The organism is Acidovorax sp. LjRoot38, from assembly GCF_964252975.1.
GTDB classification, from domain to species: Bacteria; Pseudomonadota; Gammaproteobacteria; order Burkholderiales; family Burkholderiaceae_C; genus Acidovorax; species Acidovorax facilis.
Window position 1 is genome coordinate 227062 of the sequence record NZ_CAXUPT020000003.1, and the last position, 56508, is coordinate 283569.

Consider the following 56508-nt stretch of genomic DNA (forward strand, 5'->3'; position numbering starts at 1 on the left):
CCCGAGCCGAGCATGGAGCCAGCCTTTGCAATGGAGTCGTAATCCATCGTGCATTCCATGATGATGGAGGCAGGCAGCACCGGGGACGAGGAGCCACCGGGAATCACTGCCTTGAGCTGGCGCCCCTTGCGCACGCCACCGGCCAGTTCGAGCAGCTTGGCAAACGGTGTGCCCATGGGTACTTCGTAGTTGCCGGGCTTTTCCACATCGCCCGAAACCGAGAAGATCTTGGTGCCACCGTTGTTGGGCTTGCCACACTCCAAGTAGGCTTGGCCGCCATTGCGGATGATCCACGGCACGGCCGCGAAGGTCTCCGTGTTGTTGATGGTGGTGGGCTTGCCGTACAGACCGAAGCTGGCAGGGAACGGCGGCTTGAAGCGCGGCTGGCCCTTCTTGCCTTCGAGCGATTCGAGCAGCGCAGTTTCTTCGCCACAGATATAGGCACCGAAGCCATGCGCCGCATGCAGCTGGAAGCTGAAGTTGCTGCCAAGGATCTTGTCACCCAGGTAACCGGCTGCGCGCGCTTCTTCCAACGCTTCTTCAAAGCGGTCGTAGGTCTGGAAGATTTCACCGTGGATGTAGTTGTAGCCCACAGAGATGCCCATCGCGTAGGCCGCGATGATCATGCCTTCGATAACGATGTGCGGGTTGAACTGAAGGATGTCGCGATCCTTGCACGTGCCAGGCTCGCCTTCATCGGAGTTGCACACGAGGTACTTCTGGCCTGGGAACGAGCGGGGCATGAAGCTCCACTTGAGGCCGGTGGGGAAACCCGCACCGCCACGGCCGCGCAGGCCGGATTCCTTGACAGTGGCGATGACCTGGTCCTGCGTGAGTGGTTCACCGCCATCGGTGCCCAGGATCTTGCGCAGCGCAGCATAGCCGCCGCGCGCTTCGTAGTCCTTGATGCTCCAGTTCGCACCATCCAGGCCCGCGTAGATCTGCGGGTTGATGTGGCGGTCGTGGAAGCAGGTCTGGACGCCCGTGGCCTGGAACTGCGAGAGGATCTGTGCAGCGGTGGTCATGCTTGTCCCTCCGCCGCACGCAGGCCGTCGACCAACTGGTCGAGCTTGTCGTTGTCCATGAAGCTGCACATCGTGCGGTCGTTGACCAGCATCACGGGCGCATCAGCGCAGGCGCCCAGGCACTCACACTGCTGCAGGGTGAACAGGCCATCGGCCGTGGTCTCGCCCATGGTCACACCAAGCTTCTTTTCAAGGTGGTGCAGCGCCTTCTGTCCGTCGCGCAGCTGACAAGGCAAGTTGGTGCACACGTTGAGCTTGTACTTGCCCACCGGCTGCTGGTTGTACATGTTGTAGAAGGTCGTGACTTCATGCACGGCGATCTGGGCTATACCCAGATACTCGGCAATCACCGCTTCACTTTCAGCACTGACAAACCCCTGCTCCTGTTGCACGATAGACAGGCAGGCCATCACTGCAGACTGCTTCTGCTCGGCGGGGTACTTGGCCACTTCACGCGCAAAACGCGCGCGGGTCGATTCGGTAATCATCGGTCAATCTCTCCGAACACGATATCCATGGTGCCGATGATGGCCACGGCGTCCGCAATCATGTGGCCGCGTGCCATTTCGTCCAGCGTGGCGAGGTGCGCGAAACCAGGCGCACGGATCTTGAGGCGGTACGGTTTGTTGGCGCCGTCGCTCACCAGGTAGATGCCAAACTCGCCCTTGGGATGCTCCACCGCAGCATAAGCCTCACCCTCGGGCACGTGAAACCCTTCAGTGAAAAGCTTGAAGTGGTGGATCAACTCCTCCATGTTGGACTTCATGGATTCACGAGCGGGCGCAGCCACCTTGTGATTGTCAGTAATGACAGGACCCGGATTGGCTTTGAGCCAATCCACACACTGCTTGATGATGCGATTGGATTCGCGCATTTCCTGCACGCGCACCAGATAGCGGTCGTAGCAGTCACCTGTCTTGCCCACGGGTACATCGAAGTCCACACGGTCGTAAACATCGTACGGTTGGGTCTTGCGCAGGTCCCAGGCAATACCGGAGCCACGGATCATGGGGCCGGTCATGCCCAGGTTCAGCGCACGCTCGGGCGGCACCACACCAATACCCACGGTGCGCTGCTTCCAGATACGGTTGTCGGTCAGCAGGGTCTCGTACTCGTCTACGCAACCGGGGAAGCGCTTGGTGAAGTCGTCGATGAAATCAAGCAAAGAACCTTGGCGGTTCTGGTTCATGGCCTCCAGGGCCTTGGCGTTCTTGATCTTGCTGACCTTGTATTGCGGCATGGAGTCCGGCAGGTCACGGTACACACCGCCTGGACGGAAATACGCTGCATGCATGCGCGCGCCAGAGACGGCTTCGTACATGTCGAACAGGTCTTCGCGCTCGCGGAAGGTATAGATCAGGATGGTGGAGCTGCCGCAGTCGTTGCCATGCGAACCCAGCCACATCAGGTGGTTCAGCAGGCGCGTGATTTCCGAAAACATCACGCGGATGTACTGCGCACGCAGGGGCACTTCCAGGCCCAGCAGCTTTTCGATGGCCAGGCAGTAGGCGTGCTCATTGCACATCATCGAAACGTAGTCCAATCGGTCCATGTAGGGCAGCGACTGGATGTAGGTCTTGTGTTCGGCCAGCTTTTCGGTGGCACGGTGCAGGAGGCCGATGTGCGGGTCGGCCCGCTGTACGACTTCGCCATCGAGCTCCAGCACCAAGCGCAGCACACCGTGCGCCGCCGGATGCTGCGGACCAAAGTTCAGGGAATAGTTCTTGATTTCAGCCATGGTGGTTCACATGGGGCGCGGGCGCCTTAGTGCAGGCCTCCGTACTTGTCTTCGCGGATGATGCGCGGCGTGATCTCCCGCGGCTCGATCGACACGGGTTCGTAAACCACCCGGCGCAGCTCTGCGTCGTAGCGCATCTCAACATGACCAGACAGCGGAAAGTCTTTGCGGAAGGGATGGCCAATGAAGCCGTAGTCGGTCAGGATACGGCGCAGGTCGTTGTGGCCGTCGAACACAATGCCGAACAGATCAAACGCTTCGCGCTCGTACCAGTTGGCGGAGTTCCACAGGTCGGAGACCGAGGCCACCACCGGAAAATCATCATCGGCGCAGAACACCTTGACCCGCACACGCTGATTCAGACTGACGGACAACAGGTGCGAGACCACGCAATAGCGGGGGCCTTCACGCACGGCATCGGCATATGCCGAATAGTCCACGCCACACAAATCGATCAGTTGCTCAAAGCGGCAACCTTCAGCGTCACGCAACACGCGCATGGATTCGAGGTAATCAGCCGCATCAACGACCAAGGTGACCTCATCCAACGCCACCGTGATCTGACGCACCATCACCCCCAGGGCGGCGGCAATATTGTCTTTGAGTTTTTCAGGCCGAATGGCAACAGCGGTCATCATCAACCCTTCAGACACGAGCAATGGTGTTGGTACGGCGAATCTTCTGCTGCAGCTGGATGATCCCATAGATCAACGCCTCCGCCGTGGGCGGGCAACCTGGCACGTAGACATCCACCGGAACAATGCGATCGCAACCACGCACTACGGAGTAGCTGTAGTGGTAGTAACCGCCGCCGTTGGCACACGAGCCCATCGACAACACCCAACGCGGCTCGGACATCTGGTCGTACACCTTGCGCAACGCAGGCGCCATCTTGTTGCACAGCGTGCCGGCCACAATCATGAGGTCAGACTGGCGCGGGCTCGCGCGGAACACTTCCGCCCCAAAACGACCGATGTCGTAACGCGCCGCCGCAGCATGCATCATTTCGACGGCACAGCAAGCCAAGCCGAATGTCATCGGCCACAGAGAGCCGGTCTTGGCCCAATTCACCACCGAGTCGTAACTCGTGGTGATGAAGCCTTCCTTCATCACGCCTTCAATCATTGCATCATCCTTGTTGAGGCTCGCTCATTCCCAATCCAGGGCACCCTTTTTCCACTCGTAGGCAAAACCCACAACCAGAATGGCCAGGAAAATAACGACCGCCACGAAACCAGCGATCCCCACCTCATGCAGCGTCACCGCCCACGGGAAGAGGAATGCAATTTCGAGATCGAACAGAATGAAGAGAATGGCCACAAGGTAGTAGCGCACATCAAACTTCATGCGCGCATCCTCGAAGGCTTCAAAGCCACATTCGTAGGGAGAGTTCTTCGCGGCATCCGGGCGGTTGGGGCCCAGTATGTAGCCGAGTACAAGGGGGACAACGCCTACGGCGATGCCGACCAAGATGAACAAAAGGACGGGGAGGTACTGATCGAGGTTCATCTTGAGGATGTGCTCACCGCTGTGGCCTTGCCCGTCAGGACCCGAGCCGGGTCATGCAGGCAGGCCTTTGTTTTGGTGCCGTCGGCGAGACTCGAACTCGCACAGCTTTCGCCACTACCCCCTCAAGATAGCGTGTCTACCAATTTCACCACGACGGCTGATTTTTGCATCTGGATGGCATGAGGAACCTTGCGGTTTTGGCTTTCCAGACAATCCAGAATTCTACTCCGGAAAAACCCTGCTTCGGCTTACGGAGCCCAATTTAGTGCAGATTATTTGGTGGGGATCTGCGCTGCACCCGAGGCGGGCACGGCAGGAGCCACAGCAGCATCCGAAGCCGACAACGAAGGCGCACCTGCAGGCACTGCAGCAGCGGGATTTTCCAGCACGCTACCCGAACTGGCAGGACGCGCATTGCCGAAATAGGCCAGTGCCAGCGTTGCCACAAAAAACACCGCAGCCAGCACCGCCGTAGTGCGCGACAAGAAGTTGGCGCTACCGCTGGCACCAAACAGGCTTCCGGAACTGCCACTGCCAAACGCTGCGCCCATATCGGCACCCTTGCCATGCTGGATCAGGATCAGGCCAATCATCCCCAAGGCCGTCAGCATCTGCACAGCCAACACCACATTCACGATCACGTTCATTCTCTGTTCACTCCTGATTGAATAGTTTGAAGGGCAGCCTCACCGGGCGGCCGCAATGATTTGAAGGAAATCGGGCGCTTTCAGCGAGGCACCGCCAACAAGGCCGCCATCGATATCCGGCTGGGACAGCAACTGGGCGGCATTGGCCGCATTCATGCTGCCGCCGTACAGCAGGCGGATTCGATCCGCATGCTCGCTGGCCGCAGACAGCTGTGCCCGCAGCACTGCATGCACTGCCTGCGCCTGCTCAGGCGACGCCGTGCGGCCCGTGCCAATGGCCCAGACCGGTTCGTAAGCCACCACCACTTCGCTGATGCAGTGACCATTGAGGTGGATCACAGCCGCCAATTGACGCTTGACCACAACCTCGGTCTGCCCAGCTTCGCGCTCCTGAAGAGTCTCGCCCACGCAGACGATAGGCGTGATACCTGCCGCCAGTGCGCGCTGCGCTTTCTCGGCGACCACCACGTCGGTTTCACCATGGTATTGGCGGCGCTCTGAATGCCCCACGAGCGCGTACCGCACACCAAAGTCTTTCAACATGGCGGCCGACACCTCTCCGGTGTAGGCACCTGCTTCGTGCTGCGATACATCCTGGGCAGCCACCGCCACCAAAGACCCCAACGCAGCAGCCTGCACCTGCGCCAGATAGGGCGCCGGCACCGCAACGGCCACGTCACAAACCGCGTCAGCCAGCCCCGCCAAGATGCCTTTCAGCAAAGCATCGTTGGCAGCCAGACTGCCGTTCATCTTCCAGTTGCCTGCGATGAGTTTTCTCTTGTTTTTCATGATCACCACGTCAAAACAATCTTGCCAATGTGCTGATTTGACTCCATCAGCGCGTGGGCCTTAGCAGCCTCTGTCGCCGCAAATGTGCTGTGAATGACGGGCCGCACACGCCCCGCCACCAGCAGAGGCCACACATGCTCGCGCAATGCACGCGCAATCGCCCCCTTGAATGCCACAGAACGCGGACGCAAGGTGGAGCCAGTAATGGTCAGCCGGCGGCGCAGCACCAAACCCGCATTGAAGTCGCTCTTGATGCCACCCTGCACCGCAATGATGACAATGCGGCCGTCCTCAGCCAGGCACTGCACCTCGCGCGCCACGTAGTCACCTGCCACCATGTCCAGCACCACATCCACGCCTTTGCCCTGCGTAATGCGATTGGCTTCTGCCACAAAATCCTGCGTCTTGTAGTTGATGGCCTCGTGGGCCCCCAGCTGCAGGCATGCCGCACACTTTTCGTCGCTACCTGCAGTTGCAATGACCGTTGCGCCAAAGGCCCGCGCCAATTGAACAGCCGTCACACCAATACCACTGGTACCGCCTTGCACCAGCAAGCTTTCACCCGCCTGCAGATACCCCCGGTCGAACACATTGCTCCACACGGTGAAAAACGTCTCGGGCAGTGATGCAGCCTCAACATCGCTAAAGCCATCAGGCACCGGCAGGCACTGCACCACAGGCGCCACGCACCATTGGGCATAACCACCACCCGCCACCAGCGCACAGACGCGGTCACCCACCCGGATACCCGCCTCGGCCATGGCTGCGGCATCCCCCGACTCCACCACTCCCGCGACTTCCAGGCCCGGCAGGTCAGACGTGCCAGACGGAGGGGCATAGTGCCCCATCCGCTGGAGCACATCGGGGCGATTGATACCGCTGGCAGCCACACGGATCAGCAGCTCACCGGCACCCGCCTGCGGCACGGGGCGTTCACCCAGGCGCAGTACCTCGGGACCGCCAAAGGAAGTGATCTCGACAGCACGCATATTGCGATTCATGGGACGGTTAATTTTTGAGTGATTCTGGCTGCCAGCGCTTTATTCACAAGCGCAAGCAGCTACAAATCAATAGCAAAAAATCCGATCAGCCGACGATCTGCCCGGAACCGCTGTCCGAGGGCAAGGACTGTTGCTGTTGCTGTTGCTGTTGCTGTTGCTGTTGCTGTTGCTGTTGATCCGCGGGCTGGCGGCCCCCATCACGACCGTGGTCGCGGCGTGGTTCGCGGTCGCCGCGCTCTGCTGGAGCAGGACGGTCGCTGCCGCCGGCAGGACGATCGGCCAGCACCTTCATCGACAGCTTGACGCGGCCCTTCTCGTCGGTTTCCATGACCTTGACCTTCACGATCTGGCCTTCGGTCAGGTAATCGCCCACGCGTTCAACGCGCTCGTGGGCAATCTGACTGATGTGCAGCAGACCATCCTTGCCGGGCAGCAGATTGATCAGTGCGCCGAAGTCCAGGATCTTGGTCACAGGGCCTTCGTAGATCTTGCCAATTTCAACTTCGGCCGTGATCTGCTCAATGCGCTTCTTGGCCTCGTCGGCCTTGGCTGCGTCAGCGGCGGCGATGGTGATGGTGCCGTCTTCCTCGATGTTGATCTGGCAGCCGGTTTCTTCGGTCAGCGCACGGATCACCGCGCCGCCCTTGCCGATCACGTCACGGATCTTCTCGGGGTTGATCTTCATCGTGTAAAGCTTGGGCGCAAAGTTCGACACCTCGGTCTTGGCTTCACCCATGGCCTCTTGCATCTTGCCCAGGATGTGCATGCGCGCTTCCTTGGCCTGGGCCAGGGCGACCTGCATGATCTCCTTGGTGATGCCCTGGATCTTGATGTCCATCTGCAGCGCAGTAATACCAGCCGTGGTACCCGCCACCTTGAAGTCCATGTCACCCAGATGATCTTCATCACCCAGAATGTCGGTCAACACGGCAAAACGGTTGGCATCCTTGATCAGGCCCATGGCGATACCCGCCACATGCGCCTTCATCGGAACGCCCGCGTCCATCAGCGACAGGCAGCCACCGCAGACCGAGGCCATCGACGACGAGCCGTTGGATTCGGTGATTTCGGACACCACGCGCATGGTGTAGGGGAATTCTTCCTTCGTCGGCAACACGGCAATCAGAGCGCGCTTGGCCAGACGGCCGTGGCCGATTTCGCGGCGCTTGGTCGAACCCATGCGACCCACTTCACCGGTGGCAAAGGGAGGCATGTTGTAGTGCATCATGAAGCGGTCTTCATACTCGCCAGCCAGCGCATCAATGCGCTGAGCGTCGCGCTCGGTGCCCAGCGTGGTCACCACCAGCGCTTGGGTTTCGCCACGCGTGAAGAGCGACGAGCCATGGGCGCGGGGCAGTACGCTGCCACGGATTTCGATAGGGCGCACGGTGCGCGTGTCGCGGCCATCGATGCGGGGCTCGCCGGCTAGGATCTGGCTGCGCACGATGCCAGCTTCGATATCGAACAGCATGCCTTCAACCTTGACAGCGTCGAACTCGACACCCTCAGCCTTCAAGGCTGCCATCACGGCCGCATAAGCTTCGCGGCAAGCCTGCGTGCGGGCTTGCTTGTTGCGGATCTGGTAGGCAGCGCGCAGCTTGTCGTCGGCCAGGGCCACCACTTTGGCGATCAGGGTTTCGTCCTTGGCAGGGGCTTCCCACTGCCATACGGGCTTGCCAGCATCGCGCACCAGTTCGTGGATGGCGTTGATGGCCACATTGCCTTGCTCGTGGCCAAACACCACAGCGCCGAGCATTATTTCTTCGGACAGTTGTTGCGCTTCGGATTCCACCATCAGCACGGCGGCCTCGGTACCTGCCACCACCAGATCCATCTGCGAGTTCTTGCGCGCAGTCTGACCAGGGTTGAGCACGTATTCGCCGTTGATGTAGCCCACGCGTGCGGCGCCGATAGGACCGTTGAACGGGATGCCAGAGATGGCCAGGGCTGCACTGGTAGCGATCAGGGCTGCGATGTCAGCGTCCACCTCTGGGTTCAGCGACACCGTGTGGATCACCACATGCACTTCGTTGAAGAAACCTTCGGGGAACAGCGGGCGGATCGGACGGTCGATCAGACGGCTGGTCAGGGTTTCGTGCTCGCTGGGCTTGGCTTCGCGCTTGAAGAAGCTGCCAGGGATCTTGCCTGCAGCGTAGGTCTTCTCGATGTAGTCCACCGTCAGAGGGAAGAAGTCCTGTCCTGGCTTGGCACCCTTGGATGCCACCACGGTGGCCAGCACCACGGTGTCATCAATGTTCACCAGCACAGCGCCGGAGGCTTGGCGGGCGATCTCACCCGTTTCCATGATGACGGTCTTGTCACCCCACTGGAAGGTCTTGGTGATTTTGTTGAAAATGCTCATGTTCAGCTCCTGTTTTAATAGCTGGTAGCGCTCTACCAGATTGGCTTGGAGAGCAATTCAGAACACGATGCCATTCCAGGGAACCTGCACACCAACCCATGGCGGCAACTTCATTGGAATGACACAGCTTCGCTCTGTTTTGCGACTCCGAAGTAAAAAACGCCTGAGCTAGCGGACTAACCCAGGCGTTTTCGCATGCGATTGCAATTACTTGCGCAGACCCAGCTTGGCGATCAGCGCGGTGTAACGGTCAGCGTCCTTGGCCTTCAGGTAGTCCAGCAGCTTGCGACGACGGCTCACCATGCGCAGCAGGCCACGGCGACCATGGTGGTCCTTGGCATGCGTCTTGAAGTGGGGGGTCAGTTCGTTGATGCGGGCGGTCAGCAGGGCCACCTGCACTTCTGGGCTACCGGTGTCATTGGCAGCACGGGCGTTCGCCTTGACGACTTCGGCCTTGATAGAGGATGCGATCATTGTTTTTCCTTGATAAGGCCCGCAAAGGAAGCTGGGCCGTGGTTTTTACTTGCGCCAGCGGCTGGAACGGCTGCAGGCGTGCGTCTTGCACCATGCAAAACCTCGTGATTATAGCCTTGGCAAGAATTTAACCTTGCCAAGCACCATGCGATCTAGAACACTCGCGCTAAACCGCACCTCCGATCCACACTGTAAGCCTCCCATGACACAAGCCAACGCAACATCGGCGCGCAGACTCGCAAGCCTTTCACCCCGAAGCGGATTTCCCACACTTTCCACCGTCGCATTCGCGTTGTTCTTGCTGACCAACCCAGAAGTCACACTTGCGAAAGGCACCTCCGACAGCAAAACGGCCTCAGCGAGCAATCCTGCAAAAAAGAAAGGCGTGAGCAAAGTGACCTACCAACGAAGCACCTCCGAAGAAACACGCACCGAACGTGATCGGAGGATGTATCGAGAGTGCAAAGGTTTACACAATGCAGGGGCGTGCAGAGGCTACACGCAATAGTCGCAAACCACAGGGCGTGGCCCTGGGCGAGCCGCTCATCACTACGCGGGCGCCACTCATCAAGCACACACACGCAGCGTCAGAACTATCCAAATAGCATTCGCCCATGCAGAACATGCAATCTCTATCTCGCTTACGGCGGAGTATCCGCAAGCCGAGCACCCCACGGGCACCCCATGGGTTCACCGTCATTGAGCTGATGGTGGTCGTTTCCATCTTGGCCCTTCTCGCGGCACTGGCCCTCCCCAGTTTCACACCGCTGATAGAGCGCTGGCGCGTGCAGCAGGCGGTGAAGGGGCTTGAATCCACCCTTTACTACGCACGCGCAGAAGCCATCAAACGGGGCGGCACCGTCACAGTCCACAAGCACCCCACTGGCACCGGTGGCTGCCTGCTCGCTCCTGGCAACGCAAATTGGGATTGCGGCTGGTTTGTTTTTACCGACACCAACAGCAATGGAGCATTAGATGCAGGTGAAGAAGTTTTGCAAAGCTTCCCTACTCCGCCGAACATTGACGTGACGCGCGTCGGCGGTGCTGCAAGCATCGAATTTGACCGCTGGGGCCGGGTGTCAGGCCCATTTGTCGGTTTCAGCCTGGTCCCTCACAATAAAAACATCTCTGACTCGGCCGCTCGCGGCCTGTGCATGAGCTCCGGGGGACGCATCAGAACCATTAAATCCGAAGATATGCCATGCACGTCCGGCTAAAGACTATGCAGCACACTGCTCATCCTAATCAGCGAGGCATCACGCTGATCGAATCCCTGGTCGCCATCGTTGTTGCCGCATTGGGCATTCTGGGCGTTCTGGGTGTACAGATGCGTACCCTTAGTGACACCCAAACCAGCGTGCACCGTGCACAGGCCATTCGCCTGATTGAAGATCTGAGCGAGCGCATGAAGACCCACCCCAATGCCTTGGTGAGCATTGACAGCTACACCGTTGACTGGCGCCCAGGCCCAGCGCCAACCCCTCAGGCTTCCAAACTCTGCGAAGGCGCCACCAATTGCACCCATGCAGAGTTTGCCGCTTATGACCTGCGCGAATGGAAACGCACTCTTGAGCGCACTCTTCCTTTGGGAGACGCCAGCGTCTTTTTTGCTCCGGCCGAAACGACCGCCGGTAGCCGCCGCCAGTTGGGCGTGATGATCCGCTGGCGTGAGAACGAGCGCAGTACCGACAACTCTTACCTCGCAGATTTGCTGACAACGGCAACCAACCTGGGTGGAGATGCTGGGATGCCGACCTGCAACGTCAGCCCCACATCCACCCCCAGGTACACCTGCCACCTCCAATACATACCCGTCAGCAGTCGCTGCGCTCCTTACTTTGCCGATGTCACCGTGCAGTACTTCTGCCCAGGCCCCAAATCCTGACAACGTTTGACTTCACCCGCTCCTCTCTTTTTATCAGGCAAGCTCGGCATGAAATATTCCACTTCGAGGCCAAACACACAGCGTGGCGTGACGCTGCTCGAACTGCTGGTCGGCATCACGATTGGCCTGCTCACGATCGCCGTGGCGATGGGCGCACTGATGGTGTCACGCGGCGTTACGGGCAGCGTGAGTGATGTCAGCGACCTGCAGCAGCAAGCCTCGTATGCTTTCCGCGTGATTGGCTCGCAATTGAGACAGTCAGGCTCCATCAAACTCAAAATGTCGGCGACCAAGTTGGAAACTGACACCACCCCCCCTTTGGTTGCAGAACCAGTGGCATTTGAAACCGACTTTACCGACGGGACCAACACATTCACCTTGGCAACCGATACCCTGAGTGGGCTGGACTCCCCTGGGGCCAGCGAATACAAGCTCACCACCGGTTACCGCAACTACACAGAGACTGTATATCTCGCCAAAGATCCAGCCAATCCGCTGGATCCAGAATCCGTGCTACGCAACTGCCTGGCAGGCAAGGGCACTCCCACACTCATCCAAAGTCAATTTGTGTTGAATGTTGCAGCCAATGAACTCCGCTGCAACGGCCCTACCGTGACCGGAAATGACATCCAGCCTATTGTCCGCAATGTCGCCAACTTCCAGGTCCGCTACCTGATGCAAACGGCAGCTGGCACAGGCAACCCCAACCTGCGCTATGTAGACGCCGCCACAGTAGGCGCTCCAGGCACCCCCGGCTGGGCCCAGGTTTTCGCGGTGGAAGTCTGTCTAGTGCTCTTTGGCAACGAAAAGCTCAGTCTACCTGCAGGCAGCACCTACACAGACTGCGATGGCGCCACGGCAATTGACCTGAACACGCTCGCAGAACCCCGGAACCGGCGCGTGCACTTGGTGTTCCGCAACGTCTACCAACTGCGCAGCCAAGGGCTGGCAGGCTAATCCACACACGGCACTGCCATGCAACGCTTGTCCCTACCTCTCTCCCTCCCCCCGCAACAGCGGCGCCAAAGCGGGGTCGCACTGTTTGTTGTGATTGTTTTTGTCATGCTCTCGATGCTGCTGGCACTGTGGGCGTCACGCACTTCGGTGTTCAACGAAATGGTGGTTGGCAACGACGCCGATTACCAGCGTGCTTTTGAAGCGGCCCAGGCACTGATACAAGACGCTGAACTCGACATACGCGGCGAAAAGGCCGATGGCAGTGACTGCAGGATTCCAACCGCCACGGCCTGCCGCGGAGGCCAGTCCGCTGTTGCACAAATCCCATTAGAAGCCAAGGAAGCTGCTGCATTGTGGGCAGACTTGGAAAATATCACCACAGGCCCACGCTGCCTGAACGCTCTTTGCCTGAAACGGACAGGAAGACAGGATTTTTGGAACAACGTCAGCGATAAAACAGACCCCCTTGTCGATTTCACGCTGGCTGAAATGGCGGTTGACACTGTGGGTGCGCGCTACGGTCAATACAGCGGCGCACAGCTAAGTAGCGACGAAAATGAGCCCAAAGGCAATCCCATTTTGCGAGATCGTTCCGCAAACAACCGGGGCGGGTGGTACTGGATAGAGATATTGCCTTACGACCCGAACGCAGACAAATCAGCGTTGATTGCAGGCGGCGCCAATCACCTGCCGCTGAATATGAAACCCAACGTCGTATACCGCATTACCGCTATTGCGTATGGGCGCAAGGTAAGACGCGTAGCAGGTGTGGACGTGCCGATTACCCAAGCGGTGCTGCAACAAACCTACGCCCGCCAGAAGCTCAAAGACTGATTTTTACTCAAAAATGATAGCTTTTCACGCTTGATACACAAGCATCAAAAGCCAATTCATCCCCTATTCGAACAGGAGCACACCATGCCCCACGCCATTCGTAACCGCACACATTTTAAAAAAACCCTGATTGCCATGGCCGTCGGTGCAGCACTGGCACCGCACGCTAGCTGGGCGCTGGATTTTGCACAGTCGCCACCCGGCACGGTAGAGCCCTATGTGGCACCCAATGTGATTATTTCCGTGGACGATTCGGGGAGTATGGATTTTCGGCTTGATCAGGAAAATGCAACAGGCGCAACAAACAATACCGTGCCGACCGTTGCAGCCCCCACCGCAGACGATCCGAATAGGAAAATTTGGCGCACGACAGACCGACGCATGAACGTATTGAAATATGCGCTCAAAGAGGTCTTCAACGACACTTCCCTATTGCCTGAGGGAAAAATTCGCTTGGCGTGGCAGGCGATGAACGCAAACAATGGCACTCCAGGAACACTTAATACCGGGACGACAGCACAGTCCAACACCAACTCCATGAAGGTGCTAGATTCCACCCATCGGAGTAATTTTCTCAGTTTTGTGAACAACCTGAGGCCTGGAAGCAGCACGCCATCTCACAGAATGTTCAAGAACGCTGACGAATATATGAGGCTTGGGCTGCATCAGAACGGCCCCTGGGCCTCGAAGCCAGGAACAACTGGAGCCCCCTACCTTGGCTGCCGTCGCAATTACCACCTTTTTATGACCGATGGCCGATGGAACGGCGCCGTATCCGGGGGATCCCAAGATAGCCGTAACGTCAACAAGACCCTGCCTGATGGCACGGTTTACGGCAGTACCAGCGCAGCGGCTAGACCACCCAACCAGCTCTATCACGACACCTTCAGCGACACCTTGGCCGATTGGGCGTTTAAGAGTTGGGCAGACCGCCTTCAACCAGCAGCTAGCCTCACAGGCTCTGTAACCCCCATCGCTGAATACGACCAAGCCCCTGCGACGGAAACAATCGGCGGTGTAGCCCTGCCTAAATACTGGAACCCAAAGTACAACCCTGCCAGTTGGGCTCACATGGTGTCTTACACCATTGGCTTTAGTTCCATGGCATACACATGGCCAGGCGCACCAACCATCACGCGCCCCACAACAATGGTTCCTTTTGGGTATGACGGCAGCTTTCCTAATTTGGTGAATGGCACACAAACGTGGCCTCAATTGGATAACGAAAACAAGCGTTCATTGGACTTGTGGCACGCTGCACTCAACGGGCGCGGTAGATTCTTTGCGGTGGAACAGGGCGAAGACCTGGAAAAAGCCTTCCGCATGATCATCCAGCAGATCAATACCCAGAACGAGCCCGACCGGGGGTCCACCGCCACCAGCGGAAGCAATGCCTCACGCAACGATGTGGGCAAGTATGTAGCCAACTATGTCCCCAAGGAAGGCTGGAGAGGCTGGGTTGAAGCAGAGACCGTCAAGACGGATGGCACCACGGTGCCTGCTGTAGGCTGGGCAGGGAAAACAACCGCTGACTTGCTTGATGCAGGAGGTTTCGATGTAGGTGCGCGGCTGATTTTGACTTGGAATGACAAGAACCAGCATGGAACCCCGTTCAAATGGACAACTGACGAGACCAATCTCAGCACCGCGCAAAAGAACTTTCTCAACTTGAAGAGCGATGGCACGAGCGATGCCCTGGGCCAGGATCGATTGAACTACGTGCGTGGGGACCGTTCCAAAGAAGGCACAGAAAGCCCGCCTGATTATCCTGCCGCAAAGCCCTTCCGTGAAAGAAAGTCTCGCCAAGGCAGCATCGTGAATTCCGAGGTGTGGTACGTCGGCGCACCCTCCAGTAACTACGTGTGGAAAGGCTACGCCGCATTTACCCGATCGAATAAAAATCGCCTGCCCATGATCTATGTGGGTGGAAACGATGGCATGCTGCATGGTTTTTCCGCCAATGACGGCACAGAGAAGCTGGCCTACGTGCCACGGGGCGTCATTCCAGCGGTGGGCCGTTTGACAGATCCGGCTTTTAACCAGAATCATCGTTATTACGTCGATGGTTCTGCCATGAGCGGTGATGTGGATGTCAATGGGGGCAAAGACCCTAGCGATCCCGATTATGGAATCTATGCTCCTGATTGGCGCACCATGCTCGTAGGCACGTTGGGCGCCGGTGGCAAAGGTTACTTTGTGCTGGACATCACGAGTCCGGGCACTACAGCGCCAGCCCCAGGCAACTTTACAGAGGGCAACGCCCAGCAACTGGTGTTGATGGACAAAACCCGACATGCCAGCGAGTCCGTGGCCACCGTGGCGGTTTGTGAAGATGCAGGGGTCACTCCCGTGGCAAACAAGGAAGCTTGCTTGGCGGCAGCCGACATGGGCCACATATTCGCCAAGCCTGTGATTGACGACACCAACCCCCAACGCACCACACAGATTGTGCGGATGAACAATAACCGCTGGGCTGCGGTGATGGGCAATGGCTACAACAGCAAGAGCGAGCGCCCTGTGCTGCTGGTGCAATATCTGGATGGCGACAAGAAACTGCTGCGACTGGTAGCGACAGGCACAACTGCAACAGGCAGCCACACCAACACAACCGACAACGGCCTCTCGGCGCCACGTCTGGTGGACATCAACAGTGATGGCCGCCCTGACGTTGTCTATGCCGGCGACCTCAAAGGCAATGTGTGGAAGTTTCTCATTGCAGACAGTGATGAGAACAACTGGGGCGTTGCACGCTGGGGCAGTTCGGCAGGTACCACCACAAACCATGCCACCAACGGGGTTCCACTTTTCACCGCCAAGGGTGGTACAGAGGGCTCCCCCAATTCGCGTACGCTGGCACAGTCCATCACCGCAGTACCTACGGTGCGCGCAAATGATCGCAAGAAGGAGATCGACATTGGCGGTGGCAAGAAGAAAACTGTGCCCGTTGGCGGCATGATGGTGGCTTTTGGGACGGGGCGTAACATTGCCACGGATGACCCCCAGAATGCGAACAAGCAAAGCTTGTACTCCGTGCTGGACAACACAAGCTACAAGCTGGTAGGAGCCAAGAAAGACCGCATCGCAGTATGTGCATCCACTTCTGACACAGCGTGTGACGAGCTGGTGAAGTCGACGGACGATCTGCCGACTTCGGTGACACAGGCAAATTTGGTACAGCGCCAAATTCCGGTTACCTCGGTCTTTACACGCGATGGACACCAGTTCTGGACCATTGATGCGTCCACCACGCTGGACTGGACTACCAATAAAGGTTGGTACATGGATCTGCCTGAGACACGTGAACGTTTACTCAAACCCATGGAGTTTTACGACAGCAGCAATATGCTGGCCGTGTTTTCGCAAGTCCCCGCCAAGGGATCCCTGCTGGACCCCAGCGTGGAGGCCTGTGAAGCAGGTTCTGTGGACAAGGAACGTCAGTTTTTTACCCTGATCAATATCATGGACGGCAAGCGTCCCAGTGTGCAGATCATGGACACGAACGGCGACGGGAAGTACAACCTGACCTCCGACATGGGGGCTTCGCGTGTGTCGATTACCGCAGGCTCTCAAACAATGATTCAACGCGGGAGCATCATCCGTCTCACAGGCAAAAAGGCGGACGGTACCGACGACAACCTAGACAACCAAACGTTCCCAGAGCAAAGCATGCGCCCCAGCTGGCGGCAACTGCGTTAAGCTCAATCTCAATCAAGAGCAGTTTTTTATGAAACATCATCATCGGGGATTTACGCTCATCGAGATCATGATCGTGGTGGCGATCACTGGCATCCTCGCGGCCGTCGCTATCCCGAGCTACGCCGAATACATCCGGCGCGGACACCGCGCCGATGCAAGGGCAGGGCTGCTGCAGGCCCAACAGTGGCTGGAGCGCGCGTCTACGGCTACGGGCACCTACCCTACCGCGCTTCCCGCCAACCTGACGTGGGCCGCTGATCAGACCAAGCGCTACACCATCGCCATTGGTGGCCCTGCCACGACGTCGTCATTCACACTGACGGCAACACCTAAGGCTGGTACTCCCCAGGCAGGCGACAAGTGCGGCAACTACACATTGACCCACACAGGGATACGAGGTGCCAACGGGAAAATCCAAACCGACGCTGGCTTCGACGCCACTTGCTGGAACAAATAGCCGCTGAGCTACCATCCTGGGCGCCATGATTCATAAAGCGCCCCCCCATATCCACCAAGCGCTTGGGCTCGCCACCCAAGCGCTTTTTGTTTCCAACCCCAACCCTCGTGTTGGCTGCGTGCTTGTCTCTCCAAGCGGCGAAGTGATAGGCCAAGGGTTCACGCAGCATGCGGGTGGGCCACACGCTGAAGTCATGGCCCTGCGCGACGCCAGCGGCAAGGGGTTCGGCACGTCAGGCGCCACAGCCTATGTGACGCTGGAGCCCTGTTCCCACCATGGGCGAACTGGCCCCTGCTGCGATGCACTAATCCAAGCGGGTGTTGCCAAAGTGGTGGCCTCGTTGGCGGACCCAAACCCTTTGGTGGGCGGGCGCGGGTTTGACCGGCTGCGTGCGGCAGGGGTGGAGGTCGTGGTCGGCCCGGGGGCTGAAGAATCCCGAGAACTCAACATTGGTTTTTTCAGCCGCATGATCCGAGGTACACCCTGGGTGCGGCTGAAAGTTGCAAGCTCGCTGGATGGCACTACGGCCCTGAACAATGGCGCCAGCCAGTGGATCACGTCCCGCGCTGCGCGGGCGGATGGACACGCGTGGAGGGCCAGGGCGTGTGCTGTATTGACGGGCATTGGCACCGTGCTGGATGACAACCCCCGGCTTGACGTCCGCGAAGTGCCTACGCCACGCCAGCCCCATGTGGTGGTGGTAGACAGCCAGTTGCAGTTGCCGACCGACGCCAATCTGCTGATGAAAGGGCGCGATTGTTATGTCTACACGGCCTCCGAAAACGAAACCAAGAAGGCCGCCTTGCAAGCCTGTGGGGCCACGGTGATCTACCTGCCCAATGCGAACGGCAAGGTCGATCTTTCGGCAATGCTTCAGGACCTGGGCCAGCGGGGCATCAACGAGTTGCATGTGGAGGCCGGGCACAAGCTCAATGGTTCTCTGGTCCGAGAAGGCCTGGTCGATGAGCTGTTGTTGTACCTGGCACCACGGCTTTTGGGTGCGGGACGGGGAATTGCAGACTTTGGCCCGTTGACGGCCTTGGCCGATGGGCTGGCGCTGGAATTCAAGTCCGTAGAGACCTTGGGCGCGGACTTGCGCGTTGTGGCACGGGTGCAGGGACGCGACAGTTTCTAACACCTCCACCCTGCCCGCAGGCACGGGCTTCGCAGTGCGGATGGTGAAAGACAAACGGGTGAGGCGAGGCTGAACAGCAGCAGGTGGACTCTCACAGCGTATCCCAGTGGGAATGCCTGCAAAACAATGCTCTGCACCATCGCGCCATAGGCACTCATCTGCGCAGCACGAAGATATGCCAGATAGCTACCGTCACCCAGCTCAACCACCTGTCCCGGCAAATCCCATTGCCCCCGCCCCTCCACATCACACCAAAACAGTGCAAAACAACGCACCATTCTTTGGCGCGATTTTTGCTTCAACTTGGTGCAAATCTGGTAGCCAGGCTCGAAACGCACCAGAACAGATCAACCAATCGCGCGAGGACGTTATGGAAGCACTCAAACAGGGCACTGATGCCCTGTTCATTCTTCTGGGGGCCATCATGGTGCTGGCCATGCATGCAGGGTTTGCCTTTCTGGAACTGGGCACGGTTCGCAAAAAGAACCAGGTGAATGCGCTGGTCAAGATCCTGGTGGACTTTTCGGTGTCCACCGTGGTGTATTTTGTGGTGGGCTACAGCGTGGCCTACGGCACGCATTTCTTTGTGAGTGCGGAATCGCTGGCGCAGCAGAACGGCTACGCATTGGTCAAGTTCTTCTTCCTGCTCACTTTTGCGGCTGCCATTCCGGCGATTGTGTCGGGCGGGATCGCGGAGCGGGCCAAGTTCTGGCCCCAGCTGATGGCCACGGCGGTCATTGTGGGGTTTGTCTATCCGTTCTTTGAAGGCATTGCCTGGAACCAGCACTTCGGGGTGCAGGCCTGGATCAAGGGACTGACGGGCGAAGAGTTCCACGACTTTGCGGGCTCCATCGTCGTGCATGCCATTGGCGGGTGGATCGCCCTGCCGGCCGTGATCCTGCTGGGCTCGCGCGCCAACCGCTACCGCAAGGACGGGGCCATCTCTGCACATCCGCCTTCCAACATCCCGTTTTTGGCGCTGGGCGCCTGGGTGCTGGTGGTGGGATGGTTCGGCTTCAATGTGATGAGCGCACAGACCGTGGACAAGCTCTCCGGCCTAGTGGCCGTGAACTCGCTGATGGCTATGGTGGGCGGCACGCTGGCGGCGTTGGTGCTGGGCAAGAACGACCCGGGCTTCGTGCACAACGGCCCGCTGGCCGGGCTGGTGGCTGTGTGCGCGGGCTCCGATCTGATGCACCCGCTGGGAGCGCTGGTGGTGGGTGCCGTGGCGGGAGCAATCTTTGTGGTGATGTTCACGCTCACCCAGAACCGCTGGAAGATCGATGACGTGCTCGGCGTGTGGCCGTTGCATGGCCTGTGCGGCACATGGGGCGGGCTGGCAGCAGGCATTTTCGGCAGCAAGGCGCTGGGTGGGCTCGGTGGTGTGAGCTTCTCGGCCCAGTTGATCGGCAGCACCCTGGGCGTGGCCTGGGCGCTGGTAGGTGGCCTGGTGGTGTATGGCATTCTCAAGAGCACGGTGGGCCTGCGGCTCACGCAGGAAGAGGAATTTGACGGGGCTGACCTGTCGATCCACAAGATCAGCGCCACGCCAGACCGCGAAGTGAGCTGGTAAGCCCGGCGAGGCGCTGAGAAGGCCACTGCCAACCTGGCAGCCGCTGTGGCGGAGTTGGCGCCGCGTCTGACAAGCGCGGCCACCGCCACACGGTCACAATCGCGCCATGCTTTTATCGACCCCTGCCATTCCAGCGTTTCTGGGCAACACGGCCCGCTACGGCTGGCTGGCGCTTTTGGCCGTCATCGTCGCAGGCGCAACCAGCGGCTGCGCCGGCCTGCCCAAGGACGTGGAGCGGCCGGTGTCGAGCGCCCTGGCCTCCCCCGCAGGGACGCCCCTGGGCCAACTCGTGGAGGAGCGCCGGGCATCGGCAGTCGGCCGCCACCCCTCGGGGTTCCTGCTGCTCAGCGGGCCACAGGCAGCCTACAGCAGCCGCTTGGCGCTGGTAGATGCCGCGCAGAAAACGCTGGACCTGCAGTACTACGCCATCCATGCCGACGCCAGCACCGAGCGCCTGCTGCTCAGTGTGGTGGCCGCAGCCCGGCGCGGCGTGCGTGTGCGGGTGTTGCTGGACGACTTTCACAGCGTGGGCCGGGATGCGCAGGTGATGCGCCTGGCCTTTGTACCCAACATCGAGATGCGCATGTTCAACCCGCTCACCGGGGCACGGGGCTCGCCGCTGGGGCGCATGTTCAGCGCGTTGAGCGACTTTTCGCGGGTGCAGCAGCGCATGCACAACAAGCTCTTCATCGCCGACAACGCCATGGGCGTCACCGGGGGCCGCAACCTGGGGGATGCCTATTTCGGCAATGCCGACTCCGGCAATTTTGTGGACCTGGACGTGCTGGCCGCAGGGCCTGTGGTGCAGGATCTCTCCCGCAGTTTCGACAGCTATTGGAACAACGAGCGCGCCTACCCCGTGCAATCGCTGGTCACGCGGGAGGAACTGGACATTCTGCGCGAGCGCATGCGCAACCCGGATGCCGTGCAGCGCGAGCGTATCGCAGGCCAGGGTGGCGCCCTGGCACCGGACAGCCAGCCCGTGCAAGACGGCCGGCGAACCACCGCCGCCCAGCGTGCGCGCATCTGGGACTACCAGCCCATGGACCTGGCGCAAGCGCAGTTCACCTGGGCCCCGGCAGCGGTGCTGGTGGACAAGCCTGCCAAGATTCCGCCCGATGGCACCTCCCTGGCCGCGCTGCCTGAAAAGCCCCCGGCCCGGGCCACCCCCCTCGCCGTCGTGTCGCGGGGCGCTGCGCGTGCGCCAGCTAAGGCCCCCACCGAAGCCCTGGCCGTTGCTGCCGGGGCTGCTGCCCCCCCCGAATCGTCAGCGCCCAATCCCACCAACGGCATCCCATCAGCCCCTGCAGCAGGGTCTACCCCCGACCCTGCAACTATTGATGCCCAGACCGATACCGTGGTGGATGGGCTGCTGCACCTCATGGGACAGGCGCGGCGCGATCTGCTCATCATTTCGCCCTACTTCGTGCCAGGGCCCGACATGAAGCAGGCCTTTGCAGCCGCACGCGCGCGGGGCGTTCGGGTGCGGGTGCTCACCAACTCGCTGGCCTCCAACGATGCGCCCATTGCCCACGCAGGCTATGCGCGCCACCGGCCCGATCTGCTGGCCATGGGCGTCGAGCTGTACGAAATGCGCAGCGAGCTCACGGGCGTGCTGCGCGGGGCACTGGGCTCCACGGGCAGCACGGGGGGGCGTGATGGTATCAGCGGTGCGGCCAGTTCTGTCGGCAGCTCACGCGCCATGCTGCACTCCAAGATTCTGATCATGGACGGCCGCCTGCTGGTGGTGGGTTCGATGAACCTGGACATCCGCTCGCAGCGGCAGAACACGGAGATCGCGCTGCTGATCCGCAGCAGCGACCTGTCACGCCGCGCCACCACGCAGATCGAAACGGCATTGCGCGAAGCCGCCTGGCATGTGCAGTTGCGCGATGGCGGCCAACTGGTGTGGCATGCCCCCGAGGGCAGCGGCCTGCCAGATGCCACCACCGAACCCGATGCCAGCGCGCCACTGCGGCTGATGCTGCAACTGCTGGGCCCGCTGGCGCCGGATCACCTGCTCTAGGGATGGCCTGCATAACTCCCTGCGGTCGGTGATAGCGCGGTCTCGGGCGGTCCGCTGCGTTGCTTTTCTTGCCAATAGCTGGGCTATTGGCTGCAAAAAGACGCCTTGCGGCCCATCCCGATCCGCACTACCACTGACTCGCGAGGGTTATGCAGGACATCCCTAGATCAACCCTAGGCTGGCTGCAATGCATCCACCCACGCGGTGATCGCCCGCTGGTCCGTCATCGTGCGCACGCGCTGGTAGGCGACCTCGGCCTCCGGAAAGCGCCTGCGCAGGAGGTTGAGCCATTGTTTGAGCCGCCCCGCCCGCTGGCGTGGCTCCAAGTCGTCACACACCAGTTGCCAGAAGGTCGCCAGGTGCGGCAGCATGTCGGCCCAGGCCACCGTGTCCGCGCCGGGCTGCCCCGCATCCGACGCGCGGATGGCCCGGGCCAGGCCGGGGTCAGCCACCATGCCGCGCCCGAGCATCAGCGCATCGCAGCCCGACACTTCGCGGCAGCGCTGGGCGTCGGCCACGGTCCAGATCTCGCCATTGGCCACCACGGGGATGCCGACCGCAGAGCGGATGGTGGGGATGTGCTCCCAATACGCTGGGGGCCGGTAGCCGTCGGCCTTGGTGCGGGCATGCACCACCAGTTCGGCAGCGCCGCCCGCCTGCATGGCCTGCGCACATTCGCGCATCAGACCGGTGTCGTTGAAGCCCAGGCGCATCTTGGCGGACACGGGCAAATGGGAGGGCACTGCGCGGCGCACAGCGGCCACCACGGTGGCGATGCGCTCGGGCTCCTGCAGCAGCGCCGCGCCCCCGCCGTGGCGGTTGACAACCTTGGCCGGGCAACCAAAGTTCAGGTCGATCCCCTCGGGCCCCAGGGCCGCCAGGCGTGCGGCGTTCTCAGCCATGCAGACGGGATCAGAGCCCAGCAGCTGCGCACGCACCGGCACACCGGCCAGCGTGCGGCTGCCGTTGTGCAACTCCGGCACGTAGCGCAGAAACACCTTGTCCGGCAGCAGCGTGCCGGTGATGCGGATGAACTCCGAGACGCAGCGGTCCACCCCGCCCACGCGGGTCAGCACATCACGCAGCACAAAATCCAGGAGCCCCTCCATGGGGGCAAGCAGCAAGGTCATCACGAGAAAGGCCACCGGGCCCAGCACCCCAGCACAGAGCGCGGCCCGCACACAGCCAAAATATGAATCAAAAAGGGCCCTAGCTCTTGATGGATAAGCGCAAGCAGCTATTAAATATATAGCAAATACTGCTTTTGCAGCCATGCTACGACCAGGGGCAGACCGCCATTGTGCGGCAGCGAGGTCATCACAGCGTCATGGCGGCTTGCTGCAATCACCGCCATTCACCCGTGAATGGAGAACCCCATGCTGCTACAAAAAACCGAAAAAGCCCGCCTGGAACTCTTGCCCGGCGTCCGCACCCTGAGCCTGCGGGAGCGTTCTCTGCTGCTCCTGGTGGATGGCAAACCGCTGTCCGACTTGCAGGCCATGTACAACGGCATCGGCGCGCAGATTGTCGACAACCTCATGCGCCAGGGTTACCTGGCCGGCCCGGCCGAGCTACCGCCGCCCTCCGCCGCGCAAACCGCTGCACACAACAAGCCATCCATCCAGCGCCCGGAGCCCGGCGATGCCCTGCGCTCGCTGGCCGGCGCACGCATGTACCTGTTCGACACCTGCGAGCGTCTGTTTGTGCGGCGCGACCCCGTGCTGGCGCAGCAGTTTCGCGAGGCGCTGCGCGCCGCCAAGGACCGCGCGAGCATGCTGGACGTGGGCGAAGCCATGTTTGAAGAAGTAGCGATGACCGCGGGGGCCGAACGTGCTGCCAGCCTGCGCGAAAGGTTCGAGCAGTTGCTGCCTTCTGCGCCTTCGGCCTCCGAGCCGTTTGATTCGACCCAACCCTCAGCACTGGCTTGAGGGGTAGGTTTTTTGAAACGTGTCTTGCGCAAACAGGGTTCAGGCAAGCGGTTCACCCCATGGCGAGGCGGCTGTTGCATCCCGACTTGCGAAGGTCCTGTGAAAATGACTCCGTGGTCAGGCTGCAGCCAGCCGCCACAACGAAGTGACCTCCGCCGCGCGGGCAGCGTGCAGGGCGTCACCCGCATCGGCCGCCTTGGCGTGGTGCGGTTTCACATCGTGCCGGCCACGCACCACCAGCCCCGCATCGGCAATCCATTCGAGCAGTTGCGTGCGTGGGCGCAGCCCCAGGTGTTCGGCCAAATCCGACAGGATCAGCCAGCCCTCGCCGCCAGGCTCCAGATGGTCGGACAAACCCGCCAGAAAGCCTTTGAGCATGCGGCTGCCTTCGTCGTACACCGCGTGCTCAATGGGCGAACTGGCCCGTGCGGGCACCCACGGGGGGTTGCACACCACCAGGGGCGCGCGGCCGGGCGGAAACAGGTCGGCCTGCAGCAGCTCAACCTGTGGCATGACACCGAGGCGCTGCAGGTTCTCCCGCGCGCAGGCCAGGGCGCGCGGGTCCTGGTCGGTGGCCACCACGCGCTGCACCCCACGGCGTGCCAGCACGGCAGACAGCACCCCCGTGCCCACACCAATGTCAAAGGCCAATGTCTTGCTAGGCAGAGCCGTGTCGGCCACCAGGCCCACGTATTCGCCGCGCACGGGCGAGAACACGCCGTAGTGCGGGTGGATGCGGTTGAGCGGTGGAGCGCCAAGCGCTGGCACTTCTACACCCTTTTTGCGCCATTCGTGCGCGCCCACCAGGCCCAGCAACTCACGCAGAGTGGCCACCGAGCGCTCGCCCGTGGCCGGGCCCCAGGCCTCGGTGCAGGCGTGGCGCCAATCGGGCGCACGGCGCAGGTCAATGCTGTAGTCGCCTTCGAGCGGGATAAGCACCGACGCCAGCACCCGCGCGCGCTGCGCCTGCGCCTGGCGGTGCAGGTGAAAGGCCTCGGCGGGGGTGGCGGCAGCAGCTTTTTCGGCGGCCTTGGCGGCGGACTTGCGGGGTTTGGCCGATTTGCCCGCCTTGCCGGACTTGGCATCGGCCCGGCGCATCAGCGCCTGCAGCAGCATGCGGGCGTTCTGGAAGTCGCCCTGCCACAGCAGACCCGTGCCTTCACAGGCCATGCGGTAGGCTGTGTCGGCGGCCAAGGTATCGTCGGCGGTGACAACCCGGCGCGGGGCCGGGGCACCACTCTCAGAGCGCCACTGGGCTTGTTGAATCTGGCCCTGGCGGCTCCATTCGATCATTGAGTGCCTTTGCGTGACTACGCGTTGATGGGGCGCTTCAGGCGCACTTCTTCGATCTTGACGCCCCCCACCACAGCCGTCTTGGCGGTGGAGAGTTCGCGCTTGAAGCCCGCCAGTTCGTGGAACCGGATGGCGCGCTCGTTGCGCAGCGGCACCCACGCCGTAACGTTGGTGCAACCTTCTTCCTGCAGGCCGTCGCGGGCAGCATCCCACAGAGCCAGACCCACGCCTTGGTTCCAGTGGGTAGGTGCGGCGTAGATGGCCCAGATTTCACCAGTGGTGGGGCGGGATTTTTCATCGCGCGAGCGGTCGTAGCCGACAAAACCGACGATCTTCTCGCCGTCCACGGCCACCTGGACCTGGGGCTCGCAATATTCAATGGCCTCGCGCCAGTAAGCCTGGCGCTTTTCGACCGACATGGATTTCAACTGCTCGTCTGGCACCAGCCCTTTGTAGACCTCTTGGGCTGAGACGGTATGGATCTGGGCAATGGCTTTGGCATCGCGAAGCGTGGCGGGACGAACCTGGATACTGGACATGAAAAAACCGAACGAAAACAGGGAAAGAAAAAACGAAAGGACCGGCATTGTCGCCGCAAACGGTTTTTCCCCCTGTCCGGCCCCCTCGCAAACCCTCTGTGGGGCCCTCTCAAATGCCTGTGTACGTAGCATTGCGGCGCCGGTAAAGCGGCTGCCGCTGCGGGCTGCGCCGCAAGCAACACCCAGCAGCGGGCGCCAAGCAGGATCTCAGGCCAGCGCCATGGAGCCCGAGAGCGAAGTCCCCGCCGCACCGGCTGCCGCCGCTGCACGCTGCACCAGCGCGCGCTTGTTGCGGGGGCGCGGTACATGCACGGCCGGGGGAGCACCGTTGATGGCCGAGAGCCCCAGCACCAGCGTGACGGTGCGCGAACACCCTTCCTCGCGCTCGTCGCTCGCATAGGCGCGGTAGCTGCCGTTGCCTTGCCCGTGGCGACGCTGCACCGTGTGGAAAGCCACGCGCACGCCGCTGACGCGGTGGCCCCCAAAAGGCAGCACGCGCAGCCGCGCATCGCAGTCCAGCGCCAGCCCCAGATTGCCATCGCGGTTGATGAGATCGGTGCGGATGGCACGCCATGTCTGCCCCTCGTCCATCGAAAACTGCCAGGTGCCTGCCTGGGCGTCCAGGTGCTCGATCACCACGCCAGCCGACGCCTGCGTGCCCGGGCAGTTTTCTTCCACGATCTGGGCCAGCGTGTTGCCCCCCAGCCCCGTGCTGCCCTGCGGCGAAGCGATGGCCGCCGGTCGTCGTTCGCCGTGGTGGCGGGACACATCGGAAGCGGCTGAACCTGGGTGAAGTGCATTGGCAGTCATGGGAAACCCTTTGAAAAACGAAGGTTGCGCATTGATGGATGGTTGGTACGCACCCCCTCAGGTGCTTTTCAATGCTTGACGGAAAGTCTAGAAAGTGCACAACGGAGCGTCCATCGCACAAATGGACTAGTCCGCAACAGTGTGTTGTGCGCAATACTTGCTCATGACTTACGCAAAACAGAGCTCAGGCAAACGGTTCATCCCAAGGCAAGGCGGGTGTTGCACCTCGGTTTGCGCCGGGGCTGTTGCTGTATGACTGCCCGCCTTTTGCTGGTGGACGACCACAACCTGTTTCGCACCGGGCTGCGCCTGATCGTGCAGGACCACCCCCGCGTGGGCACGATTGCCGAGGCGGGCTCGATTGCCGAAGCCTGCGCACTGCAACTGGCCGATGCCGACCTGGTGCTGCTGGACATCCAGCTGCCCGGCATGAGCGGCCTGGATGGGCTGCGCCTGTTGCGCCAGGCCTGCCCCCGGGCGCGCATCGTGCTCGTTTCGGCCAGCGTGGCGCCCGATGCGATCCATGAAGCGCGCGCCCGTGGCGCCGATGGTTTCCTGCCCAAATCCGCCAGCGCCGAAGACATCCTGGAGGCCATTTCGTGCGCCTTGTCGGGGCAGCCGTGTTTTCCGATCAACAGCGGCAACAGCGCCACCACGCGCGGGCCGGACACGCCGTCGCTGACCGCTCGCCAGCTCGACGTGCTGTCGCTGCTGTGCACCGGCAAGCCCAACAAGGTCATAGCACGCGACCTGGGCCTGAGCGAAAACACCGTGCGTGTGCACGTGGCGGCCATCTTTGCGCAGCTGGGCGTCAACAGTCGCAGCGCCGCCTTGCTGGCGGCCCAGCGCCTCGGCCTGTCCACCCCCCAGCTCCATGACTCCCTCTGAGGCCCTGCCGGTGCAGCCGGATGCCGCCCAGCCCCCCACCCGCTGGGGGTGGCCGGCGTGGGAGCGCGATGAGGTGCTGCGCGAGCAGGTGGCCCTGCTGCGGCACAACTTTCCGATGACGCTGCTCGCGTCGCTGGCCACCGCGCTCGGCACGTTGTGGGTCATGGCGCGGGTGGCCGAGCCCCAGGCCATCACGGTGTGGCTGGTGTCCCACGCACTCGTGGTGGCCGGGGTGTACCTCACGCTGCGCAGCATTGCGCCTTTCACCGACCCGGCGCAGCAGGCGGCGCGCAAACTGATCGCCTGCATGTCCGCCATGGGACTGAGCTGGGGCAGCCTGGGGTATGTGGTGCTCTACTGGGGCACCCCCGAAAGTGTCATCTACGCCATCGGCATCATCAGCACAGTGTCGTCGGGCGCACTCGGGCTGGGGGCCCCGCTGTACCGCGCCTATGTCACCTACCTCACCTGTGCCATCGGCGGCGTGATGATGGCGGTGGCGCTGGCTGGCGGGCCTGTGATGTGGCCCGCGCTGTTTCTCACCGGTGTCTACTACGCGCTCACGGGCATGCAGGCGCGCACCGCCGACCGGGCCACACGGCGCAGCATTGCGCTCAAGCTGGAAAACGACCGGCTTGTGAACCAGCTGCGCGCCGAATCGCAACGCGCCCTCGCGGCCCAGGAGGCCGCCGAGAAGGCCGACCGCGACAAATCCCGTTTCCTGGCCGCTGCCAGCCACGACCTGCGCCAGCCCTTGCACGCGATGGGCCTGTTCCTCGAATCGCTGCAGCGCAGCCCGCTCAACGACCACCAGCTCACCGTGCTGGGGCATGCCCATGCCGCCTCGGGCGCGGCGGCCGAGATGCTGACCACCCTGCTCGACTATTCGCGGCTGGAAGCCGGTGTGGTGAAGGTGCGGCCCGATGCCTTTGCCGTGCAGCCGCTGCTGACGGCGCTGGAGCAGGAGTTCGGCGTACAGGCCGACACGGCGGGGCTGGTGTACCGCACACGGGAGACTTCGGCAGCGGCCTTTGCCGACCGCTCGCTGGTCGGGCTGGTCATGCACAACTTCATCTCCAACGCGCTGCGCTACACGGCCAAAGGCGGTGTGCTGATTGCGTGCCGCACGCGCGGCAAGCGCCTGGCGCTGGAGGTCTGGGACACGGGGCCGGGCATCCCCCGGAGCCAGTGGGACAACATCTTCAAGGAGTTCCACCAGCTCGGAAACCCCGAGCGCGACCGCCGCAAAGGTCTGGGGCTGGGGCTGGCCATCGTGCAGCGACTTGCGCGCGAGATGAACACCTCGGTCGAGGTGCTGTCGCAGCCGGGGCGGGGTTCGGTGTTCCGGCTGTGGCTTGACCGCTGGCAGGGTGCACTGGAGGACGACACCGCGCCTGCGCCCGATACCGTCAGCCTCGTGGGCCTGAAGGTGCTGGCCATTGACGACGATGAGGCCGTGCGCCTCGGCATGCAATCGCTGCTGCACAGCTGGGGCTGCCAGTGCATCACCGCCGAGTCGAGCGCCGATGCGCTCGAATGCCTGGAAGACATCACACCCGACATCATCATCACGGACTTCCGCCTGCGCCACGAAGAGACCGGCAAGCAGGTGCTGCAGGCCCTGCGCGCCTACCTGGGCACCAGCGTGCCCGCCATCATCATGACGGGGGATACGTCACCCCAGCGCCTGCGCGATGCGCAGTCCACCTCGGCCCTGCTCCTGCACAAGCCGGTGTCCACCGGCCAGCTGCGCGATGCCATGGTGCAGCTCATCACCCAGCCGCAGCCCGTGCCACCGGACAGCATGCCGCAGGACGACGACGAGGGGACGGCTACAACCAGCGCCGCAGCATCCCCATGACCTGGTCAAACCGGGCGCCATAGGGCGGGTAGAACAGCGAGCCCATGGACCAGCGCGACTGCACCAGCACCGACTTCTGGTGGCAAAAACGCAGGAAGCCTTGCTCGCCGTGGTAGGCGCCCCAGCCACTGTCACCCACACCGCCAAAGGGCAAGTTGTCGTGCGCAATGTGCATCAGCGTGTCGTTCACCGTCACGCCGCCGCTCACGGTACGGCGCAGCACATCGTCGCGCACGGCCTCGCTCTGGCCAAACCAGTACAGCGCCAGCGGGCGCGGCCCGGCATTGATGTGGGCGATGGCATCGTCCAGCCGTTCGTAAGAGATCACGGGCAGGATGGGGCCAAAAATCTCTTCCTGCATGAGCTGCATCTGCGACGTAGCGCCAAACACCAGCGTGGGCAGCATCTGGCGGCTGGCGCCGTCGCCCAGGGTGCCCACCGTGTTCACAACGGGCTTGCCAGCAGCGGGGTCAATGGTCTGCACTTCGGCCCCCTGCGTCTGTGCCTGCTGCAGCATGGTGCGCAGGCGGGCGTGGTGGCGCGGCGTGATGATGGACGCGTAGTCAGCGTTGCCCTCGATGGTGGGGAACAGCCGCGCTACCGCGGCCCGGTAGGCCTGCGCAAACTCGCCCTCGCGGCCGCGCGGCAGCAGCACATAGTCGGGAGCAATGCAGGTTTGCCCCGCATTGAGCAGCTTGCCGTGCGCAATCTTGAGCGCCGCATCCGCCATGTCGCAGTGGCCGTCGATGATGCAGGGCGACTTGCCACCCAGCTCCAGCGTGGTGGGTGTCAGGTTCTGCGCCGCCGCCTGGGCCACCTTGCGGCCCACGGCGGTCGAGCCGGTAAACACCAGATGATCGAACGGCAGGGAGGCAAACAGGGCCGACAGGTTGGCATCGCCCTGCACCACACAGAACTCGTCAGGTGAAAAAAACTGGGCCACCAGCAACGCCAGCTGGGCCGAGGTGTGGGGTGTCAGCTCGCTGGGCTTGAGCATCACGCGGTTGCCCGCCGCCAGCGCCGTGATGGCGGGCGCCAGGGCCAGCTGCACTGGGTAGTTCCACGGTGCAATCACGCCCACAACGCCCAGCGGCTGGCGCTGGATGTGCGCACTGGCGGGCTGCAGGAAGATGGGCGTGCGAACCTTGCGGGGCTTCATCCACCTGGCCAGGTGGCTCAGCGTGTGCGACAGCAGGGTGCGCAGCACAAAGAAGTCGGCCACTTCGGTCAGGCGTGGCGAGCGCATGCCAAAGTCGGCCTGCACGGCTGCCGCCAGCACCGGGCCATGCTCATTGAGCATCTTGGAGATGCGCAGCAGCCGCTCGCGGCGCACCAGCAGTGGCACATCCACATGCGCTCGGCTGGCCTGGCGTTGAAGATCGAAATGGGCGTGGATATCGGCGGGTGTCATGGTTGGATCATAGAAGACACCCCGACAGGCGCGTCACGAAAAAAGCAGAGGCGACACCGGTGCAGGCTCCCTGTGGCTCCGCGCTGGATGGGGCATGGTACGGGGCAGCGCCCGGTCAGGAGCGCCCCCTTCAGCGCACTTCGCGCGCCTCGACGTCGGTGACCTCTGCGGCGCCAGGCAGGATGCCACCTCGGCGCGATGCTGCGGTCTCTTCGCTGGCGTCAGGCGCCGCTGGCGCGGCGCCACGGCGGCCCGAGGACCAGCGCTCGGTAGAGCGAAACACCGTGCTGAAGCCCGTGCGCGGGTCCATGCGCATGACCCACGGGGTCACGGGGCGGCCAGTCAGGCGAGCCCAGCCCGCGCGCAACGCCCAGACCAGCGCGAGCACCATCACCGCCACCAGCAGGCTGGCAAACAGCACCAAGCCCATGGCGATGACCACTACCCGCACAAAAAGGCGCACAACGCCCGCAACAAAATCATTCAAACGTCACCTCTCCTTCACATCTGGGAACAGGGAAAAAGGGGTTACCCCCTTCTCCCCTGGTCCCGATCAACCCTGCGGCGCGGCGCTGAACTGGAACACCCCCGGTTCCAGTACCGGGTTCACGCTCACAGCGATCACGCTCTTGGGCGGGAACTGTCCCTCCAAGAGCAGCTTGGACAGCGGGTTCTCAATGCGCTGCTGGATCGCCCGCTTGAGCGGCCGCGCACCAAACACCGGGTCGAACCCCACCTTGGCCAATTCTGCCAAGGCAGCATCGGACACCTGCAACTCCAAATCCATCTTCGCCAGCCGGGTTTGCAGCAGTTGCAGCTGGATCTTGGCGATGGAGGCGATGTGCTGCGCATCGAGCGCGTGGAACACCACGGTCTCGTCGATGCGGTTCAAAAACTCGGGCCGGAAGTGGTTCTTGAGCTCGCCCCACACTGCTTCCTTGATGTCGTCAGAGTCCTGCCCCACCATGGCCTGGATCAGGTGCGAGCCGATGTTGCTCGTCATCACAATCACCGTGTTCTTGAAGTCCACCGTGCGGCCCTGACCGTCCGTCAGACGGCCATCGTCCAGCACCTGCAGCAGCACGTTGAACACGTCGGGGTGCGCTTTCTCCACCTCGTCGAGCAGCAGCACGCTGTAGGGCTTGCGGCGCACGGCCTCGGTCAGGTAGCCGCCCTCTTCATAGCCCACATAGCCGGGCGGCGCACCGATCAGGCGGGCCACGGAGTGCTTTTCCATGAACTCGCTCATGTCGATGCGGATCAGGTGGTCCTCGCTGTCAAACAGGAAGCCCGCCAGCGCCTTGCACAGCTCGGTCTTGCCCACGCCCGTGGGGCCGAGGAACAGGAACGAGCCCGTGGGCCGGTTGGGGTCGGACAGGCCCGAGCGCGAGCGGCGGATGGCGTTGGCCACCGCAGCAATCGCCTCTTGCTGGCCCACCACACGCTCGTGCAGCTTGGTTTCCATCTGCAAGAGCTTGTCCTTCTCGCCCTGCATCATCTTGGCCACGGGGATGCCCGTGGCACGGCTCACCACCTCGGCGATTTCTTCGGCACCGACTTGTGTGCGCAACAGGCGGCGCGTGGCAGGGGCGCCGTCCTTGCCCGCCTCTTGCGCCTGCGCTTCTTTCAGCTGCTTTTCCAGCTCGGGCAGCTTGCCGTACTGCAGCTCGGCCACCTTGTTGAAGTCGCCCTTGCGGGTGAATTCCTCGATCTGGAACTTGAGCTTGTCGATGGCCTCGCGCACATGGGCGCTGCCCTGTGCCTGGGCCTTTTCAGACTGCCAGATTTCATCGTAGTCGGCGATTTCCTTTTGCAGCTTGCCGATCTCTTCTTCAATCAACGCAAAACGCTTTTGAGAGGACTCGTCCTTCTCGCGCCGCACGGCTTCGCGTTCGATCTGCAGCTGGATCAGTCGGCGGTCGAGCTTGTCCATGACCTCGGGCTTGGAGTCCATCTCGATCTTGATCTTGGACGCTGCCTCGTCGATCAGGTCGATCGCCTTGTCGGGCAAAAACCGGTCGGTGATGTAGCGGTGGCTCAGCTCAGCCGCGGCCACGATCGCCGGGTCGGTGATGTCCACGCCATGGTGCACTTCGTACTTTTCCTGCAGGCCGCGCAGGATGGCAATGGTGGCTTCCACCGTGGGCTCGCCCACCAGGATCTTCTGGAAGCGGCGCTCCAGCGCAGCGTCCTTTTCGATGTATTTGCGGTACTCGTCCAGCGTGGTCGCGCCCACGCAATGCAGCTCGCCGCGCGCCAGGGCGGGCTTGAGCATGTTGCCCGCATCCATCGCGCCTTCGCCCTTGCCCGCGCCCACCATGGTGTGCAACTCGTCGATGAAGACGATGGTCTGGCCTTCGTCCTTGGCCAGCTCGTTCAGCACGCTTTTGAGGCGCTCTTCAAACTCGCCGCGGAACTTGGCGCCTGCGAGCAACGCAGCCATGTCGAGCGACAGCACGCGCTTGCCCTTGAGGCTCTCGGGCACCTCTCCCGCCACAATGCGCTGGGCCAGGCCTTCAACGATGGCGGTCTTGCCCACGCCGGGCTCGCCGATGAGCACGGGGTTGTTCTTGGTGCGGCGCTGCAGCACCTGGATGGCGCGGCGGATTTCATCGTCGCGCCCGATCACGGGGTCGAGCTTGCCCATGCGCGCGCGCTCGGTCAGGTCCAGGCAGTATTTGGCCAGCGCGCCACGCTGGCCTTCGGCCTCGGCGCTGTCCATCTTCTGGCCGCCGCGCACGGCCTCAATCGCAGCCTCCAGGCTCTTGCGCGTGAGGCCGTTGTCCTTGGCGATCTTGGCGGCTTCGCCCTTGCTATCGATCACGGCCAGCAAAAACAGCTCGCTGGCAATGAACTGGTCGCCGCGCTTGATGGCCTCTTTCTCCGTCGCTTGCAGCACGCGGCCCAGCTCGGGGCCGCCCTGCACCTGGTCGTTGCCCTGTACCTGGGGCAGACGCTTGACGGCGGCTTCCGCCGCTGCCAGCAGGCCGGGCACGTTGGCGCCCGCACGCTGCAGCAGCGCCTTGGGTCCGTCGTCCTGCTTGAGCATGGCCACGAGCATGTGCACGGGCTCGATGTAGGCGTGGTCGTTGCCCAGCGCAATGCTCTGTGCATCGCTCAGGGCTTCCTGGAACTTGGTGGTGAATTTGTCGAGACGCATGGTGGATGTCCTCCGAATTGCGCTGCACTTGGGGCAAATCTTCTGGAATTTCAAGACGACGCCCCAGCGCAGGCCTTGCGCCAGATCAATCTTCGCCCAGGCGCCCTGATGCCTTGAACCGATTCATTTGATCACCGCCGGCTCAGACCGCCTGCGCTGAGCCCGCAAAGCAAAAAAGCGCAGGCGGAATACCGCCTGCGCTTTTTTCAGGGTCCGCGAGAAATTACTTGGCGGGAACGACGATCACGGTATCGCCCTTTTTGCCATCGGCTCCCGTATCGCCCGTGGCACCGGTACCGCCAGTGGAACCCTTGGCACCGTCATAACCTGGAGCACCCGAAGAACCGGTGGCGCCAGTGGCACCCGTTTCGCCCGCAGGACCGGGAACGGCCACCGTGGCACCGGTCGAGCCGGTTGCGCCCGTAGCGCCAGCAGGGCCTGCCGGGCCCGGGACCACGACCACGGGGGCAGTAGCGGGAGGGGTCACAACCGTTTTCTCGCAAGCGGCAAGACCAAAAGTAACGATAAGTGCAGCGAGCAGCAGGGATTTTTTCATGGGAAGCCTTGTAGGAGATGAAGCGCACGCGAAGATGAAACTGTGCGGAGAGTTTCTTTCTGGCTGCAACTGTGGCGTTCAACAGTCACTGCCAGCGGTAGCGCTAATTTATCGATGCCCCCCCTGCCGCCTTGTAGGACGGCCCGACGACTGCTTGTGGTTCCTGGCGATGCCTCACCGCAACCCAGTGAGCCGACGAAGTCCTGGTGCAGCCGAAACCTTCCATCCGCCCCATGCACAATCACTACAAAATTTATAGCTGCTAGCGCTTTACCAATAAGCGCTAGCAGCCAATTTTGCTCAAAATCTTGTTTGAGCCACCGCTCCAACAAACCGCGCAGACGTGCGTCGGCCGCCCCGCAACGCCAGCAGCCCCAGCAGCGCGGCCAGCCCACCCAGGCCCCAGGTCGACAGGGTGGGGATGGCCGCCGGGCTGGGCGCCAGCAGCACGGGGACCACCGGGTCGTTGATGGTGCCGTCCTGCGCGCCAAAGCTGTTGTCGCCCCAGCCACCGTCCGTCACGTCGTAGGTCACGGTGTTGCCGCTGATCTGCAGGTTCACGGGGTCGTAGTAGCGGCTGGACAAGGGGCTGTCGGGTGTGGGGCCGTACTTCTTCACCGTGAAGCCCGTGAGGTCTGGAAAGGTCACCGCCACACGCACCTTCTCACCCGGCTGGCAGTTGATGAGCCGCAGGCGGAACGCCCCGTGCGGCAAAGTGGCGCCGGGGTACGGCGCCGGTGCCGCCACCGGGCCGGTGCCCGCCAGGTCCAGCTGGCAACCCGCGCTGCCATCCACCACGCCCACGTTGACCGGCCCCGACCCGGTGTTCGTGGGTGTGGGCAGGGTTTCAAAACGCGCCTGCACAGTGCAAGCGGCCGTCACCGCTGCCGTGGTGTAGGTGCTGCCCGCCAGCGTGCCGCCGCAGCCCGTGACGGCCGAAATGCGGTAGCCCGCAGCGGGCGTGACGGTGAAGGCGCCCGTTTGGCCTTCGGCCACGTTGACGGCCCCAGCCGGACTGATGCTGCCGCCAGCCCCCGCTGTGGCGGTGACCGTGTGCAGGGCGGGTTGACTCCGTTCCACGGTGACGGTGTAGGTGCGCCGGGCCACGCCGTTCTCAGCCACCACGTCCACCTGGATGACATTGGCACCGACCGCCAGCGGCAGCGGCGCAGTCGTCATTCCGCTGGTCACCACCACACCGTTGACCGTGATGGACGCCCCGGCCTGGGCCGCCACCGGTGTCAGCGACAGCTGGGCCACCCCATGGGGCACCGTGGCGGTATACGCCGTCACGCCACCGGCAAATGCCGGGCTGAGCGCCCCCTGCGACAACGCCAGCGACGCGAGCGCGGCAATGGGGGATGGCGAGGCATTCACCAGCACGGTGATGCCCCCCAGACCATTGGCGATGGCAATGTCCAACAGGCCGTCCCTGTTGAAGTCGGCAACCACCATCTGCTCGGGCGTGCCGCCCACAAACCGCAGGAGCGGCGCACCCAGCCCACCGGGGGCACCCTGGCCACGCACGATGGCAAGCTCGCCCGAAGCTGCGTCAGCGGCCACCAGATCGGGCCCGCCATCGCCATCAAAGTCAGAGGCGGCAAGAACGCTGGCAGAGATTCCCGCGCCGTAGGTGCCGACCATGCTCAGCGCCTGCCCGGGCGCGGCAGCCAACGAGGCAATCTGCACTCCTGCGGAGGCAAACACCCCTGCCCGGCCCGTCTGGCTCCAACCGGCAATCGCGCTCAGGGCGCCTACGCCCGCCGGCACATAGACGGGATCGCCCGGATACGAGGCTGAGGACAGCGAGGTGCCCACGGTGCCCACGGACGTTGCGGCCACGATGTCGGCACGGCCGTCCTGGTCGACATCCAGCGGGGCAAACCCCTTCACGTCATCCCACGACGCCACATCCAACATTTCGATGGAGCCCTGCGGGCTCACGCCGACCCACTGGATGCCTTCGTAAACACCTGCCGTCTCTGGCGCCCACACGGCCGCGTACGCGGGGTAGCCAGCCCCCCGGAAATTGCCAATCACCACTGACCGCGGGGCCAGGCCAATGAAGGACCGCTGCCCGGCCACCGTGAAGGTGCCCCGGCCATTGCCGAGGAAGACCATGATCGTCTTGTCAACCTCGTTCACCGCGGCCAGGTCCACATGCCCGTCCCCATTGAGATCGCCAGCAGCCACGGATCCCGCGCCCGCACCGGCATCAAGCCGGGTGCTTAATTCAAATCCACCAGCACCATCGCCACGCATGATCCAGACAGCATCATCGTCACGGTGCGTCACGGCGACGTCGGCGCGCCCGTCTTCATCAAAATCGGCCACGGCTATCGCCTGGGTGTAACGCTCTGGGATTCCGTAGGCACGTGCTGCAGCGAATCGGCCCGCGCCGTCTCCCTGCAGGTTGGCCAGGTAGCCACGCTGGTCGTCCAGTACGACGATGTCTGGATGCCCGTCGCCACTGAAGTCCGCCACTGCCGGGGGGCTGGCAGATTCGCCCACCGGGTATTCCAGCCCCTGGGCACTGAATCCGCCGCCGGCAAGGCCCGGCACAACCACCACCGTGCCGCTAAAGCGGGACAGCACCACGTCGGCCCGGCCATCGCCCGTGGCGTCCACGATCTGCCCGCCGCTGAAGCGCCCAAAGGCAGGGCCCACCCCTCTGCGCGAAAAGCCACCCTGCCCATCTCCGAGCAGGAGGACAGGGCTGGCGGAGGTGTTCTGCACAAGTGCCAGGATGTCCAGGTGGCCGTCGCCATTGGCATCCCCTGCAGCCACAAACGGGACGTACTCGTCACCGGTCACGCGCTGGGCCGCCGCAAAACCGCCCGCGCCATTGCCCAGCAGCAAAAACACACCGTCGCCCGACCCCGCAACAATGTCCACATGACCGTCCTCGTTCCAGTCGCCCGAAACAACATGGCGCCCTGCAACACCCAAACCGATGTCAGTGCGGGGGCGACCGTCAAACCGCCCGTCACCATCACCCCACAAGACGGAGACGCCTTTTTGCGCCCCGGAAAAGACGGCAATGGCCAGGTCGAGCCGCCCGTCACCGTCGAAATCCGCCACTGTCAGATCGCGCGGATTGAGCCCCGCACCAAAAGTGACCGGAGCAGACAAACCACCGCTGCCATCCCCCAGGTGAATCGTGGCGGTTCCGTTGTTGAAGCTGGTCACGGCAACATCCAGATGCCCGTCACCATTGAAATCCGCCGCCGCCACGCCATAGGGAGCAGAGCCCACGCTGAATGCTCCCGCCTCGGAAAAACCTGCAACCCCGCCTGTGTTGAGCAGGATCTTGACGGTACTGCCCAGGCGATCCACCACCACGAGGTCGGGCCGGCCGTCTTCATTGAGGTCTCCCGTCGCCATCTCACTGGGAAGCCCACCCAGGCGCAAACTGGTCGCGGCCCCGAAAGCCAGATCAGCACGGGCCTGCCCAGAGACCGCCAGGCACAAACCGACGACGGCCAGGCTCAGCCTCCACGCGCGCCACAGCGCTCGTGCTACAGATTTCATGAAGAATTCCTCCCTGTTCAGGCCCTATCTGGGCAGGAGGCGATTCTCGAAATGGACGTGGCTGCGCACAAGTCCAAACATTGCATGGATGTGAATGCCGTGCCTGGCAGGATGCGTATCCGCAACGCCGCAGGGCGCCCGCTGCAGCGACTGACTAGGCGTTGTTCGCCACAATGCCCCAGCGCGCCAGCGCCGCGTCGTCAGACACGCGGGCATCCACCCAGCGCGCGCCCTGGGCGGTTTCTTCCTTCTTCCAGAAAGGCGCCTGGGTCTTGAGGTAGTCCATCAAGAACTCGCAGGCCTGAAAACTCTGGCCCCGGTGGGCACTGGACACCGCCACCAGCACGATCTGGTCGAGCGGCTGCAGCAGGCCCACGCGGTGGATCACGCGGGCGCCAAAAATATCGAAGCGCCGAAAGGCCTCGTCCACCATGGCTTCGATGGATTTTTCGGTCATGCCGGGGTAGTGCTCCAGCTCCATGGACGACACCTGGTCGCCTTCGTTGCGATCCCGCACTGTGCCCACAAAGCTGCACACTGCGCCGATGCCTTTGTTTTCGCGGCGCAGCGCAGCGACTTCGGTGGACAGGTCGAAGTCCTCGGTCTGGATGGAAACGCGGGGCAGGGTCATGGCAAAAAACTCTCTACGGGGCGTGTGGAAGTCAGACAAAAAGAGTCTTCAGGGCGAGCGGTGCAACCGGGGCGCGGCCAGCAGGGCACGCTCTTCTTCCACCACCTTGTTCAACTGCGCCAGTGCGGGCGACGGAGGCAACTGGGCCAGCAGGGTCTGCAGGCGCGTGACGTCACCGACGGTGGGCGCGACCTTGATCTGTGCGATGGCGGCGGGCAGGTTGCCGCCCCGGACCAGCGCCAGCACCTTGGCGGGCCATTCACTTTTGTTGCGTGCCATAAATAGGTCAAAAGGTTTGTCTGTACGATTCGCCCGCACTGTACCCGCACTTGCTCGCACTACAGCCTCCACCGCAACTTAAGCCCATGGCCACACAAACGATTCAGACCGCTCACTACAAGCTCTACCCGTCCCCGCGCAATACGGTCCGCAACGTGTTCGAGCACCAGGTGTTCGTGCCCCACCCCTACGCCCTCATCGACCTGGATGTGATGGAGCTGGCGGGCAAAACCACCCTGTTTGGCGCCTGCCGCCTGTCGGACATGAAAATGGGCCAGGTGGTGACCTTTGAGCTGGCGTCCGACCAGGCCAAGTTCGAGCGCCTGTTCACGCCGGACTGAATCAGCAACCCTGCACCGCAACACGCCCCATGGACCTGCAAGAATCCTTCGAGGCGCTCGACTCCCGAGCCCCGGACACCTATGCCCAGGCCGTAGAGGCCTATTGCGACGGCATTTTGCGGCTGCACTGGAACGAGCGCCTCATCAACAAGATCTTTGGCCGAGCGCTGCAGTCGCATGCGGCGGGGCGGCTGGTGGTGCAGCACTACCAATGGCAATTGCGGGGGGCACCCCGGCCCACGCTGGCACTGCTCCAGCGGCGCATGCCCGGGGGTGCGCGCACGCTGGCCACGTTCTTTGCGGTGCTGCGCCTTGCGGGCATGGTGGCGGTGGACATTGACCCCGGCGACCGCCGGGTGCGCTACCTGGTGCCCACCCCCCGGCTGCTGGACGGCCTGCGCACCTGGGTGCGGCACCACCTGCACTGCGCCGAGGCCCTGGGCGCCCTGCCCCCAGGCCATGCACAGCGGCTGGACAGCGATACGGACTACTTTGCCGCCTTTCTGGCCGGGGCCGACCACATCCTGGATCGCCTGGCCGAAACCCGGGGCCGGTTTGGCGGCTGGGACTGGTTTGACCAGCGCGACGGCGGTGGCCGCATTGCCATGCTGCTGTTGCGCGAACACTGCCGGGTGCACCGCCCTGGAGAAGAAGGGTCCACGCCGTTTCCCCTGCGGGCCAGCGAGCTTGCGCAGCGCCTGGGTTTTTCGCACTCGCATGTGCGCAACCTGGTCAATGAAGCCACAGCGCAGGGCCACCTCACCCAGGACGCGCCCCGGGGCCTCGTCGCGCTCACACCCCGCTTTCAGGCGGAGCTGCAAATCTGGCTGCAGCACCTGCTGGGCTGGTTTGCAGAGACAGCGGCCATGGCGCAGCACCACCTGCAAGCCCGCTCACAAGCACCCACGCACAATAAGGCCGCTGGTGTGCACAACCCCTGACTGCACCGCTCTGGCGGGCTTTTTTTACTGCCCCCGAACCGCGCCCACCACCCAACAAGCCATGTACGACGACAACCAGATCCACGTGCCGCCCTCCTTCATGGCGGTGTACACCGACACCCGAGGGCGCCTGACGGAAAAGGCGGACGGCGTGCGCGCCCGCTACGAACTGTGCGAAGACCTGGCAGGCCACCTGGTGGAGCACGCGCAGACGCTGTACCACGTGCAGGCGCCTTCCGAGACCGAGATCCTGCAGCGCATCCACGCGGGGCTGTGCACGGCCGAATCTGGCGTGGCGGTGGCCGAAGCGACATGGATCGTCACCCGGCTGGCCGAGCTGCTGGTGTGGCAATGCCCCGTGCTGGTTCCGCCGCAGCCTGAATCTGCAGCCGACGCGGCCCAGCCACCGCAGGCAGGCTGACCAACTTTGGGACACGGTGGGCGCTTGGCTATACTGCGGCCCATGTCCACGCACACCCCCTTTGCCATGACCGCCGCACTTGCGGTGGCGTTGCAGTGCGTGGGCAAAACCAAAAAACCAGAGCTCATCTGACCGGAGCTGTGGTTCCGTCCGGATGAGCGACGGAACCACCTGGTAGAGAAATTTCCTTTTCTCGTTTCACTCCCCGGCATTCCGCGCGCGCTCCCTCCGGACGGTTCTTCCCCTGGTCGAACCCTGAAAGGACGCTTCGCATGTCTGCCACCGATACCGCTACCTCCCACCAGCCGCTGTTCAGCGGGCTCTGGATCGCCTTGGTCACACCGTTCAAGGACGGCGCCGTGGACCACCCGGCCCTTGCCGCCCTCACCACCCGGCTGCGTGCCGACGGCGTTGCGGGCTTCGTTGCCTGCGGCTCGACCGGTGAGGCCGCAGCCCTCGACAAGGCCGAGCAACTGCAGGTACTGGAGACCGTGCTCAGCGCCGCCCAGGGTTTGCCCGTGGTGATGGGCGTATCGGGCTACCACCAGGGCCAGGTGCTGGAACAGGTGCGGACCCTTGCACACTACCCGGTTGCAGGTCTGCTGGTGTCCGCCCCGCACTACATCCGCCCCTCGCAGGAGGGCCTGCTGCACTGGTTCCGCACCCTGGCCGACGCCAGCGCGGTGCCCCTGCTGATCTACGACATTCCGTACCGCACGGGCGCCACGCTCACCACCCAGACGCTGCTGGCGCTGGCGGCGCATCCGCGCATAGAGGCCATCAAGGACTGCGGCGGCAACACGGCCAAGACGCAGGCCCTGATCGCCGATGGACGGCTGCAGGTGCTGACCGGTGAAGACGCGCAGATCTTCCATACGCTGGCCCTCGGCGGTGCAGGCGCCATCTCTGCCTGTGCACACTGGCAGACGCCGCGTTTTGTGGAGTTGATGGCATTGCTGCGCCTGGGGGACCTGCCCGCAGCCCGCCACTTGTGGCAGGCCTTGCAACCCTGGGTGGAAGCGTGTTTTGCAGAGCCCAACCCTGCCCCGCTCAAGGCCATGCTGGCGCATGCAGGGTGGATGCGCAGCGAACTGCGCGCGCCGATGATGCCGGCCTCGAAGGCGCTGCAGGATCGTTTGAAGGCGCTTTGAGGTGACTTGCCAGAGCGCGCGAGAGCGCCCGGGCTAACCGCCCGTCACCGGCGGGAAAAACGCCACCTCGGCCCCATCGGCCAGGGTGGCGGATTCATCGCTCAAGGTCTGGTTGAGTGCCATGCGCACGGCCCGGCCACGCGCGAGGCTGCTGGCATGGGCGCCGCCGCGTGCAATGAGCTCATCGCGCAACGCACCCAGCGTGGTGGCAGCGGTATCGACCGCCTCGCTGCCTTGCCCAATGGCCTCGCGGATGGAGGCAAAGTAGCGCACGGTGACCGTCATGACAAAAGCTCCGAAAAGGCAATGAACCGCACCGTGTCGCCGGATGCAATCGTCTGGCCCGCCGGGTTGTCCACCACACCATCACCCCAGGCGGCCGAAGTGAGCACGCCCGAACTCTGGTTGTGAAACAGATCCAGCCCACCTGCCGCGTTGTGGCGCACGCGCAGAAACTCGCGGCGTTTATCGGCCTTGGGCCAGGCAAAATCAGCGCGAGCAGCTATGGGTTGAGGAGCAACGTCCACCACACCCTGCAGCCGCAGCACAAACGGGCGCACCAGCAGCGCAAAGGTCAGAAAGCTCGACACCGGGTTGCCGGGCAGGCCCATGAAGTGGGCGGCACCACCGTCACGCGGGATCTGGCCATAGGCAAACGGTTTCCCGGGCTTCATGGCGATCTGCCACAGGTCGAGCGTGCCCAGCGACTCGACGGCGGGCTTGATGTGGTCTTCCTCGCCCACGCTCACGCCGCCGCTGGTGAGGATGAGATCGTGCGCTGCGCTCGCGCTACGCAGGGCGTCGATGGTCGCGTCGCGCCGGTCGGGCACGATGCCAAAGTCCGTCACCTCGCAGCCCAGGCGCAGCAGCATGGCGCGCAGGAAAAAGCGGTTGCTGTTGTAAATGGCACCAGGGCGCATTTGCTCAGGCGGCACCTCGCCGGGCATGACCAGTTCATCGCCCGTGGAGAACAGCGCCACGCGGGGGCGACGGGCCACCTGCAGTTCGTGCAAGCCGATGCTGGCGGCCAGGCCCAGCCCGGCCGGGGTCAGGCGTGTGCCCGCTGCCAGCACCACGGCCCCCCGGGTGATGTCCTCGCCCGCGCGGCGGATCCACTGGCCCTGTGGGGGCACGGCGTTGATGCGCACCTGGCCCAGGCCGTCACCCGTGGCGAGGGCTTCGCAGTCTTCCTGCATCAGGATGGCATCCGCCCCCTCGGGCACGGGCGCGCCGGTGAAGATGCGGGCGGCGGTGCCTGGCAGGAGCGGATCACCCGCACTGCCCGCAGCAATGCGCTGCGAAACAGGCAAGGTGATCGGCAGCGCTACACCCACGGCCGCCACATCGGCGCAGCGCACGGCGTAGCCGTCCATGGAGCTGTTGTCCTGCGGCGGCACCTGCAGGGCCGAAACACAGTTTTGCGCCAGCACGCGGCCGTCCGCGTCAAACGTGGTAACCGTCTCAGCCTCTGGCAACGGCGTGGCCCTGGCCAACAGGTCGGCCAGCGCCTCGTCAAGCGGCTTCAGGGGCTTCATTGGGGGGCGCATGGCACCAGGCCTCCATGCAGATCCCAGTTGTACTCAAAGCGGTGTTCGTATTGGAGCAGCCAGTCCACCACCTGCGCCGGGCTGTTGAGGTCCAGCAGGGGCAACTGGGTGGGCACAGGCAGGCCCTGCAGTGCATCGGTGGCCACGGCGACCACAAAATCGTCTTCGGGGTAGCGCACGGGCTTGGCCACCTGGCCGGGTTCGGGGGCACGCCAGACCTCGATCTTGAGCAGGTCGCTGTCCTTGAAGCCCTCCACCAGCACCCAGTCCACGCCCTGGTACAGCTCGGCCAGCAGGTGGTGCACGCTGAGCGTGGCGGGCTGCTCGAACTCGCGGACCAGCATCAGGCGCTTGTCCGATGCGGCCACCACCTCAAAGGCCCCTGCCTCGCGGTGGCGGTAGGTGTCCTTGCCCGGGTGGTCGATGTCGAAACTATGGTGGGCATGTTTGACCACCGACACGCGCAACCCCCGCAGCCGCAGCTCGGGGATCAACTGCTCGACCAGCGTGGTCTTGCCACTGCCGGAAAAACCGGCAAAACCGACAACCTTCATCCACTGCTCCTTGGTTAGCTATTGTATTTATAGCTGCTAACGCTTACCAGACAAGCGCCAGGGGCATTTTTAGTTCAAACCCAGCATCCTGAGCCGCTCCCGCATCCGCATCCGCAGCGACAGAGCGGCTACGGATTGCCCACCCTAGAGGGCGGGCGTGCAGTGGCGCTCGATGTATTGCTTGACCAACTGCACGTTGGCCGGCATCACCTGCACGCGCTTGGGCAGGTCTTCGATACCCGCGAACTTGGCGGGCCGCTCGGGCGCATGGCCCAGGGCTTCGACGATGGTCTCGGCAAACTTGATGGGCAGCGCGGTCTCCAGCACGATCATGGGCACCTTGGGGTCCTGGTGGTGTTCGCGCGCCACCTTCACGCCGTCGGCCGTGTGGGTGTCGATGGTGACGCCGTGGCGCTCGAAGTTGTCCTTGATGGTGGCCAGGCGGTCGGCGTGCGTACTCTTGCCGCTTTCAAAACCGTATTTGGTGGCGGCATCGGCAAACAGCGGTTCGGCGCTCAAGTCAAACCGGCCATAGGCGGGCAGCGCTTTGGCAAACAACGCGTTCGTGCGCTGGCCGTTGCGGCCCAGCAGGTCAAAGATGAACCGCTCGAAATTGCTGGCCTTGCTGATGTCCATCGAGGGGCTCGATGTCTCGTGCGTGTCGGCTGCGGCGCGCACGCGGTAGGCGCCGGTGCGGAAGAACTCGTCGAGCACGTCGTTCTCGTTCGTGGCCACCACCAGCTTGTCAATGGGCAGGCCCATCATGCGCGCCACATGGCCCGCACACACGTTGCCAAAGTTGCCGCTGGGCACCGTGAAGCTGACCTTCTGGTCGTTGGTCTCGGTGGCCTGGATGTAGCCCGCGAAGTAGTACACCACCTGCGCCAGCAGGCGCGCCCAGTTGATGGAGTTGACGGTGCCAATCTTGTACTTGCGCTTGAAGGCCAGGTCGTTGCTGACGGCCTTGACGATGTCCTGGCAGTCGTCGAACACGCCTTCGATGGCGATGTTGTGGATGTTCTCGTCCTGCAGGCTGAACATTTGCGCCTGCTGGAACGCGCTCATTCGGCCGTGCGGGCTGGTCATGAAGACGCGCACGCCCTTTTTGCCGCGCATGGCGTACTCGGCCGCGCTGCCGGTGTCGCCGCTGGTGGCGCCCAGGATGTTGAGTTCTTCACCGCGGCGGTTCAGTTCGTATTCGAACAGGTTGCCCAGCAATTGCATCGCCATGTCCTTGAAGGCCAGCGTGGGGCCGTTGGACAGGGCTTCGAGCCACAGGCCGTCTTCGAGGTGGCGCAGGGGCACGATCTCGCCCGTGCCAAACACCTCGGCGGTGTACGTCTTGGCGCACAGGGCCTTCAGGTCAGCGGCGGGGATGTCATCGATGTAGAGCGACAGGATCTGAAACGCCAGCTCGGCGTAGCCTTGCTCGTGGTAAGCCTTGCGCAGCTTTGTCAGCATCGCGTCGCTGACCTGCGGGTAGTGCTCGGGCAGGTACAGGCCGCCATCGGGCGCCAGGCCTTCGAGCAGGATGTCGCAGAAATGCTTGCGGTCGGCGTGGCCGCGTGTGGAGATGTACAGCATCAGTTCAGTTCCTCCTTGCGGATGCGCGTGATGGGCGCCAGCACCGTGGGCAGGGCCTGCATCTGGGCGATCACGGCGTCCATGGTGCCTTCGCGGGTGTCGTGGGTCAGGATGATCAGGTCCGTTTGCGTAGATCCTTCACCACCCACTTCGTCAGCCTCACGCTGCAGTACTGCGTCGATGCTCACACCGGCCTCGGCCAACAGGCCGGTGACCTTGGCCAGCACACCGGCCTGGTCGGCCACGCGCAGGCGCAGGTAGTAGCTGGTGACCACTTCGCTCATCGGCAGCACGGGCAGCGTGTCCATGGCATCGGCCAGCGTGTTGGCCTGGAAGGCCAGGTGCGGCACGCGGTGCTCGGGGTCGGCCGTGTGCAGGCGCGCAATGTCCACCAGGTCGGCAATCACGGCGCTGGCGGTGGGCTCGCTGCCCGCACCCTTGCCGTAGTACAGCGTGGTGCCCACGGCGTCGCCCTGCACCACCACGGCATTCATGGCACCTTCGACGTTGGCGATCAGGCGCTTGGAGGGCACGAGGCTCGGGTGAACGCGCAGTTCGATGCCCTTGTCCGCGCGCTTGGTGATGCCCAGCAGCTTGATGCGGTAGCCCAGTTGCTCGGCGTACTTGATGTCGGCCGCGCCGAGCTTGGTGATGCCTTCGACATAGGCCTTGTCAAACTGCACGGGGATGCCAAACGCAATGGCACTCATCAGCGTGACCTTGTGTGCGGCGTCCACGCCTTCGATGTCGAAGGTGGGGTCGGCCTCGGCGTAGCCCAGGCGCTGTGCTTCCTTGAGCACCACATCAAAGTCCAGCCCCTTGCTGCGCATCTCGGACAGGATGAAATTGGTGGTGCCGTTGATGATGCCGGCGATCCACTGGATGCGGTTGGCGGTGAGGCCTTCGCGCAGCGCCTTGATGATGGGGATGCCCCCCGCCACGGCCGCCTCAAAGGCCACCATCACGCCCTTGGCCGATGCAGCCGCGAAGATCTCGGTGCCGTGCACGGCCAGCAGCGCCTTGTTGGCGGTGACCACGTGCTTGCCAGCGGCGATGGCTTCGAGCACGAGCGCGCGGGCGATGCCATAGCCACCAATCAGTTCGATGACGATGTCGATGTCAGGGTTGGCAATGATGGCGCGGGCGTCGTTGACGACCTGGATGTCAGCACCCACTACCGCTTTGGCGCGCTCCACGTCCAGGTCGGCCACCATGGTGATCTCAATGCCACGGCCAGCGCGGCGGCTGATCTCGTCCTGGTTGCGCGCGAGCACGTTGAACACGCCGCTGCCGACGGTGCCGATGCCCAGAAGGCCTACTTGGATGGGTTTCATGGGATTTTTATCAGTCAAAATGGGCTCTGGCGCTTATCCATCAAGCGCTAGCAGCTATGAAAAAATGAGTTTCTGCACCGCTCAACGTGCAAGTTACGCAGCCGCCGCCATTTGCACGCGCTTGCGGTATTGCTCCAGGAAGCGCGCCACGCGGCCAATCGCGTCGCGCAGATCGTCTTCGTGTGGCAGGAACACGATGCGGAAATGGTCCGGCGCCGCCCAGTTGAAGCCTGTGCCCTGCACCAGCATGACCTTGGTCTCCTGCAGCAGCTCCAGGAAGAACTGCTGGTCGTCCTCGATGGGATACACGGCAGGGTCGAGGCGCGGAAACATGTAGAGCGCCGCCTGGGGCTTCACGCAGGTCACGCCCGGGATGGCCGTGATCAGCTCGTACGCCAGATCACGTTGCTTGCGCAGGCGGCCGCCCTCGCCTACCAGCTCATTGATGCTCTGGTAGCCACCCAGCGCCGTCTGCACCGCCCACTGGCCGGGCACGTTGGCGCACAGGCGCATGTTCGAGAGCATGTTCAGGCCCTCGATGTAGTCCTTGGCAGGCTTCTTGTCGCCCGACACCACCATCCAGCCCGCGCGGTAGCCACACGAGCGGTAGCTCTTGGACAGCGAATTGAAGGTGAGTGTGAGCACATCCTCGCTCAGCGAGCCAATGGCCGTGTGCTTGGCGCCGTCGTACAGCACCTTGTCATACACCTCGTCGGCAAAGATGACCAGGCCGTGCTCGCGTGCAATGGCAACGATGCCCTTGAGCAATTCGTCCGAATACAGCGCGCCCGTCGGGTTGTTGGGGTTGATGACCACGATGCCCTTGGTGCGGGGCGTGATCTTGGCGCGGATATCCTGAAGGTTGGGCATCCAGCCATTGGCTTCATCGCACACATAGTGCACGGGCGTGCCGCCCGACAGGCTGGCGGCGGCGGTCCACAGGGGGTAGTCGGGCGAAGGCAGCAGCAGCTCGTCGCCGTTGTCCAGCAGCGCATTGGTGGCCATCACGATCAGCTCGCTGGCGCCGTTGCCCAGGTAGATGTCGTCCAGCATCACACCCTTGATGCCCTGCTTTTGGGTCTCGTGCATGACGGCCTTGCGCGCCGCAAAGATACCCTTGCTGTCCGAGTAACCCGCCGAATTGGGCAGGTTGCGGATCATGTCCAGCTGAATCTCTTCCGGTGCATCAAAACCGAACACCGCCAGGTTGCCGATGTTGAGCTTGATGATCTTGTGGCCGTCTTCCTCCATCTGCTTGGCCGCGTCCATGATGGGCCCCCGGATGTCATAGCAGACGTTGGCGAGCTTGGCGGATTTTTGGACGGTTTTCATGCGCTGACGGTGGTGCAGTGGGGTCAGGTGGCGGCCAGAGCGGCTGGCACCTTGGCGAAACCTATAATTTGACCACAGATCACAACCGCGCCCGGGCCCTGCGCCGGGCCTACCCGCAGCGCCAGCGCCTGCAACCGACGCCAACACCCATGAAATTCCAGCCCGACCGCTCGAACGCACAAACCATCAGCGGCTACGGCCCCGGCTGGATCGGCGTGGATGCCGAGAAGATCACGCACAGCGTCATCATCGGCTCGTCGGGGCTGCGCCAGGCCTGGCCCTGCACGCGCTTTGAAGACCTGACCCCCGAACATTTCGCGCAATTGGCAGCCCTGGAGACAGAGCTGGTCATTTTTGGCAGCGGCACACGCAACCGGTTCCCGCCACCGGCGTGGCTTGCGCCGCTCATCGCCCGCCGGCTGGGGCTGGAAACCATGGACACCCCTGCCGCCTGCCGCACGTACAACATCCTGGCCAGTGAAGGGCGCAAAGTGGTGGCAGCACTGATTCTGGAAGCCTGAGCTGCAGGCCCGCAACCGCCGCGGCAAGCTGCAAATCCGGCGCTTGCACCTATGCAAGCCCTTGCCTAAATGCCCGCCACTGCGGGCCGGACACACTGTCTTACATTTGGCCGAAGAGTGAATTCGGGGTAAAATCGCCGGTTGCGGTCGGGGGCACCACCAAGAGCAATAACACACTAGCTCCCCCGGCTTACCAACGACTACATCCTGAGAGATTGAAGTGATATGGCGATCGTTGTCAACAAACCCCTCCCTGAATTTGAAGCCAACGCTACCGGTGGACTCAAGGTCTCCAACACCTCCCACCTTGGCCAAATTCTGGTTCTCTACTTCTATCCCAAGGACAACACGCCTGGCTGCACCACGGAGGCCATGCAGTTTCGCGACAAGTACAAGGACTTCGTGAAGGCAGGCGCTGCCGTTTTCGGCGTGTCCCGCGACAATATGAAGTCGCACGACGAATTCAAGGAAAAGCTGGAACTGCCCTTCGAACTCATCGCCGACACCGAAGAAAAGATGTGCCACATGTTCGGTGTGGTCAAGAACAAGATTATGTACGGCAAGAAGGTCAAGGGCATTGAGCGCAGCACCTTCCTGATCGGCCCCGATGGCCTGCTGGTGCAAGAGTGGCGCGGCCTCAAGGTTCCCGGCCACGTGGACGAGGTCCTGAAAGCCGTCAAATCCATCAAGGCCCTGAAAAAGGCCGCCTGATCTGCACATTGGGGCATCGGCGCGACACCCCGCTTGTTTTGCCCAGGCAAGACATCCGGAGTAGGCATAATGGTTTTATGCCCCTGGTTATCGCAACGTTTGCCCTCCTCCAAAAAGCCGCCTTGGCCTCCAGGCGGCTTTTTGCTTTCTGACCCACCCGTTACCCCTTTACCGACCGAGGCCCTGCCACCATGCCCCTGCCCCCCGCCCCCAGCCGGCGCGCTGCACTCCTCGCGCCAGAAGCCTTTGAAGTCGCAGCCCGCCCCCGCGTAGCTACCACCTCGGCGAACGAAGCCGTTGCTACGCCCCAGCGCACCGCCACCGCTACAGCCCCTACCCGCGCCGGACGCAAGGCAGACAGCGTGGCCTCGTCGCTGGCAGCGCCTGACACAGCTCCATTGGTCCAGATTGAGACCCGAGCACGCACACCCCAACCCTCCGCCGCCCCCGTGGCCCGAAGCACCGGCACGCGCAAGGCACGCAGCACCGACACACCTGCCTCCGTCACCGCCAGCGCCGCCCCGGCCACCGCGACCACCACACGCACCCGCAAATCCGCACCACAAGGCCCGACCAAGCTCTTTGTGCTGGACACCAACGTGCTCCTGCATGACCCAACCAGCCTCTTCCGCTTTGAAGAGCACGACATCTTCCTGCCGATGATCGTGCTGGAAGAACTGGACGGCCACAAGAAGGGCATGACCGAAGTGGCCCGCAACGGCCGCCAGGCCAGCCGCACGCTGGATGCCCTGGCTGCCGCCCAGGGCGCCGACATGGCCAAGGGCCTCAAGCTTGACTCCACCGGCCAGCGTGCTGCGGGCGGCCACCTGTTCTTCCAGACGGTGCCACTGGACTACAGCCTGCCCACCAGCCTGCCCCCGGGCAAAGCCGACAACCAGATCCTGGGCGTGGTCGAAGCCCTGCGCAAGCTGCACGCACCGCGCGAAGTGGTGCTGGTCTCCAAAGACATCAACATGCGCGTCAAAGCCCGCGCGCTGGGCCTGACTGCCGAGGACTACCAGAACGACAAGACGCTGGAAGATGGCGACCTGCTCTACGCTGGCGTGCTGGCCCTGCCCCCCGACTTCTGGGCCAAGAGCGGCAAGAACGTGGAAAGCTGGCAAAGCGGCGCCCACACCTATTACCGCATTGGCGGCCCCATCGTGCCGCAGCTGATGATCAATCAGTTCGTGTACTTCGAAGCCCCCGGCGAGCCCAGCCTGTTTGCGCGCGTGAGCGAAATCCGCGAGAAAACAGCGGTACTGCAGACCCTGAAGGATTACGGTTCGGCCAAAAATGCCGTGTGGGGCGTGACCACGCGCAACCGCGAACAGAACTACGCCATGAACCTGCTCATGGACCCCGAGATCGACTTCGTGACCCTGACCGGCACGGCCGGCACCGGCAAGACCCTGCTCGCCCTGGCTGCAGGCCTGACCCAGGTGCTGGACGATCGCCGCTACACCGAGATCATCATGACCCGCGCCACGGTGAGCGTGGGCGAGGACATCGGCTTTTTGCCCGGCACCGAAGAAGAAAAGATGGGCCCCTGGATGGGCGCGCTGGACGACAACCTGGAGTTTTTGGCCAAGGGCGACGGCGGCAATGCTGGCGAGTGGGGCCGCGCTGCCACCAACGAGCTGATCCGCAGCCGCATCAAGATCAAGAGCATGAACTTCATGCGCGGGCGCACCTTCCTGAACAAGTACGTGATCATCGATGAGGCGCAGAACCTGACGCCCAAGCAAATGAAGACGCTGATCACCCGCGCCGGTCCCGGCACCAAGATCATCTGCATGGGCAACCTCGCGCAGATCGACACGCCGTACCTGACCGAAGGGTCATCCGGGCTTACCTACGCCGTGGACCGCTTCAAGGGCTGGCCGCACAGCGGGCACATCACGCTGGCGCGCGGCGAACGCTCGCGCTTGGCAGATTTCGCCAGCGAGGTGCTCTGAGTTGGCTGCAGGCTGGGTTGCAGCACTGAAACTGGTGCCCTGGGGCGACGTCATCGAGGCGACGCCCCAGATTCTCCAGGCGGCCAAGAAGCTGCTGGGCACCACCCGAAAAGGGAACGCTGAAGCTGCTGCGGGAGCACTCGAAGGCGCTGGGGGCGAACCCGCCATTCCCGTGGCCTTGCAGCTGGAACATCTGCGCGAGCGGGTGGTAATGCTGGAGCAGGAGCAGCAGGAATCCGCCGTGCTGATCCAGTCACTGGCCGAACAGAATGCCCAGGTGGTGCAGGCGGTAGAAGTGCTGCGCCAACGCCAGCAACGGCTCACTGTGGCTGTGGGTGTTCTTGCCGTGGGATGTGCGGGTTTGCTGGTGTGGGTGCTGCGACCGTAACGGAACTCCGACCAAGACCATCTACCCCGAACAAAACTCCTAATTTGATAGCTACTTGCGCTTACCCAATAAGCGCTAGTGGCTATTTTTATTAGAAATCGTCACCCGAACCCATGGCCAGGTTCTCGAAGCGCGTCTGGTTCTTCTGGAAGAACAGCTTCACGGTACCCGTGGGGCCGTTCCGCTGCTTGCCGATGATGACCTCGGCCACGTTGGGCTCCTTGGAGTCTTTGTTGTAGTAGTCGTCGCGGTAGATGAACATGATGATGTCGGCATCCTGCTCGATAGCGCCTGACTCGCGCAGGTCGGACATCATGGGGCGCTTGTCGGTGCGCTGCTCCACCGAGCGGTTGAGCTGCGACAGCGCGATCACCGGGCACTGCAGTTCCTTGGCCAGCATCTTGAGGCCCCGGGAAATTTCACCCAGCTCGGTCGCCCGGTTGTCCGAACTGGCCGCCGAGCCCGAGCCGCTCATCAGCTGCAAATAGTCGACCACGATCAGGCCCAGCTTGCCGCACTGGCGCGCCAGGCGCCGCGCGTTGGCGCGCAACTCGCCAGGTGTGAGGCCCGGGGTCTCATCAATGTGCAGTGAGACGGTGCGCAGTTTTTCAATCGCCTCGGTCAGGCGCGGCCACTCATCATCGGTGAGCTTGCCGGTGCGCAGATTGCCCTGGTTCACCCGGCCAATCGAACCCACGATACGCACCGCCAGCTGAGCGGCACCCATTTCCATCGAGAAGATGGCGACCGGCAGGCCCTCATTGAGCGCCACGTGCTCGGCAATGTTCACCGCGAACGAGGTCTTGCCCATGGAGGGGCGCGCGGCCAGCACCACCATGTCGCCCGCTTGCAGCCCACTGGTCATGCGGTCGAGGTCTGCAAACCCGGTGGGCACACCCGTCACATCCACAGGGTTGTCTGCCATCTCCTGCACGCGGTCGAGCAGGTCGATCACCAGCGTATCCAGCGACTGGAAACCCTGCTTGGTGCGCGAGCCTTCCTCGCCAATGGCAAAAATCTTGGACTCGGCCTCGTCCAGAATCCGTTCGACCGTCTTGCCTTGCGGGTTGAACGCGTTGGTGGAAATTTCGTCGCTGGCCGTGACCAGCTTGCGCAGGATGGCACGCTCGCGCACGATTTCCGCATAGCGGCGGATGTTGCTGGCGCTGGGTACGTATTGCGCCAGATTGTTCAGATAGGCCAGCCCGCCCATCTCTTGCACTTTGCCCAGGTTCTGCAGGTGCTCGAACACGGTGATCACGTCGGCCGGCTTGCTGGCGTTGATCAGTGCGCCGATGGCCGAGTAGATCATCTGGTGCTCATGGCGGTAGAAATGGCTTTCTACCAGCAGGTCGCCCACGCGGTCCCAGGCGTTGTTGTCCAGCAGCAACCCGCCCAGCACGCTGGACTCCGCTTCTATCGAGTGCGGCGGCACGCGCAACTGGGCGATTTCACGGTCGGGTACCGGCGTGAAGCCATCGTCAAGGGGCGGAAAAACAGCAGACATGGAATCCTCGGAGCTAACCCGGCATGCTAGCGCCCGTGCGGCGCGCCGTCATGGCACAAGTCTGTGGATAAAGTTGGGGCAACCAGTGGGTAACCATGTACAAACCAGAGCCGCACAAAAACAAAAGCCGCCCGAAGGCGGCTTTGCGTGAAACACCGAAGTGAATCTCAGGCGGTTTCGCCGTAGACCGACACGGTCACGTCCACCACCACATCGGTGTGCAGAGCCACGCTGACAGTGCTTTCGCTCACGACCTTGATCGGGCCGTTGGGAAGGCGGATTTGCGACTTGGCAACCTTGTAGCCTTGCTTGCTCAGCTCTTCGGCGATGTCGTGGTTGGTCACGGAACCAAACAGACGACCGTCCACGCCAGCCTTTTGCGTCAGCTTGACGGTGGTGCCAGCCAGCTTTTCGCCTTGGGCTTGAGCTTCTGCCAGCTTGGCAGCTGCGGCCTTTTCGAGCTCAGCGCGCTTGGCTTCGAACTCTGCCTTGGCGGCTTCCGTGGCGCGACGGGCGCGGCCAGCGGGGATCAGGAAGTTGCGGGCGTAGCCGTCTTTGACCTTGACGATTTCACCGAGGTTGCCGAGGTTCACAACCTTGTCGAGCAGGATGATTTGCATGGGTTGTGCTCCTTAGATCTTGTGCTGGTCGCTGTAAGGCACCAGGGCCAGGAAGCGGGCGCGCTTGATGGCGGTGTTCAGCTGACGCTGGAAGATGGCGCGCGTGCCGGTCAGGCGTGCGGGGATGATCTTGCCGTTTTCGGCGATGAAATCACGCAGCGTATCGACATCCTTGTAGTCGATTTCTTCAACACCGGTCACCGTGAAGCGGCAGAAGCGCTTGCGCTTGAACAGCAGGGACTGGGTGTTGCGCTTTGGGCGCTTGTCTTTGTTGAACTTCTTGAACGTGGCCATTGCGGACCCCTTGAAAATTAATTTTGTTGAATATCCTGGATGTGCAGCACTGCGGTCTTGCCATTGCGCGGGTTGGCCAGAAATCCATGGAAAGTCCAGAGACTTCCGATGTTCTGCCGTGCCAGTCGCTCGGCCATCGCTCCAAAGGCAATGGCTTTCATGGCAGCCTTGACTTCGCGGGGGTGGCCTGCCTCGGTTTGCTGGGACTCGTGTTCGAGGCGCAGCGTAAGGGCAGGCAATCCGGCGGGCGTGTAGCGCAGGGGTTCAGCCTCTGCGATACAGGCGGTCAAGGCGACGCGGTTCTCCACTCCAACGGGCTAGATCAGCGCTCGGCGCGATCTGGGCGCTCGCCACGCTCGCCACCGGCCGCTGCATATTCAGCTTGGCTGGCCTTGCGGGCTTCTTCGCGCTCGACGGTCTTCATCATGGAAGATGGGCCCGTATCGGCCTTCTTCTTCTGAACCGTCAGGTGGCGCAGCACGGCGTCGTTGAACTTGAAGGCGTGCTCCAATTCAGCCATCACGGCCTGATCGGCTTCGATGTTCACGCACAGGTAATGGGCCTTGGCCAGCTTGTTGATCAGGTACGCCAGTTGACGGCGGCCCCAGTCTTCCACGCGGTGCACCTTGCCACCGCCAGCGGTGATCATGCCCTTGTAGCGCTCCAGCATGGCTGGAACTTGCTCGCTTTGATCCGGATGGATCAACAAAATGATTTCGTAATGACGCATGCATACTCCTTTTGGGTAAGACCACCCACTGCGTCTTGAAGTGGTGTGGCAAGGGAAAGCCTGCGATTATAGCCCGGCCTGAGTCGCTTGTACACTCAGTGCTTCGCCGCCCCTGTCCAGGCGTACAAAAAGATGCCATAGATGCGTCCAGCCCCTTGTAAAACCAGTGGCTGGGCCGACATGCAATACAACAAACCGCGATGCATACGGGGCTCGTGAGACTATGCCCCTGGTGCAGACCTTGATTTGTGGTGGCACGCCCCCAGATCCCGCGCGTACCGTTCATTTACTCCCAGACCAAGACATGTCCGACACCAGCCAAACCACCCCCGCACAGAGCGCCCCCGCCCCCGAAGAAGTCGAAGCCGCAATGGCTGCCCACGCCTCTGACGAGCTGGCACGCCTGCAGGGCGAGTTGGCCGAGCTCAAGGCCAAAAGCGCTGATCTGGCCGACCAGTTCCTGCGCGCCAAGGCCGAGGCCGAGAACGCCCGCCGCCGCGCCGAAGACGAGGTTTCCAAGGCCCGCAAATTCGGTATCGAGAGCTTTGCCGAGAGCCTGCTGCCCGTGGCCGACAGCCTGGATGCCGCCCTGGCCATCAAGGAAGCCACGCCCCAGCAGCTGCGCGAAGGCGCCGACGCCACCCTGCGCCAGCTGACGTCGGCACTGGAGCGCAACAAGGTGATTGCCATCAACCCGGCCGCTGGCGCCAAGTTCGATCCGCACCAGCACCAGGCCATCAGCGTGGTGCCTGCCGAGCAGGAAGCCAACACCGTGGTGGCTGTGCTGCAAAAGGGCTATGTGATCGCCGAGCGCGTGCTGCGTCCGGCCCTGGTCACGGTGACGGCTCCCAAGTAAGCCTCAAAAAAATCGACCCGGAAGACTTGAACCACACCAAGTTATCCACAAGTTACTAGCCATCCAAACCATTCAAGCATTCGGAGAAAAATCATGGGAAGAATCATCGGCATTGACCTGGGTACGACCAACAGCTGCGTCTCCATCATGGAGGGCAACACGACCCGCGTGATCGAAAACAGCGAAGGTGCACGCACCACGCCCTCCATCGTGGCCTACCAGGAAGACGGCGAGATCCTCGTCGGTGCCTCGGCCAAGCGCCAGGCCGTGACCAACCCCAAGAACACGCTGTACGCCGTCAAGCGCCTGATCGGCCGCAAGTTCACCGAAAAAGAAGTGCAAAAGGACATCGACCTGATGCCCTACAAGATCGTGGCCGCCGACAACGGCGACGCATGGATCGAAGTGCGCGGCAACAAGCTGTCGGCACAGCAAGTGTCTGCCGACATCCTGCGCAAGATGAAGAAAACGGCTGAAGACTACCTGGGCGAGCCCGTAACGGAAGCCGTCATCACCGTGCCCGCGTACTTCAACGACGCACAGCGCCAGGCCACCAAGGACGCTGGCCGCATTGCGGGCCTGGACGTCAAGCGCATCATCAACGAGCCTACCGCTGCAGCCCTGGCCTTCGGCCTGGACAAGCAGGAAAAGGGCGACCGCAAGATCGCTGTGTATGACCTGGGTGGCGGCACGTTCGACGTGTCCATCATCGAAATCGCCGAT

56 protein-coding genes and 1 tRNA gene (2 of these 57 cut by a window edge) are annotated in these 56508 nt (G+C 62.7%); 23 read left to right on the plus strand and 34 right to left on the minus strand.

The genetic code is table 11. The annotated features are described in order from the left end of the window. The 12 genes from nuoF to rpsO form a co-directional block, all read right to left on the minus strand. Positions 1–1025, minus strand: the 5' portion of a protein-coding gene (nuoF, locus tag ACSQ22_RS06175; protein WP_218300594.1) for an NADH-quinone oxidoreductase subunit NuoF. It extends 331 nt beyond the left edge of the window; only the first 1025 of its 1356 coding nucleotides appear in the window; the start codon lies at positions 1023–1025; its stop codon lies off the left edge, out of view. Beyond that, positions 1022–1513, minus strand: a complete 492-nt coding sequence (gene nuoE / locus ACSQ22_RS06180; RefSeq protein WP_431149953.1) for an NADH-quinone oxidoreductase subunit NuoE — start codon at positions 1511–1513, stop codon at positions 1022–1024. The genes nuoF and nuoE overlap by 4 nt, the downstream gene beginning before the upstream one ends. After that, positions 1510–2763 carry an NADH-quinone oxidoreductase subunit D gene (locus tag ACSQ22_RS06185; RefSeq protein WP_182119480.1) on the minus strand — a complete coding sequence of 418 codons (1254 nt, stop codon included), beginning with the start codon at positions 2761–2763 and terminating at the stop codon, positions 1510–1512. The genes nuoE and ACSQ22_RS06185 overlap by 4 nt, the downstream gene beginning before the upstream one ends. Positions 2764–2789: 26 nt before the next feature. Next, complete coding sequence (locus ACSQ22_RS06190; RefSeq protein WP_436129757.1) at positions 2790–3398, minus strand: NADH-quinone oxidoreductase subunit C; 609 nt, start codon at positions 3396–3398, stop codon at positions 2790–2792. Between the two features lie 10 nt (positions 3399–3408). Next, positions 3409–3888 (minus strand): NuoB/complex I 20 kDa subunit family protein, encoded by a 480-nt coding sequence (locus tag ACSQ22_RS06195; protein WP_007849129.1) that lies wholly within the window; start codon positions 3886–3888, stop codon positions 3409–3411. A 24-nt stretch (positions 3889–3912) separates the two neighbouring features. Continuing rightward, complete coding sequence (locus ACSQ22_RS06200) at positions 3913–4272, minus strand: NADH-quinone oxidoreductase subunit A (protein ID WP_055393226.1); 360 nt, start codon at positions 4270–4272, stop codon at positions 3913–3915. 73 nt (positions 4273–4345) lie between these two features. Continuing rightward, a tRNA-Leu gene (locus ACSQ22_RS06205) sits at positions 4346–4430 on the minus strand. A gap of 114 nt (positions 4431–4544) precedes the next feature. Further along, positions 4545–4919 (minus strand): preprotein translocase subunit SecG, encoded by a 375-nt coding sequence (gene secG, locus ACSQ22_RS06210; protein WP_055393223.1) that lies wholly within the window; start codon positions 4917–4919, stop codon positions 4545–4547. A 39-nt stretch (positions 4920–4958) separates the two neighbouring features. After that, the gene (gene tpiA, locus ACSQ22_RS06215; RefSeq protein ID WP_055393221.1) at positions 4959–5708 is read right to left on the minus strand and encodes a triose-phosphate isomerase; all 750 of its coding nucleotides are present in this window, start codon (positions 5706–5708) and stop codon (positions 4959–4961) included. 2 nt (positions 5709–5710) lie between these two features. Beyond that, positions 5711–6697, minus strand: coding sequence for an NAD(P)H-quinone oxidoreductase (locus tag ACSQ22_RS06220; protein ID WP_436129934.1), 987 nt, complete (start codon positions 6695–6697; stop codon positions 5711–5713). Positions 6698–6794: 97 nt separating this feature from the next. After that, positions 6795–9071 (minus strand): polyribonucleotide nucleotidyltransferase, encoded by a 2277-nt coding sequence (gene pnp / locus ACSQ22_RS06225; protein WP_436129758.1) that lies wholly within the window; start codon positions 9069–9071, stop codon positions 6795–6797. Between the two features lie 207 nt (positions 9072–9278). Next, positions 9279–9545 carry a 30S ribosomal protein S15 gene (gene rpsO / locus ACSQ22_RS06230; protein WP_005793232.1) on the minus strand — a complete coding sequence of 89 codons (267 nt, stop codon included), beginning with the start codon at positions 9543–9545 and terminating at the stop codon, positions 9279–9281. Positions 9546–9747: 202 nt separating this feature from the next. On the opposite strand from rpsO, the gene ACSQ22_RS06235 reads away from it, so the two are divergent. The 10 genes from ACSQ22_RS06235 to ACSQ22_RS06280 all read left to right on the plus strand — a co-directional run bounded on the left by ACSQ22_RS06235 (position 9748) and on the right by ACSQ22_RS06280 (position 22108). After that, positions 9748–10053 (plus strand): hypothetical protein, encoded by a 306-nt coding sequence (locus ACSQ22_RS06235; protein WP_436129759.1) that lies wholly within the window; start codon positions 9748–9750, stop codon positions 10051–10053. Between the two features lie 106 nt (positions 10054–10159). Next, entirely contained in the window at positions 10160–10762 is a 603-nt protein-coding gene (locus ACSQ22_RS06240; protein WP_436129760.1) for a GspH/FimT family pseudopilin, read from the plus strand. A gap of 5 nt (positions 10763–10767) precedes the next feature. Next, complete coding sequence (gene pilV / locus ACSQ22_RS06245) at positions 10768–11430, plus strand: type IV pilus modification protein PilV (RefSeq protein ID WP_436129761.1); 663 nt, start codon at positions 10768–10770, stop codon at positions 11428–11430. Between the two features lie 48 nt (positions 11431–11478). Beyond that, positions 11479–12387, plus strand: a complete 909-nt coding sequence (locus ACSQ22_RS06250; RefSeq protein WP_436129762.1) for a PilW family protein — start codon at positions 11479–11481, stop codon at positions 12385–12387. Positions 12388–12405: 18 nt separating this feature from the next. Further along, positions 12406–13221 (plus strand): pilus assembly PilX family protein, encoded by an 816-nt coding sequence (locus ACSQ22_RS06255; protein WP_436129763.1) that lies wholly within the window; start codon positions 12406–12408, stop codon positions 13219–13221. Positions 13222–13305: 84 nt separating this feature from the next. Next, positions 13306–16917: a pilus assembly protein gene (locus ACSQ22_RS06260; protein WP_436129764.1), complete on the plus strand. Its 3612-nt coding sequence runs from the start codon at positions 13306–13308 to the stop codon at positions 16915–16917. Between the two features lie 28 nt (positions 16918–16945). Further along, complete coding sequence (locus ACSQ22_RS06265) at positions 16946–17374, plus strand: type IV pilin protein (RefSeq protein WP_436129765.1); 429 nt, start codon at positions 16946–16948, stop codon at positions 17372–17374. A gap of 25 nt (positions 17375–17399) precedes the next feature. Further along, positions 17400–18509, plus strand: coding sequence for a bifunctional diaminohydroxyphosphoribosylaminopyrimidine deaminase/5-amino-6-(5-phosphoribosylamino)uracil reductase RibD (gene ribD, locus ACSQ22_RS06270; protein WP_436129766.1), 1110 nt, complete (start codon positions 17400–17402; stop codon positions 18507–18509). A 370-nt stretch (positions 18510–18879) separates the two neighbouring features. After that, positions 18880–20082 (plus strand): ammonium transporter, encoded by a 1203-nt coding sequence (locus ACSQ22_RS06275; RefSeq protein ID WP_436129767.1) that lies wholly within the window; start codon positions 18880–18882, stop codon positions 20080–20082. 106 nt (positions 20083–20188) lie between these two features. Continuing rightward, positions 20189–22108: a phospholipase D-like domain-containing protein gene (locus ACSQ22_RS06280; RefSeq protein WP_436129768.1), complete on the plus strand. Its 1920-nt coding sequence runs from the start codon at positions 20189–20191 to the stop codon at positions 22106–22108. Between the two features lie 173 nt (positions 22109–22281). Here the strand turns inward: ACSQ22_RS06280 and ACSQ22_RS06285 are convergent, their stop codons facing one another. Further along, the gene (locus tag ACSQ22_RS06285) at positions 22282–23238 is read right to left on the minus strand and encodes a tRNA dihydrouridine synthase (protein WP_436129769.1); all 957 of its coding nucleotides are present in this window, start codon (positions 23236–23238) and stop codon (positions 22282–22284) included. 246 nt (positions 23239–23484) lie between these two features. Here ACSQ22_RS06285 and ACSQ22_RS06290 point away from each other — a divergent pair, with 246 nt between their 5' ends. Continuing rightward, on the plus strand, positions 23485–24036 hold the full coding sequence (locus tag ACSQ22_RS06290) for a hypothetical protein (RefSeq protein WP_121422805.1): 552 nt from the start codon (positions 23485–23487) through the stop codon (positions 24034–24036). A gap of 117 nt (positions 24037–24153) precedes the next feature. On the opposite strand, the gene ACSQ22_RS06295 is transcribed toward ACSQ22_RS06290, so the two are convergent. From ACSQ22_RS06295 to ACSQ22_RS06305, 3 genes are all read right to left on the minus strand, one after another. Continuing rightward, positions 24154–25329 carry a methyltransferase gene (locus ACSQ22_RS06295; protein ID WP_436129770.1) on the minus strand — a complete coding sequence of 392 codons (1176 nt, stop codon included), beginning with the start codon at positions 25327–25329 and terminating at the stop codon, positions 24154–24156. A gap of 17 nt (positions 25330–25346) precedes the next feature. Then, positions 25347–25868 (minus strand): GNAT family N-acetyltransferase, encoded by a 522-nt coding sequence (locus ACSQ22_RS06300; protein ID WP_055393295.1) that lies wholly within the window; start codon positions 25866–25868, stop codon positions 25347–25349. Positions 25869–26075: 207 nt separating this feature from the next. Further along, positions 26076–26678, minus strand: coding sequence for a hypothetical protein (locus tag ACSQ22_RS06305; RefSeq protein ID WP_055393192.1), 603 nt, complete (start codon positions 26676–26678; stop codon positions 26076–26078). A 252-nt stretch (positions 26679–26930) separates the two neighbouring features. On the opposite strand from ACSQ22_RS06305, the gene ACSQ22_RS06310 reads away from it, so the two are divergent. Next, positions 26931–27566 (plus strand): response regulator, encoded by a 636-nt coding sequence (locus ACSQ22_RS06310; RefSeq protein ID WP_055393190.1) that lies wholly within the window; start codon positions 26931–26933, stop codon positions 27564–27566. Next, positions 27553–29427, plus strand: a complete 1875-nt coding sequence (locus tag ACSQ22_RS06315) for an ATP-binding response regulator (RefSeq protein WP_055393188.1) — start codon at positions 27553–27555, stop codon at positions 29425–29427. The genes ACSQ22_RS06310 and ACSQ22_RS06315 overlap by 14 nt, the downstream gene beginning before the upstream one ends. Here ACSQ22_RS06315 and ACSQ22_RS06320 read toward each other — a convergent pair. The 7 genes from ACSQ22_RS06320 to ACSQ22_RS06350 all read right to left on the minus strand — a co-directional run bounded on the left by ACSQ22_RS06320 (position 29399) and on the right by ACSQ22_RS06350 (position 38995). Beyond that, the gene (locus ACSQ22_RS06320; protein ID WP_436129771.1) at positions 29399–30838 is read right to left on the minus strand and encodes a coniferyl aldehyde dehydrogenase; all 1440 of its coding nucleotides are present in this window, start codon (positions 30836–30838) and stop codon (positions 29399–29401) included. The two genes, ACSQ22_RS06315 and ACSQ22_RS06320, sit on opposite strands and share 29 nt — an antisense overlap. A 130-nt stretch (positions 30839–30968) precedes the next feature. Then, the gene (locus ACSQ22_RS06325) at positions 30969–31325 is read right to left on the minus strand and encodes a hypothetical protein (RefSeq protein ID WP_436129772.1); all 357 of its coding nucleotides are present in this window, start codon (positions 31323–31325) and stop codon (positions 30969–30971) included. A gap of 66 nt (positions 31326–31391) precedes the next feature. After that, positions 31392–33998 carry an ATP-dependent chaperone ClpB gene (clpB, locus tag ACSQ22_RS06330; RefSeq protein ID WP_436129773.1) on the minus strand — a complete coding sequence of 869 codons (2607 nt, stop codon included), beginning with the start codon at positions 33996–33998 and terminating at the stop codon, positions 31392–31394. 223 nt (positions 33999–34221) lie between these two features. Then, entirely contained in the window at positions 34222–34554 is a 333-nt protein-coding gene (locus ACSQ22_RS06335; protein WP_436129774.1) for a collagen-like protein, read from the minus strand. 300 nt (positions 34555–34854) lie between these two features. Then, entirely contained in the window at positions 34855–38085 is a 3231-nt protein-coding gene (locus ACSQ22_RS06340) for an IPTL-CTERM sorting domain-containing protein (RefSeq protein WP_436129775.1), read from the minus strand. A 154-nt stretch (positions 38086–38239) separates the two neighbouring features. Further along, positions 38240–38716 (minus strand): molybdenum cofactor biosynthesis protein MoaE, encoded by a 477-nt coding sequence (locus ACSQ22_RS06345; protein WP_436129776.1) that lies wholly within the window; start codon positions 38714–38716, stop codon positions 38240–38242. Positions 38717–38764: 48 nt separating this feature from the next. Further along, entirely contained in the window at positions 38765–38995 is a 231-nt protein-coding gene (locus ACSQ22_RS06350; protein ID WP_055393176.1) for a hypothetical protein, read from the minus strand. Between the two features lie 86 nt (positions 38996–39081). On the opposite strand from ACSQ22_RS06350, the gene ACSQ22_RS06355 reads away from it, so the two are divergent. The 4 genes from ACSQ22_RS06355 (at position 39082) to dapA (ending at position 41849) form a co-directional block, all read left to right on the plus strand. Continuing rightward, a complete protein-coding gene (locus ACSQ22_RS06355; RefSeq protein WP_055393174.1) occupies positions 39082–39336 on the plus strand; it encodes a hypothetical protein in 255 nt (84 codons plus the stop codon). Between the two features lie 29 nt (positions 39337–39365). After that, complete coding sequence (locus ACSQ22_RS06360; RefSeq protein WP_436129777.1) at positions 39366–40277, plus strand: hypothetical protein; 912 nt, start codon at positions 39366–39368, stop codon at positions 40275–40277. A 61-nt stretch (positions 40278–40338) separates the two neighbouring features. Beyond that, a complete protein-coding gene (locus ACSQ22_RS06365) occupies positions 40339–40698 on the plus strand; it encodes a hypothetical protein (RefSeq protein WP_055393170.1) in 360 nt (119 codons plus the stop codon). 272 nt (positions 40699–40970) lie between these two features. Beyond that, complete coding sequence (gene dapA / locus ACSQ22_RS06370; RefSeq protein WP_436129778.1) at positions 40971–41849, plus strand: 4-hydroxy-tetrahydrodipicolinate synthase; 879 nt, start codon at positions 40971–40973, stop codon at positions 41847–41849. Between the two features lie 33 nt (positions 41850–41882). On the opposite strand, the gene moaD is transcribed toward dapA, so the two are convergent. From moaD to ACSQ22_RS06400, 6 genes are all read right to left on the minus strand, one after another. Beyond that, positions 41883–42134: a molybdopterin converting factor subunit 1 gene (gene moaD / locus ACSQ22_RS06375; protein WP_055393166.1), complete on the minus strand. Its 252-nt coding sequence runs from the start codon at positions 42132–42134 to the stop codon at positions 41883–41885. After that, positions 42131–43384, minus strand: coding sequence for a molybdopterin molybdotransferase MoeA (locus ACSQ22_RS06380; RefSeq protein WP_436129779.1), 1254 nt, complete (start codon positions 43382–43384; stop codon positions 42131–42133). The genes moaD and ACSQ22_RS06380 overlap by 4 nt, the downstream gene beginning before the upstream one ends. Continuing rightward, a complete protein-coding gene (mobB, locus tag ACSQ22_RS06385; protein ID WP_436129780.1) occupies positions 43381–43950 on the minus strand; it encodes a molybdopterin-guanine dinucleotide biosynthesis protein B in 570 nt (189 codons plus the stop codon). The genes ACSQ22_RS06380 and mobB overlap by 4 nt, the downstream gene beginning before the upstream one ends. 144 nt (positions 43951–44094) lie before the next feature. Then, entirely contained in the window at positions 44095–45534 is a 1440-nt protein-coding gene (gene thrC / locus ACSQ22_RS06390; protein ID WP_121420734.1) for a threonine synthase, read from the minus strand. Continuing rightward, on the minus strand, positions 45534–46868 hold the full coding sequence (locus ACSQ22_RS06395) for a homoserine dehydrogenase (RefSeq protein WP_121420735.1): 1335 nt from the start codon (positions 46866–46868) through the stop codon (positions 45534–45536). Before ACSQ22_RS06395 ends, thrC begins: the two co-directional genes overlap by 1 nt. Before the next feature lie 93 nt (positions 46869–46961). Beyond that, positions 46962–48200, minus strand: coding sequence for a pyridoxal phosphate-dependent aminotransferase (locus ACSQ22_RS06400; protein ID WP_121420736.1), 1239 nt, complete (start codon positions 48198–48200; stop codon positions 46962–46964). Between the two features lie 149 nt (positions 48201–48349). Between ACSQ22_RS06400 and ACSQ22_RS06405 the strand changes: the two genes are divergently transcribed. The 4 genes from ACSQ22_RS06405 to ACSQ22_RS06420 all read left to right on the plus strand — a co-directional run bounded on the left by ACSQ22_RS06405 (position 48350) and on the right by ACSQ22_RS06420 (position 51778). Continuing rightward, on the plus strand, positions 48350–48721 hold the full coding sequence (locus tag ACSQ22_RS06405; protein ID WP_436129781.1) for an Mth938-like domain-containing protein: 372 nt from the start codon (positions 48350–48352) through the stop codon (positions 48719–48721). A gap of 225 nt (positions 48722–48946) precedes the next feature. Further along, the gene (locus ACSQ22_RS06410; protein ID WP_055393154.1) at positions 48947–49432 is read left to right on the plus strand and encodes a peroxiredoxin; all 486 of its coding nucleotides are present in this window, start codon (positions 48947–48949) and stop codon (positions 49430–49432) included. Between the two features lie 191 nt (positions 49433–49623). Further along, the gene (locus tag ACSQ22_RS06415) at positions 49624–51390 is read left to right on the plus strand and encodes a PhoH family protein (protein WP_436129782.1); all 1767 of its coding nucleotides are present in this window, start codon (positions 49624–49626) and stop codon (positions 51388–51390) included. 1 nt (position 51391) lies between these two features. Further along, on the plus strand, positions 51392–51778 hold the full coding sequence (locus tag ACSQ22_RS06420) for a hypothetical protein (protein WP_436129783.1): 387 nt from the start codon (positions 51392–51394) through the stop codon (positions 51776–51778). 91 nt (positions 51779–51869) lie between these two features. On the opposite strand, the gene dnaB is transcribed toward ACSQ22_RS06420, so the two are convergent. From dnaB to rpsF, 5 genes are all read right to left on the minus strand, one after another. Further along, positions 51870–53285 carry a replicative DNA helicase gene (gene dnaB / locus ACSQ22_RS06425; protein WP_121505782.1) on the minus strand — a complete coding sequence of 472 codons (1416 nt, stop codon included), beginning with the start codon at positions 53283–53285 and terminating at the stop codon, positions 51870–51872. Positions 53286–53452: 167 nt separating this feature from the next. After that, positions 53453–53905, minus strand: a complete 453-nt coding sequence (gene rplI, locus ACSQ22_RS06430; RefSeq protein ID WP_055399385.1) for a 50S ribosomal protein L9 — start codon at positions 53903–53905, stop codon at positions 53453–53455. Positions 53906–53917: 12 nt separating this feature from the next. Then, on the minus strand, positions 53918–54199 hold the full coding sequence (gene rpsR, locus ACSQ22_RS06435) for a 30S ribosomal protein S18 (RefSeq protein WP_005795932.1): 282 nt from the start codon (positions 54197–54199) through the stop codon (positions 53918–53920). A gap of 17 nt (positions 54200–54216) precedes the next feature. After that, on the minus strand, positions 54217–54507 hold the full coding sequence (priB, locus tag ACSQ22_RS06440; protein WP_121420739.1) for a primosomal replication protein N: 291 nt from the start codon (positions 54505–54507) through the stop codon (positions 54217–54219). A gap of 14 nt (positions 54508–54521) precedes the next feature. Further along, a complete protein-coding gene (gene rpsF / locus ACSQ22_RS06445) occupies positions 54522–54929 on the minus strand; it encodes a 30S ribosomal protein S6 (RefSeq protein WP_055399389.1) in 408 nt (135 codons plus the stop codon). Positions 54930–55233: 304 nt separating this feature from the next. Here rpsF and grpE point away from each other — a divergent pair, with 304 nt between their 5' ends. Together grpE and dnaK are read left to right on the plus strand one after the other, a co-directional pair. Further along, positions 55234–55785: a nucleotide exchange factor GrpE gene (gene grpE / locus ACSQ22_RS06450; protein ID WP_121420740.1), complete on the plus strand. Its 552-nt coding sequence runs from the start codon at positions 55234–55236 to the stop codon at positions 55783–55785. A gap of 93 nt (positions 55786–55878) precedes the next feature. Beyond that, a protein-coding gene (gene dnaK, locus ACSQ22_RS06455) for a molecular chaperone DnaK (RefSeq protein WP_121420741.1) crosses the window boundary here: on the plus strand, positions 55879–56508 show its 5' end (the start). It continues 1323 nt past the right edge of the window; the window shows 630 of its 1953 coding nt (coding positions 1–630); its start codon is at positions 55879–55881; its stop codon lies beyond the right edge, outside the window.

Excerpts from the sequence above, each read along its gene's own strand:
- ACSQ22_RS06185 (WP_182119480.1), bottom strand. The coding sequence starts at position 2,763 with ATGGCTGAAATCAAGAACTATTCCCTGAACTTTGGTCCGCAGCATCCG.
- ACSQ22_RS06195 (WP_007849129.1), bottom strand. The coding sequence starts at position 3,888 with ATGATTGAAGGCGTGATGAAGGAAGGCTTCATCACCACGAGTTACGAC.
- ACSQ22_RS06360 (WP_436129777.1), top strand. The coding sequence starts at position 39,366 with ATGGACCTGCAAGAATCCTTCGAGGCGCTCGACTCCCGAGCCCCGGAC.
- ACSQ22_RS06280 (WP_436129768.1), top strand. The coding sequence starts at position 20,189 with ATGCTTTTATCGACCCCTGCCATTCCAGCGTTTCTGGGCAACACGGCC.
- ACSQ22_RS06250 (WP_436129762.1), top strand. The coding sequence starts at position 11,479 with ATGAAATATTCCACTTCGAGGCCAAACACACAGCGTGGCGTGACGCTG.
- ACSQ22_RS06235 (WP_436129759.1), top strand. The coding sequence starts at position 9,748 with ATGACACAAGCCAACGCAACATCGGCGCGCAGACTCGCAAGCCTTTCA.
- ACSQ22_RS06395 (WP_121420735.1), bottom strand. The coding sequence starts at position 46,868 with ATGAAACCCATCCAAGTAGGCCTTCTGGGCATCGGCACCGTCGGCAGC.
- mobB (WP_436129780.1), bottom strand. The coding sequence starts at position 43,950 with ATGAAGGTTGTCGGTTTTGCCGGTTTTTCCGGCAGTGGCAAGACCACG.
- ACSQ22_RS06400 (WP_121420736.1), bottom strand. The coding sequence starts at position 48,200 with ATGAAAACCGTCCAAAAATCCGCCAAGCTCGCCAACGTCTGCTATGAC.
- ACSQ22_RS06255 (WP_436129763.1), top strand. The coding sequence starts at position 12,406 with ATGCAACGCTTGTCCCTACCTCTCTCCCTCCCCCCGCAACAGCGGCGC.
- ACSQ22_RS06190 (WP_436129757.1), bottom strand. The coding sequence starts at position 3,398 with ATGACCGCTGTTGCCATTCGGCCTGAAAAACTCAAAGACAATATTGCC.
- rpsF (WP_055399389.1), bottom strand. The coding sequence starts at position 54,929 with ATGCGTCATTACGAAATCATTTTGTTGATCCATCCGGATCAAAGCGAG.
- thrC (WP_121420734.1), bottom strand. The coding sequence starts at position 45,534 with ATGCTGTACATCTCCACACGCGGCCACGCCGACCGCAAGCATTTCTGC.
- moaD (WP_055393166.1), bottom strand. The coding sequence starts at position 42,134 with ATGACGGTCACCGTGCGCTACTTTGCCTCCATCCGCGAGGCCATTGGG.
- ACSQ22_RS06405 (WP_436129781.1), top strand. The coding sequence starts at position 48,350 with ATGAAATTCCAGCCCGACCGCTCGAACGCACAAACCATCAGCGGCTAC.
- ribD (WP_436129766.1), top strand. The coding sequence starts at position 17,400 with ATGATTCATAAAGCGCCCCCCCATATCCACCAAGCGCTTGGGCTCGCC.
- ACSQ22_RS06355 (WP_055393174.1), top strand. The coding sequence starts at position 39,082 with ATGGCCACACAAACGATTCAGACCGCTCACTACAAGCTCTACCCGTCC.
- tpiA (WP_055393221.1), bottom strand. The coding sequence starts at position 5,708 with ATGAAAAACAAGAGAAAACTCATCGCAGGCAACTGGAAGATGAACGGC.
- ACSQ22_RS06345 (WP_436129776.1), bottom strand. The coding sequence starts at position 38,716 with ATGACCCTGCCCCGCGTTTCCATCCAGACCGAGGACTTCGACCTGTCC.
- ACSQ22_RS06415 (WP_436129782.1), top strand. The coding sequence starts at position 49,624 with ATGCCCCTGCCCCCCGCCCCCAGCCGGCGCGCTGCACTCCTCGCGCCA.
- ACSQ22_RS06350 (WP_055393176.1), bottom strand. The coding sequence starts at position 38,995 with ATGGCACGCAACAAAAGTGAATGGCCCGCCAAGGTGCTGGCGCTGGTC.
- ACSQ22_RS06310 (WP_055393190.1), top strand. The coding sequence starts at position 26,931 with ATGACTGCCCGCCTTTTGCTGGTGGACGACCACAACCTGTTTCGCACC.
- rpsR (WP_005795932.1), bottom strand. The coding sequence starts at position 54,199 with ATGGCCACGTTCAAGAAGTTCAACAAAGACAAGCGCCCAAAGCGCAAC.
- rpsO (WP_005793232.1), bottom strand. The coding sequence starts at position 9,545 with ATGATCGCATCCTCTATCAAGGCCGAAGTCGTCAAGGCGAACGCCCGT.
- ACSQ22_RS06220 (WP_436129934.1), bottom strand. The coding sequence starts at position 6,697 with ATGCGTGCTGTCGAGATCACTTCCTTTGGCGGTCCCGAGGTACTGCGC.
- dnaB (WP_121505782.1), bottom strand. The coding sequence starts at position 53,285 with ATGTCTGCTGTTTTTCCGCCCCTTGACGATGGCTTCACGCCGGTACCC.
- pilV (WP_436129761.1), top strand. The coding sequence starts at position 10,768 with ATGCAGCACACTGCTCATCCTAATCAGCGAGGCATCACGCTGATCGAA.
- ACSQ22_RS06365 (WP_055393170.1), top strand. The coding sequence starts at position 40,339 with ATGTACGACGACAACCAGATCCACGTGCCGCCCTCCTTCATGGCGGTG.
- ACSQ22_RS06260 (WP_436129764.1), top strand. The coding sequence starts at position 13,306 with ATGCCCCACGCCATTCGTAACCGCACACATTTTAAAAAAACCCTGATT.
- ACSQ22_RS06410 (WP_055393154.1), top strand. The coding sequence starts at position 48,947 with ATGGCGATCGTTGTCAACAAACCCCTCCCTGAATTTGAAGCCAACGCT.
- ACSQ22_RS06380 (WP_436129779.1), bottom strand. The coding sequence starts at position 43,384 with ATGAAGCCCCTGAAGCCGCTTGACGAGGCGCTGGCCGACCTGTTGGCC.
- ACSQ22_RS06335 (WP_436129774.1), bottom strand. The coding sequence starts at position 34,554 with ATGAAAAAATCCCTGCTGCTCGCTGCACTTATCGTTACTTTTGGTCTT.
- grpE (WP_121420740.1), top strand. The coding sequence starts at position 55,234 with ATGTCCGACACCAGCCAAACCACCCCCGCACAGAGCGCCCCCGCCCCC.
- ACSQ22_RS06240 (WP_436129760.1), top strand. The coding sequence starts at position 10,160 with ATGCAGAACATGCAATCTCTATCTCGCTTACGGCGGAGTATCCGCAAG.
- ACSQ22_RS06265 (WP_436129765.1), top strand. The coding sequence starts at position 16,946 with ATGAAACATCATCATCGGGGATTTACGCTCATCGAGATCATGATCGTG.
- ACSQ22_RS06275 (WP_436129767.1), top strand. The coding sequence starts at position 18,880 with ATGGAAGCACTCAAACAGGGCACTGATGCCCTGTTCATTCTTCTGGGG.
- ACSQ22_RS06200 (WP_055393226.1), bottom strand. The coding sequence starts at position 4,272 with ATGAACCTCGATCAGTACCTCCCCGTCCTTTTGTTCATCTTGGTCGGC.
- secG (WP_055393223.1), bottom strand. The coding sequence starts at position 4,919 with ATGAACGTGATCGTGAATGTGGTGTTGGCTGTGCAGATGCTGACGGCC.
- rplI (WP_055399385.1), bottom strand. The coding sequence starts at position 53,905 with ATGCAAATCATCCTGCTCGACAAGGTTGTGAACCTCGGCAACCTCGGT.
- ACSQ22_RS06305 (WP_055393192.1), bottom strand. The coding sequence starts at position 26,678 with ATGACTGCCAATGCACTTCACCCAGGTTCAGCCGCTTCCGATGTGTCC.
- ACSQ22_RS06315 (WP_055393188.1), top strand. The coding sequence starts at position 27,553 with ATGACTCCCTCTGAGGCCCTGCCGGTGCAGCCGGATGCCGCCCAGCCC.
- ACSQ22_RS06300 (WP_055393295.1), bottom strand. The coding sequence starts at position 25,868 with ATGTCCAGTATCCAGGTTCGTCCCGCCACGCTTCGCGATGCCAAAGCC.
- nuoE (WP_431149953.1), bottom strand. The coding sequence starts at position 1,513 with ATGATTACCGAATCGACCCGCGCGCGTTTTGCGCGTGAAGTGGCCAAG.
- ACSQ22_RS06320 (WP_436129771.1), bottom strand. The coding sequence starts at position 30,838 with ATGACACCCGCCGATATCCACGCCCATTTCGATCTTCAACGCCAGGCC.
- ACSQ22_RS06295 (WP_436129770.1), bottom strand. The coding sequence starts at position 25,329 with ATGATCGAATGGAGCCGCCAGGGCCAGATTCAACAAGCCCAGTGGCGC.
- clpB (WP_436129773.1), bottom strand. The coding sequence starts at position 33,998 with ATGCGTCTCGACAAATTCACCACCAAGTTCCAGGAAGCCCTGAGCGAT.
- ACSQ22_RS06290 (WP_121422805.1), top strand. The coding sequence starts at position 23,485 with ATGCTGCTACAAAAAACCGAAAAAGCCCGCCTGGAACTCTTGCCCGGC.
- dapA (WP_436129778.1), top strand. The coding sequence starts at position 40,971 with ATGTCTGCCACCGATACCGCTACCTCCCACCAGCCGCTGTTCAGCGGG.
- ACSQ22_RS06285 (WP_436129769.1), bottom strand. The coding sequence starts at position 23,238 with ATGACCTTGCTGCTTGCCCCCATGGAGGGGCTCCTGGATTTTGTGCTG.
- pnp (WP_436129758.1), bottom strand. The coding sequence starts at position 9,071 with ATGAGCATTTTCAACAAAATCACCAAGACCTTCCAGTGGGGTGACAAG.
- ACSQ22_RS06340 (WP_436129775.1), bottom strand. The coding sequence starts at position 38,085 with ATGAAATCTGTAGCACGAGCGCTGTGGCGCGCGTGGAGGCTGAGCCTG.